52 protein-coding genes and 3 tRNA genes (2 of these 55 cut by a window edge) are annotated in these 57,671 nt (G+C 38.6%); 18 read left to right on the top strand and 37 right to left on the bottom strand.

Features of this window, described 5'->3' with window-relative positions; genetic code table 11:
- Positions 1-266, top strand: partial view of a proline and serine-rich protein 1 family protein gene (locus HX021_RS10745; RefSeq protein ID WP_286590297.1) — the final stretch only. Its footprint begins 538 nt before the window's first position; the window shows 266 of its 804 coding nt (coding positions 539-804); its start codon lies beyond the left edge, outside the window; the stop codon is at positions 264-266.
- A gap of 136 nt (positions 267-402) precedes the next feature.
- On the opposite strand, the gene HX021_RS10740 is transcribed toward HX021_RS10745, so the two are convergent.
- The 5 genes from HX021_RS10740 to HX021_RS10725 all read right to left on the bottom strand — a co-directional run bounded on the left by HX021_RS10740 (position 403) and on the right by HX021_RS10725 (position 5,747).
- Positions 403-1,836 (bottom strand): NAD-dependent succinate-semialdehyde dehydrogenase, encoded by a 1,434-nt coding sequence (locus tag HX021_RS10740; protein WP_286590295.1) that lies wholly within the window; start codon positions 1,834-1,836, stop codon positions 403-405.
- 110 nt (positions 1,837-1,946) lie between these two features.
- Positions 1,947-2,342 (bottom strand): thiol-disulfide oxidoreductase DCC family protein, encoded by a 396-nt coding sequence (locus HX021_RS21700; RefSeq protein WP_353621031.1) that lies wholly within the window; start codon positions 2,340-2,342, stop codon positions 1,947-1,949.
- Between the two features lie 155 nt (positions 2,343-2,497).
- Entirely contained in the window at positions 2,498-3,712 is a 1,215-nt protein-coding gene (locus HX021_RS10735; protein ID WP_286590293.1) for a bifunctional 3,4-dihydroxy-2-butanone-4-phosphate synthase/GTP cyclohydrolase II, read from the bottom strand.
- A gap of 71 nt (positions 3,713-3,783) precedes the next feature.
- Positions 3,784-5,268, bottom strand: a complete 1,485-nt coding sequence (locus HX021_RS10730; RefSeq protein WP_286590292.1) for an LptF/LptG family permease — start codon at positions 5,266-5,268, stop codon at positions 3,784-3,786.
- A gap of 101 nt (positions 5,269-5,369) precedes the next feature.
- The gene (locus HX021_RS10725) at positions 5,370-5,747 is read right to left on the bottom strand and encodes an START-like domain-containing protein (protein WP_286590290.1); all 378 of its coding nucleotides are present in this window, start codon (positions 5,745-5,747) and stop codon (positions 5,370-5,372) included.
- A 65-nt stretch (positions 5,748-5,812) separates the two neighbouring features.
- Here HX021_RS10725 and HX021_RS10720 point away from each other — a divergent pair.
- Both HX021_RS10720 and HX021_RS10715 read left to right on the top strand, forming a co-directional pair.
- Positions 5,813-5,886: transfer RNA gene (locus HX021_RS10720), tRNA-Met, on the top strand.
- Between the two features lie 293 nt (positions 5,887-6,179).
- A tRNA-Met gene (locus tag HX021_RS10715) sits at positions 6,180-6,253 on the top strand.
- Between the two features lie 147 nt (positions 6,254-6,400).
- Here HX021_RS10715 and HX021_RS10710 read toward each other — a convergent pair.
- The 3 genes from HX021_RS10710 to HX021_RS10700 all read right to left on the bottom strand — a co-directional run bounded on the left by HX021_RS10710 (position 6,401) and on the right by HX021_RS10700 (position 9,415).
- Entirely contained in the window at positions 6,401-8,083 is a 1,683-nt protein-coding gene (locus HX021_RS10710) for a hypothetical protein (protein WP_286590288.1), read from the bottom strand.
- 1 nt (position 8,084) lies between these two features.
- Positions 8,085-8,861: an ABC transporter ATP-binding protein gene (locus tag HX021_RS10705; RefSeq protein WP_286590285.1), complete on the bottom strand. Its 777-nt coding sequence runs from the start codon at positions 8,859-8,861 to the stop codon at positions 8,085-8,087.
- A 164-nt stretch (positions 8,862-9,025) separates the two neighbouring features.
- Entirely contained in the window at positions 9,026-9,415 is a 390-nt protein-coding gene (locus tag HX021_RS10700; RefSeq protein WP_286590283.1) for a hypothetical protein, read from the bottom strand.
- A gap of 198 nt (positions 9,416-9,613) precedes the next feature.
- Between HX021_RS10700 and HX021_RS10695 the strand changes: the two genes are divergently transcribed.
- Positions 9,614-9,874 (top strand): hypothetical protein, encoded by a 261-nt coding sequence (locus HX021_RS10695; protein ID WP_286590281.1) that lies wholly within the window; start codon positions 9,614-9,616, stop codon positions 9,872-9,874.
- On the opposite strand, the gene HX021_RS10690 is transcribed toward HX021_RS10695, so the two are convergent.
- From HX021_RS10690 to rplM, 6 genes are all read right to left on the bottom strand, one after another.
- Positions 9,875-10,714: a helix-turn-helix domain-containing protein gene (locus HX021_RS10690; RefSeq protein ID WP_286590280.1), complete on the bottom strand. Its 840-nt coding sequence runs from the start codon at positions 10,712-10,714 to the stop codon at positions 9,875-9,877.
- Positions 10,715-10,807: 93 nt separating this feature from the next.
- Positions 10,808-11,671: an SDR family oxidoreductase gene (locus HX021_RS10685; protein WP_286590368.1), complete on the bottom strand. Its 864-nt coding sequence runs from the start codon at positions 11,669-11,671 to the stop codon at positions 10,808-10,810.
- A gap of 211 nt (positions 11,672-11,882) precedes the next feature.
- Complete coding sequence (tsf, locus tag HX021_RS10680; RefSeq protein WP_286590278.1) at positions 11,883-12,719, bottom strand: translation elongation factor Ts; 837 nt, start codon at positions 12,717-12,719, stop codon at positions 11,883-11,885.
- Positions 12,720-12,917: 198 nt separating this feature from the next.
- Positions 12,918-13,715: a 30S ribosomal protein S2 gene (gene rpsB, locus HX021_RS10675; protein ID WP_286590276.1), complete on the bottom strand. Its 798-nt coding sequence runs from the start codon at positions 13,713-13,715 to the stop codon at positions 12,918-12,920.
- Positions 13,716-13,733: 18 nt separating this feature from the next.
- Positions 13,734-14,120, bottom strand: a complete 387-nt coding sequence (rpsI, locus tag HX021_RS10670) for a 30S ribosomal protein S9 (RefSeq protein ID WP_070563091.1) — start codon at positions 14,118-14,120, stop codon at positions 13,734-13,736.
- A gap of 11 nt (positions 14,121-14,131) precedes the next feature.
- A complete protein-coding gene (gene rplM, locus HX021_RS10665; RefSeq protein ID WP_046671993.1) occupies positions 14,132-14,575 on the bottom strand; it encodes a 50S ribosomal protein L13 in 444 nt (147 codons plus the stop codon).
- Positions 14,576-14,811: 236 nt separating this feature from the next.
- Between rplM and HX021_RS10660 the strand changes: the two genes are divergently transcribed.
- The 5 genes from HX021_RS10660 (at position 14,812) to HX021_RS10640 (ending at position 20,645) form a co-directional block, all read left to right on the top strand.
- A complete protein-coding gene (locus HX021_RS10660) occupies positions 14,812-16,533 on the top strand; it encodes a tetratricopeptide repeat protein (protein WP_286590267.1) in 1,722 nt (573 codons plus the stop codon).
- Positions 16,523-17,326, top strand: a complete 804-nt coding sequence (gene lolB1 / locus HX021_RS10655; RefSeq protein ID WP_286590265.1) for a lipoprotein insertase outer membrane protein LolB1 — start codon at positions 16,523-16,525, stop codon at positions 17,324-17,326. The genes HX021_RS10660 and lolB1 overlap by 11 nt, the downstream gene beginning before the upstream one ends.
- Positions 17,327-17,434: 108 nt before the next feature.
- On the top strand, positions 17,435-18,724 hold the full coding sequence (locus tag HX021_RS10650; RefSeq protein WP_286590263.1) for a murein hydrolase activator EnvC family protein: 1,290 nt from the start codon (positions 17,435-17,437) through the stop codon (positions 18,722-18,724).
- A gap of 93 nt (positions 18,725-18,817) precedes the next feature.
- The gene (gene tatA / locus HX021_RS10645) at positions 18,818-19,015 is read left to right on the top strand and encodes a twin-arginine translocase TatA/TatE family subunit (protein ID WP_286590261.1); all 198 of its coding nucleotides are present in this window, start codon (positions 18,818-18,820) and stop codon (positions 19,013-19,015) included.
- 181 nt (positions 19,016-19,196) lie between these two features.
- On the top strand, positions 19,197-20,645 hold the full coding sequence (locus HX021_RS10640) for a LysM peptidoglycan-binding domain-containing protein (protein WP_286590260.1): 1,449 nt from the start codon (positions 19,197-19,199) through the stop codon (positions 20,643-20,645).
- Between the two features lie 8 nt (positions 20,646-20,653).
- Here HX021_RS10640 and HX021_RS10635 read toward each other — a convergent pair whose 3' ends face one another.
- Together HX021_RS10635 and HX021_RS10630 are read right to left on the bottom strand one after the other, a co-directional pair.
- Complete coding sequence (locus HX021_RS10635; RefSeq protein WP_286590259.1) at positions 20,654-21,166, bottom strand: phosphoribosyltransferase family protein; 513 nt, start codon at positions 21,164-21,166, stop codon at positions 20,654-20,656.
- 109 nt (positions 21,167-21,275) lie between these two features.
- Positions 21,276-21,857, bottom strand: coding sequence for a C40 family peptidase (locus HX021_RS10630; protein WP_286590258.1), 582 nt, complete (start codon positions 21,855-21,857; stop codon positions 21,276-21,278).
- A 532-nt stretch (positions 21,858-22,389) separates the two neighbouring features.
- On the opposite strand from HX021_RS10630, the gene thrA reads away from it, so the two are divergent.
- From thrA to thrC, 3 genes are all read left to right on the top strand, one after another.
- Positions 22,390-24,837 carry a bifunctional aspartate kinase/homoserine dehydrogenase I gene (thrA, locus tag HX021_RS10625; protein ID WP_286590256.1) on the top strand — a complete coding sequence of 816 codons (2,448 nt, stop codon included), beginning with the start codon at positions 22,390-22,392 and terminating at the stop codon, positions 24,835-24,837.
- Between the two features lie 89 nt (positions 24,838-24,926).
- Positions 24,927-25,865 carry a homoserine kinase gene (locus tag HX021_RS10620; protein WP_286590367.1) on the top strand — a complete coding sequence of 313 codons (939 nt, stop codon included), beginning with the start codon at positions 24,927-24,929 and terminating at the stop codon, positions 25,863-25,865.
- 121 nt (positions 25,866-25,986) lie between these two features.
- Positions 25,987-27,294 carry a threonine synthase gene (gene thrC / locus HX021_RS10615; RefSeq protein ID WP_286590255.1) on the top strand — a complete coding sequence of 436 codons (1,308 nt, stop codon included), beginning with the start codon at positions 25,987-25,989 and terminating at the stop codon, positions 27,292-27,294.
- Between the two features lie 89 nt (positions 27,295-27,383).
- Here the strand turns inward: thrC and HX021_RS10610 are convergent, their stop codons facing one another.
- A complete protein-coding gene (locus tag HX021_RS10610; protein WP_286590253.1) occupies positions 27,384-28,223 on the bottom strand; it encodes a hypothetical protein in 840 nt (279 codons plus the stop codon).
- A 90-nt stretch (positions 28,224-28,313) separates the two neighbouring features.
- On the opposite strand from HX021_RS10610, the gene HX021_RS10605 reads away from it, so the two are divergent.
- Together HX021_RS10605 and HX021_RS10600 are read left to right on the top strand one after the other, a co-directional pair.
- Positions 28,314-29,501, top strand: coding sequence for a class I SAM-dependent rRNA methyltransferase (locus HX021_RS10605; protein WP_286590251.1), 1,188 nt, complete (start codon positions 28,314-28,316; stop codon positions 29,499-29,501).
- A 63-nt stretch (positions 29,502-29,564) separates the two neighbouring features.
- Entirely contained in the window at positions 29,565-30,773 is a 1,209-nt protein-coding gene (locus tag HX021_RS10600) for an MFS transporter (protein WP_286590249.1), read from the top strand.
- A gap of 159 nt (positions 30,774-30,932) precedes the next feature.
- Here HX021_RS10600 and HX021_RS10595 read toward each other — a convergent pair whose 3' ends face one another.
- The 7 genes from HX021_RS10595 to HX021_RS10565 all read right to left on the bottom strand — a co-directional run bounded on the left by HX021_RS10595 (position 30,933) and on the right by HX021_RS10565 (position 36,761).
- Positions 30,933-31,694, bottom strand: coding sequence for an SGNH/GDSL hydrolase family protein (locus HX021_RS10595; protein ID WP_286590248.1), 762 nt, complete (start codon positions 31,692-31,694; stop codon positions 30,933-30,935).
- Positions 31,695-31,725: 31 nt separating this feature from the next.
- Positions 31,726-32,913: an aspartate aminotransferase family protein gene (locus tag HX021_RS10590; protein ID WP_286590246.1), complete on the bottom strand. Its 1,188-nt coding sequence runs from the start codon at positions 32,911-32,913 to the stop codon at positions 31,726-31,728.
- 63 nt (positions 32,914-32,976) lie between these two features.
- Positions 32,977-33,402: a hypothetical protein gene (locus HX021_RS10585; protein ID WP_286590245.1), complete on the bottom strand. Its 426-nt coding sequence runs from the start codon at positions 33,400-33,402 to the stop codon at positions 32,977-32,979.
- Entirely contained in the window at positions 33,402-34,355 is a 954-nt protein-coding gene (locus tag HX021_RS10580) for a hypothetical protein (protein WP_286590243.1), read from the bottom strand. Before HX021_RS10580 ends, HX021_RS10585 begins: the two co-directional genes overlap by 1 nt.
- Before the next feature lie 33 nt (positions 34,356-34,388).
- Entirely contained in the window at positions 34,389-34,934 is a 546-nt protein-coding gene (locus HX021_RS10575) for an RNA polymerase sigma factor (RefSeq protein ID WP_286590241.1), read from the bottom strand.
- Between the two features lie 22 nt (positions 34,935-34,956).
- Positions 34,957-35,910, bottom strand: coding sequence for a transketolase family protein (locus HX021_RS10570; protein ID WP_286590239.1), 954 nt, complete (start codon positions 35,908-35,910; stop codon positions 34,957-34,959).
- Positions 35,911-35,912: 2 nt separating this feature from the next.
- Positions 35,913-36,761 carry a transketolase gene (locus HX021_RS10565; RefSeq protein WP_286590237.1) on the bottom strand — a complete coding sequence of 283 codons (849 nt, stop codon included), beginning with the start codon at positions 36,759-36,761 and terminating at the stop codon, positions 35,913-35,915.
- Between the two features lie 208 nt (positions 36,762-36,969).
- Here HX021_RS10565 and HX021_RS10560 point away from each other — a divergent pair, with 208 nt between their 5' ends.
- Complete coding sequence (locus HX021_RS10560; protein WP_286590233.1) at positions 36,970-39,387, top strand: glycoside hydrolase family 3 N-terminal domain-containing protein; 2,418 nt, start codon at positions 36,970-36,972, stop codon at positions 39,385-39,387.
- Positions 39,388-39,535: 148 nt separating this feature from the next.
- Here the strand turns inward: HX021_RS10560 and HX021_RS10555 are convergent, their stop codons facing one another.
- The 4 genes from HX021_RS10555 to HX021_RS10540 form a co-directional block, all read right to left on the bottom strand.
- Positions 39,536-40,090 carry a NifU family protein gene (locus HX021_RS10555; protein WP_286590232.1) on the bottom strand — a complete coding sequence of 185 codons (555 nt, stop codon included), beginning with the start codon at positions 40,088-40,090 and terminating at the stop codon, positions 39,536-39,538.
- A 72-nt stretch (positions 40,091-40,162) separates the two neighbouring features.
- On the bottom strand, positions 40,163-41,512 hold the full coding sequence (gene purB / locus HX021_RS10550) for an adenylosuccinate lyase (RefSeq protein ID WP_286590230.1): 1,350 nt from the start codon (positions 41,510-41,512) through the stop codon (positions 40,163-40,165).
- Positions 41,513-41,635: 123 nt separating this feature from the next.
- On the bottom strand, positions 41,636-41,860 hold the full coding sequence (locus HX021_RS10545) for a hypothetical protein (RefSeq protein WP_286590227.1): 225 nt from the start codon (positions 41,858-41,860) through the stop codon (positions 41,636-41,638).
- 146 nt (positions 41,861-42,006) lie between these two features.
- Positions 42,007-42,207: a PG1828 family lipoprotein gene (locus tag HX021_RS10540; protein WP_286590226.1), complete on the bottom strand. Its 201-nt coding sequence runs from the start codon at positions 42,205-42,207 to the stop codon at positions 42,007-42,009.
- Between the two features lie 333 nt (positions 42,208-42,540).
- Between HX021_RS10540 and HX021_RS10535 the strand changes: the two genes are divergently transcribed.
- Positions 42,541-43,890 carry an acyl-CoA dehydrogenase family protein gene (locus HX021_RS10535; RefSeq protein WP_286590225.1) on the top strand — a complete coding sequence of 450 codons (1,350 nt, stop codon included), beginning with the start codon at positions 42,541-42,543 and terminating at the stop codon, positions 43,888-43,890.
- 129 nt (positions 43,891-44,019) lie between these two features.
- Here the strand turns inward: HX021_RS10535 and HX021_RS10530 are convergent, their stop codons facing one another.
- The 5 genes from HX021_RS10530 to rplS all read right to left on the bottom strand — a co-directional run bounded on the left by HX021_RS10530 (position 44,020) and on the right by rplS (position 50,265).
- Positions 44,020-44,805 carry an META domain-containing protein gene (locus HX021_RS10530; protein WP_286590224.1) on the bottom strand — a complete coding sequence of 262 codons (786 nt, stop codon included), beginning with the start codon at positions 44,803-44,805 and terminating at the stop codon, positions 44,020-44,022.
- 123 nt (positions 44,806-44,928) lie between these two features.
- Positions 44,929-46,752, bottom strand: coding sequence for a membrane protein insertase YidC (gene yidC, locus HX021_RS10525; RefSeq protein WP_286590223.1), 1,824 nt, complete (start codon positions 46,750-46,752; stop codon positions 44,929-44,931).
- 38 nt (positions 46,753-46,790) lie between these two features.
- Entirely contained in the window at positions 46,791-48,401 is a 1,611-nt protein-coding gene (gene pyrG / locus HX021_RS10520) for a CTP synthase (RefSeq protein ID WP_286590221.1), read from the bottom strand.
- Positions 48,402-48,523: 122 nt separating this feature from the next.
- A complete protein-coding gene (locus HX021_RS10515) occupies positions 48,524-49,609 on the bottom strand; it encodes a carbohydrate-binding family 9-like protein (protein ID WP_286590220.1) in 1,086 nt (361 codons plus the stop codon).
- Positions 49,610-49,917: 308 nt separating this feature from the next.
- Positions 49,918-50,265, bottom strand: coding sequence for a 50S ribosomal protein L19 (gene rplS / locus HX021_RS10510; protein WP_209581561.1), 348 nt, complete (start codon positions 50,263-50,265; stop codon positions 49,918-49,920).
- Positions 50,266-50,607: 342 nt separating this feature from the next.
- Between rplS and HX021_RS10505 the strand changes: the two genes are divergently transcribed.
- Positions 50,608-50,681: transfer RNA gene (locus HX021_RS10505), tRNA-Pro, on the top strand.
- A gap of 368 nt (positions 50,682-51,049) precedes the next feature.
- Positions 51,050-53,587, top strand: coding sequence for a tetratricopeptide repeat protein (locus tag HX021_RS10500; protein ID WP_286590216.1), 2,538 nt, complete (start codon positions 51,050-51,052; stop codon positions 53,585-53,587).
- Between the two features lie 168 nt (positions 53,588-53,755).
- Here the strand turns inward: HX021_RS10500 and HX021_RS10495 are convergent, their stop codons facing one another.
- The 4 genes in view from HX021_RS10495 to HX021_RS10480 are tightly spaced (at most 8 nt apart) and all read right to left on the bottom strand, a layout consistent with a single transcriptional unit that may run on beyond the window.
- The gene (locus tag HX021_RS10495) at positions 53,756-54,298 is read right to left on the bottom strand and encodes a hypothetical protein (protein WP_286590214.1); all 543 of its coding nucleotides are present in this window, start codon (positions 54,296-54,298) and stop codon (positions 53,756-53,758) included.
- An 8-nt stretch (positions 54,299-54,306) separates the two neighbouring features.
- A complete protein-coding gene (locus tag HX021_RS10490) occupies positions 54,307-55,560 on the bottom strand; it encodes a condensation domain-containing protein (RefSeq protein ID WP_286590212.1) in 1,254 nt (417 codons plus the stop codon).
- Positions 55,557-56,828 carry a condensation domain-containing protein gene (locus tag HX021_RS10485; RefSeq protein WP_286590210.1) on the bottom strand — a complete coding sequence of 424 codons (1,272 nt, stop codon included), beginning with the start codon at positions 56,826-56,828 and terminating at the stop codon, positions 55,557-55,559. Before HX021_RS10485 ends, HX021_RS10490 begins: the two co-directional genes overlap by 4 nt.
- Positions 56,829-56,831: 3 nt before the next feature.
- Positions 56,832-57,671, bottom strand: the 3' end of a protein-coding gene (locus tag HX021_RS10480; protein WP_286590208.1) for a glycosyltransferase. 1,566 nt of this gene lie beyond the right edge of the window; 840 of the gene's 2,406 nt are visible here — the last part of the coding sequence; its start codon lies off the right edge, out of view — the gene reads right to left on this strand; it ends in the stop codon at positions 56,832-56,834.

Genomic DNA, 57,671 nt, shown 5'->3' with positions numbered 1-57,671 from the left:
GATTGAACGATCTGTTGAACCAAAAAGAAAATGACCAGGATCGACTTCTTATTGCTTCCCAAGAATTGAAAAGCATGCAATTGAATGCTTCCGAAATAGTTGATTTAATGGAATTATTCATACGGGATGATAATAAATTGGCATTTGCTCAATATGCTTATCCTACTTGTGTGGACAAGCAGAATTACGGAAAGGTTAGCGATGCATTGTCTTTTAGTTCAACACGGGAGAAACTGGCCGAATTTATTAGAAAAAATGGACAATAGATTTGTTTGAAGGGGTAGAACCGATGTCGTGCGATAATATGGATCAGGGCGCATCAGTTCTACCCTCGGTATATTTGTCTTGTCCTCTAAGTGCTTATTGAATAGCTATGAAAACTAGGAAGGTTTCTTAATTATATTATTCACCACCAAAACAGATATACTTCAGTTCCATATACTCGTCGAGTCCATGTTTGGACCCTTCACGACCAATGCCTGATTGTTTTACTCCGCCGAACGGTGCTGCGGCATTTGATATTAAACCGGTATTGACACCGACCATACCTGCCTCCAGCTGTTCTGCAACACGGAAACAACGGTTAATATTGGCACTATAAAAATATGAAGCAAGACCAAACTCAGTATTATTGGCCATGGTGATTCCTTCTTCTTCGGTTTTGAAACTGAAGAGCGCACAGATGGGCCCAAATGTCTCTTCATGAAATATCAGTGCTTCTTTGGGTAAATTTGTCAATACGGTTGGCTGAAAAAATAAGCCTTTGATGACGTTTCCTCCAGTGGCCAGTTCTGCCCCATGGTTTAGTGCATCTTGCACATGATGCTTTACTTTCTCCAAGCCTTTTTCATTAATCAATGGCCCCACTTGAACACCCTTCTCAAGGCCATTACCGACCTTTAATTTACTAACGGCTTCGGTAAGCTTCAATGAAAATTTATCATAGATATCTTCCTGTACTAGGAAACGGTTGATTGAAACACAAGTTTGTCCTGAATTTCTGAATTTACCTGCAATAGCTCCGTTCACTGCAGCATCAATATCGGCGTCATTGAAAACGAGAAAAGGCGCATTACCACCCAGTTCCATTGAAACCTTTTTGATATTTGAGGCAGATTGTTCAATAAGTGTTTTTCCGACTTCAGTAGATCCGGTGAAAGAAAGTTTTCTAACGAGATCGTTTGTAGCAAGTTCTCTTCCTATTCCAGCACTATCCCGTCCAGTAATTACATTGAAGACGCCTTTTGGTACTCCCGCTTCTTCGGCCAGTTTAGCCAAAGCAATTGCTGAAAAGGGAGTTTGTGAAGCTGGCTTGAGAACAACGGTACATCCAGCAACTAACGCCGGGGCAACTTTTCTTGTAATCATTGCTAATGGGAAGTTCCAAGGTGTGATCGCTGCTACAACCCCAATACCCTGCTGAATTGTTAACATACGGGAACCATCTTTCTGAGAAGGTATGGTTTCTCCATACGCCCTTTTTCCTTCTTCAGCAAACCATTCAACGAAAGATCCCCCATATTCAACCTCAACCTTCGATTCACCAAGTGGTTTCCCACTCTCAAGCGTCATGATTTCAGCCAATGAATCCTTGTGTTGTTGAATAAGGTTATACCATGCCCGAACGATATTGGAACGTTCTAGTACCGTGGTATTTTTCCAAGTTTTCCAAGCCTTATCAGCAGCTTGTATTGCTTTGATACAATCAGCTACTTTCAAATCAGGTACTGAAGCTATAATTTTTCCAGTGGCGGGATTGATGACATCAAAAGTATTTTTTGCTGTTACAAATTTCCCATTTATATAGGCTTTGTCAATTAATAGCGTATTTTTCATTTTATTCGAATTATGGGGGAATGAGACCTTATGATTTCCGATGGACAGTTACTTTTATAACCATGCGGAATTACTTATTGTTTTATCGAAGCGTATTCTAAAAGAGAGTGTCAGATGAATTTCTTTTGTTGCTTTTCATTCAGAATAGTGCAGTAATTATTCTTTCCAAACCATTTATAACGATTTTTAGCAAAATAATCATAAAGAATATCCCGGTATTTTAAGGGTAGGATCTTCGAATACGATAAAATTGAATAAGGAAAACCCAATTGTTTACAAATATTCAGAATAGCATCACTCTTGATAGAAAATCCAGTGGGGGACAGGTATACAATGGAATCAATGTTGTTGGGAAGGTCATGGAATCTATTTTTTGCAATATCAGCGTGTAAAGAGCCAAAAAGGAATCTGTTTTTACGATCTATTTTTAATAAGATCTGAACGAAACGATTACAGACTAGGCAAGCATCGTCAAAAAGAATGATATGTTTCCCTTGGATATCCATAAAATAAAGTTACCTCTATTTATTAAAAGAACTGCCATGTTAACATCACAATATGATTGATACCTGTACCATTTGTTTTCATTTCATTTCCTAATTTACTTCATAAAAAAGGGGTTTCCATTAGAAAACCCCTTTTTTATTCACTTAGATATTCATTATAAGTTTTTCATGATGGTATGGCCCATACGATCTCTTTTTGTTTTCAGGTATTCCTCATTATAGGGATTCGCTGTTATTTCAATTGGAACGTTCTCTACGATTTCTAAGCCATAACCAACAAGGCCAGCACGTTTTGTAGGATTATTTGACATCAGACGCATTTTTGTGACGCCAAGATTTCTAAGAATTTGAGCCCCCACACCGTAGTCTCTTAGGTCTGCTTTAAAACCCAGCTGAACATTTGCATCGACAGTATCTATCCCATTTTCTTGCAGTTTGTAGGCATGTAATTTATTGATAAGACCAATTCCACGACCTTCTTGATTCATGTATACGACCACACCTTTTCCTTCTTGCTGGATCATTTCCATTGCTTTATGGAGCTGAGGACCGCAGTCACAGCGGCATGAACCAAAAATATCGCCGGTCACACAAGAACTATGTACACGGACAAGAATAGGCTCATCTTCGTTCCATTCTCCTTTATAAAGTGCAAGGTGTTGTTCGCCTGTATCTTTTTGTGTAAAAGCTTTCATCTGAAAATCGCCGTATTGTGTTGGCATATTGACTGTTACTTCCTCATTGATCAATGAATCGTGTTTTAAGCGGTATTCAATAAGATCCTCAATACTGATGATTTTTAAATCAAATTTTTTGGCTACTTCCATTAATTCTGGTAGTCTTGCCATTTCACCGTCTTCTTTTAAGATTTCGACCAATACACCTGCTGGTTCAAAACCTGCCAAACGAGCAAGGTCAACAGTTGCTTCGGTATGTCCTGTACGACGCAATACACCACCATCTTTAGCAATCAATGGAAAGATATGTCCTGGTCTACCCAATTCTTCGTAGTGAATATTAGGGTCGATCATAGCTTTGATGGTCTTCGAACGGTCAGAAGCAGAAATTCCAGTTGTACAACCGTAACCCTGCAAATCTATGGAAACGGTGAAGTTGGTCTCATAAACCGCTGTATTTTGACCAACCATAAGATCGAGATGTAAGGCATCAGCTCTTTCTTTTGTGATCGGTGCACAGACTAAGCCGCGGCCATGCGTTGCCATAAAGTTGATGATTTCAGGTGTCGCATTCCGGGCAGCAGTGACAAAATCACCTTCATTTTCGCGATCTTCATCGTCTACGACGATAACTACTTTTCCTGCTTGTATATCAGCGATCGCTTCTTCGATCGTGTTTAATTTGAACTCCATTTATTGTTATATAGTAATTGATGCAAAGTTAGTGTAGAATCTACTTTTATTTATAATAAGGCTGTCACAATCTAATGTGATTCTTTTAATTTATTCTTCTTGCCAAATTTTTCCTTCAACCACTTCCACGCCGCTTCGGCTTTTAATTTATACTGGTCAATATCAAATAAAGCAGAGTCTGTGGTAGACTTATAGGTTAAAAATGCTGCCAAAGGAGTTAGGACAATAATGGCCATCCACATACCAATGGCAGAAGATATAGCACCATCTTTGGCCGTTTTTTCAGCAACTGTCGAGATAATATGATAGATCAAAAAGAAAATGATCGCCATGACGACAGGAAGTCCAAGTCCTCCTTTTCTGATAATGGCACCGAGCGGAGCTCCAATAGCAAAAAGTAAAAGGCAGGAAACTGCAAGGGTAAATTTACGATGCCATTCAATTCTATACCGAATATCCTTGGTCTTATAATCCTTAAACTCAAGGGTACGGCTATTCAAATCTTCTTTTAAGTAGCTAAGTTGGTTCAACGCATTCATCGTGATCTGAGATCGTTGTTCAGGGTGGACAAGATCAGTGAGCAGATTCTTAAAAGGTTTGACCTTTGCTGGCTTTATCTTGGGTTGATCGGGCTGATTTAAACTAAAATATTTAGAATAGATGTTATATCGGCTATCCAAAGTTCTAGTCATTGCCCTGCCCATGCTATCTATTTTAATATGGTTCGAGTCAATGTACATGTCCAGCTGTTTGAGATTTAACATAGCATGATGACTCTTGAAGAGGTTTTCATCCGTTTTGCCCTGCTGAAAACTACCCATATCAAATTTCTGTTCCGTTTCCTTAAATTTAAATCTTGTAAATTGTTGGCGTGGATCGTATGTTTTGGAATTTTTTGTTCTAGATTCTTCATAGCGTATACCATCCTTTAATTTGAGGATCATATAACTATTGTCTGGAGAGTTGTAAATATATCCTTCTTTGGCCATGAGCACATTGTTGGCTGTATTTCCTCCACGATGGTCATAAATCATTAGGTCATAGAGAACGGTTCCTTCCTTGTTTTTTCCCCTGGCACGGATGGAATATCCTGGAATTGTATTATTAAAAATACCTGGCTTGATTAGAAAATCCGCTTTTTTGTTGCGTACATCTGTCAATAGTGTCCCCATTTTTAAGTTGACGACGGGAAGGATGTAATCGGAAAAAAGGAAGGAGCTTGTGGCAAATATGGCAACAAGAATAAACAAAGGGGTCATGGCTTTGCGTAACGATACTCCCGCAGCTTTTATAGCAACAAGCTCGTAACTCTCGCCTAAATTTCCAAAAGTCATGATGGAAGATAGCAGCATGGATAGAGGCATTGCCATTTGGATCTGAACGACACATTGGTAACCAATTAATTCCATAATGGTATACCATTCAAATCCTTTTCCAATTAAATCATCAATATATTTAAAAAGAAAAAGCATCAACAGCACAAACATCACAATAAAAAATGTGACAATAAATGGTTTGATGAAAGCTTGAAGAATAAGTAAATGAACCTTTTTCATCCGTGACGCTAAGCATACTGATGCTTTTACATTAAAGCACCTTTACTCGAAGAGTCCCAGAAGAGCTCTTCGAGTGAAATATAGTGCAAAGATAGGCTTTTTTATGCACCTATAACACTCTGAAGATAGACTATTGAATTTTTCCAGATCATTTTTCTATTTTCCAGATCTTCTTCTTTTGCATAATCAGTGATTTTAAGTGCAACGTCATTCGTCAGTTCATCTTGATCAATCTCCATGTCGAAGTAATATGGATCATCGTCAAGCCACTTAAAACGTACTGATTTGTTTTCTTTCGACGCTACAATTTTCGCACGATGGGGTTCATCGTCCCAAATGAAGGTATAAACGGAGTCTTTAAAGTTTACATCATCTGCAAACCATTGTGCCAATTCGTTTGGTTCTTGCAAATACGGAAATAAAATTCTAGGCGAAGAGTTGATGATATATTCTAGTTGGAATTTTATTTTATCTGCCATATAAATGTTTTTTTTAATTTTAGTTCGTTTAAAATAAAAATAAGCTATATTTGCGTTCCCAAAATGGCGGGGTAGCTCAGATGGTTAGAGCGTTGGATTCATAACCCAAAGGTCGGCAGTTCGATTCTGCTCCCCGCTACATATCTCTTCCCAAATTGCTTTTTATTACAACAACTTATTATTTGTAATAATACATATTTATTTTGTTATTGCAAGTTTTTTTGTGAAAAGTTGGAGGGTTTTTGACAAATATTTTATTTTCGATTTTTGTGAGGCTCATTCCTTTTTCTTTTGCTGTTCTAATGCTTATTTTACTTGGCTAAAAATGAGTTCGTTGTGCGGAAAACTTGCTTTTAATCGTGGTTAGTTGGCAAAAAAAATAAAAAAATCTTTTGAATTGACAGGTGAAGTGGTATATTTGCATACCGAAACGGCGGGGTAGCTCAGATGGTTAGAGCGCAGGATTCATAACCCTGAGGTCGGCAGTTCGATCCTGCTCCCCGCTACTAGATAGCTCCAGATATTTGGAGCTTTTTTTTGTCCTTTTGGCTGACTAAAGTGTGTTCCGAACAATATTCATCTTCCCAGCGAAGAGCCTAATAGTTTTTAGTCATGCTCAGAAATAAACTATTGAGTGAAAGCTATATCACTTCTCAATTATCGTCATAAGCTAAGCTTTTCCATTCCTCTTTTTGTAGATATCGTAACATCATAAAAAATATTAACCAGCCGATACCTGCTAATACCCAGATCAATAGCTCATGTTGGAAGATGATTTTATGCAAGAAGCCGATGAGTCCTAATAGACCCAAAATCAATAAGTTTATGATCGCTTTGGAACTTGGGTGGCTTGCTTTTGAAAAAGGATAATTTTTTACAAGAAAGAGCATGATCAGTATACTTTCGATTCCTCCAATTGCTGCGGAGAGTAACAGGTCATTGACCGCTGCGATTCCAAATAAAGGTATACAAACACAGAGAAATAAAATATGGAACGGTAATACATATTTAATAAGACATGCTTTAAGCACGCCAGTCATGAATTGTCCAGGTTGCTGTATTGGGGTAACATAATAAATCCACGCGGCTTTATACTTATTACTTTGCGTGATAAGCTGGAATACTGTAAGTATCGTTAACAGGGAGAGATAAAACATGATGATATATAAGCCAGACTCTCTTAGCTTGACTAATTTTTCTGCCATGGAGAGACCTTCGCCTGTCCGTAGAAACAGAAAAATAAAATAGATGGGTAGATACGCCAACGAAGGGTAGAGCTGCTGTTTGAATTCTCTTGTTTGTGAACTGATGAGCCAAGTGATCCCAAACCCGGCTTCTTCAAGAGGGGTGGAGCACACTTTAGGACGTATTACCTGATATAGTGGCACTCTAGTCTTGTTTTTTCTGGCACGATAAGCCGTAGTCTCTGTTTGAGGAATATCCGCATTCGAAAGGGCCGCAACTTTCGCAGTAAAACCACGAGAAAATAATTGCGTGCATGCATATATGCCAGATAAGGGAACCATAATTCCTAGCAAGGATAAGATGATAACGTGAAAGCTGAAATTGCCAACCAATAAAGGTTGAAAGGAAGCAATCCATGTACTTGGAAAGATCCAGAGAAATTTGAGCTGGCCCATTGTTAACTGAGATTCAACAATTGTTTGAATCAGATTTGGACCAATATAGTAGGATAAAAATAGTATTAATGAAAGGACAATTTGTATATAGGAAATGAGATCTTTAAACTTTTTGATGGGGAGATATTTAATACTAATAAGATAAAAACCATTTATGAAAACCAAAGATATTAGGGCACCTAAGAGAAGTTGTACACCTAACAAAAAGGCCGCAGCCAGCCCCCAGTCCAATAACACATAGATAAATACAGGAAGTGAAAGGGCAATGACTTGGTTACAAAGTTTGATGGCAATAAATGCTATTCTTGAAATGGCCATTGTTCGATCATTGACCGGTCTTGGCAGAATAATATATTGGTCTCTTGTATCTAAAAGGATGGGGGAAAGATCAGATATCAGGGTAATGCTGAGCATACTTGTAAAGCATAGTAACAGGATCGATACAGCTAGGTATTTGTCAGGAACCATCACAAGAATGGCCATGAACATTAAACCAAAAATCAAGTACAATATAAATTGCAATATGGATGCGGATGCAGAGGACTTGCCACTATTTCTCTTTTTGAAACTTATGGGTTTTCTGTTTTCTAAGATAACCTTGGTGTTTAAAATAATTTTGAATTGATCAAAATTAACACCTAAGTTTTCCCAGAGTCCACGAAACAAAAGAACAAATTTCACAATGAATTTTTCCATCTTATTGAATTGCAGTAATAATATGAGATGCTTTTAATGTATCAATGTTGGTATTGGTTAATTTCGCGAATATTTGTTCCAAGGTTTCATCTGGATCAGTCTTCAAGGATTCAATTGTGCCATCAGCTATGATGCTGCCTTGATTTATTAATAGAATTCTATCTGAAACCTTCTCAACAACATCCATCATATGAGAACAATAAAAAATAGTTTTACCTTCTTTGGCGAGGAGAGAGATAAGTTCCTTAACAAAAATTACGGCATTTGCATCTAATCCTGAAAGAGGTTCATCAAGAATAATGATCTGCGGATTATGGATGATACCTGATATGAGCAGCACTTTCTGACGCATGCCTTTTGAGAAGGTATCCATTCTATTGTCCATACTGTCTTCAAGTCCGAATGCAGTCAATAATTTTGTGGAACGGTCCTGGATGATTAGGTCTTCCATGCCATAAAGTTTACCTACAAAATCGAGGTACTCCCTTGGCGTCAATACATCATATAATTCGGCATTTTCAGGCACATAGCCAAGCTGGGCTTTTATTGAAAGCGAATCTTCTTGTATATTGATGCCATTAATTTCAACATGACCTGTAAAATCTTCAATTAACCCGGTTAGTATCTTTACCGTCGTGGATTTGCCGGCCCCATTTGGTCCAATATATCCAATCACTTGCCCGGGAAATATATCCAGGTTAATTCCCTTTAGAATTTCTTTTGACCCGTACGATTTTTTGAGGTCAATTATATGAATGAGAGGTACTTTACTTTCCATATGATTCTAATCTTCAAAGGTAAACTTACATAAAAATATGGAGTTATAGTTCCTGAAGCTGGATCATACAGGGCTTATTGTGCATGATTTTTCTCATTTATGCTATGATAGCTCATAAAAAAAGAGCCTAAGCTCTCTTTTGTTTTACTACTTCTGTTGGAAAACTATCTGTTGTTCTTTGGATATCCCTCTTCATCAAGATCATCCCTTAGATCTTCTTCATTTTCAGCTAATTTTTTGTCTAATGGAGACAAACGCTCATGCTTAAATGTTTCTATTCGCATATGTGCGTCCTCTAATCCTTCTTCTTCTAATTCTTCTCGGTCAGCATATTCATCCCCGACAAAAGGATTTGAATCGTCATATGTTGAATCATCATCAATGGCACCTTCAGAAATTGTATCATAATCAGCAGGGTGGTCATAGTCGGGATCTGCATCATCGACGTCCATCTCATAGCTATCAAGCTCTTCATTAAAAGTCAGATCTTGGTCCATATCGGGATAATCTTCTTCGATTTTTCCCTTTTTCGTTTTGAGTTCTTTCTTTGCCATATTTGCAGCAATTTGTCTTCATAAATAAAACAGATGTACCATAAAAAAGTTTTAAATATTCTTTTGCATAGGAGTGGGGATACTATTGATACCGTAGTAGATCATGCAATTGAATGTATCGAAATAACAGGTGTAAATTCCTTTCGACGAATAAAAACAAAGTGTGGGGCATCTTTGTTCTATTGATAAATTGTCATCATGATTTTCAAGCGCTTAAATTATCAGGTTTTACAGAACTTGCGTCTCGAAGGATACAATATTCTATTGACTGGGGGGCGTGTGGAAGATGAAACTCCCATCTACTTCCCGATGAAATTGACATCCTTGGATATGGAAGATATATTGATTGAAAGCAAGACGAAAAACATGTTTCAGGGACAGAGCATCATTATTTTAGATGAAGCCATACAACGTTCTTTAAATAATGATTTGAGTGGGATAATTCAGTTTGATGATTGATCAAGCACTATTTTTTGATTTTTTGTAGGAACTTGGAGTCATATTCTTTTTTTTCTTGTAGAAATTGGTGAGATGGCTTTCGTCATTAAAACCTAGTTCATCAACAATCTGTTTCATTGTATAACGTTCCGATTGTAATCTTTCTTCAATAAGATCAATACGGATATCATCGATATATGTTTTGTAGCTTTTTAAATATCTTTTCTTAAAAAATGCTCCAAAATAATTGGCTGAAATCTGAAATTGATCAGCTATGCATTTAATTTGGAGCTTATTCGGAAAATAAATATTGTGCTGAATATAATTATCAATTTCTGTTGAAATCTCATATGATTCCTTTATAGGAAGTTCTAAATCCTTTAATATATTTTCTATCAATGCAAATAATGCCATGACTTGATGGAATACAAATATAGAGTCTGTGGAGTTTTTCCATCCTATATATTGCTGAATAATTTGAAAGTTCTTCTCTATCAGTTTTCTGTTTTCTTTTTTTAAGGATAGGCTTTTATTTAATAGCGTTTGGGAATTGAATATCTCCTGAGGACTGTAGGATAACCTGAAATTTTGTTGCACATGGTGAAGGTCTTTAAAGTAGTTATCAGAAATATACAAAATATACACAAATGAATTCTTTTTGACTTCAAATATATCTGAATTTTTATTGAGAAATAGTAGGTTCTCTTTTTCGAATTTTGTACCGTTATTCTTCGAAATCAGGGTGCCTTCTGAAATATAGACTAATGCGAAATCAAAACCAAGATCGTGTGGATTGATTTTTTGTTTATGTTTCATTTTTTCAGAGACAAAGGATATGTTCATTGTGTATATTTCTTTCAATTATTTTAATCTACAACATTCAGTTGGTGGTATGATAAAGATCGCCATTTATACTTATTTATGGAAATCAGGGTTGGACTTAAAGGTTCGAAATTAAGTGCTTTTTGCTTTTCTGGTCAATTTTTCAATCTCATTCCATTGTTCATCCGGAATGATATCCAAGCCATTGAATTCTCCTGCACCCTTTAACCATTCTCCCCCGTCAATTGTAATGACTTCACCATTGACATAGCTGGAATAATCCGATATAAGATAAGCAGAGAGATTTGCTAATTCTTCCAATTTGCCCAGACGTCCCAAAGGTATTCGTTTGGTGGGTGACAAAAGTTGTGCTAATTCTCCCGGAAGTAATCTGTCCATCGCCCCTGAAGTGTGGAAGGGGCCTGGGGCGATTGCATTAAGGCGTATTCCTTTTTTTCCCCATTCAACTGCCAGGGACCTAGTCATTGCGAGTACGCCAGCTTTGGCGGTTGCAGAGGGGACCACATAGCCTGAGCCTGTCCATGCATAAGTTGTTACGATACTGAGGACTGTTTTTCCTTGTTCATTTGCTTCGATCCAACGTTTGCCTAAAGCTAAAGTGTAGTTAATACTGCCTTGGAGTACAATACCTATGACAGATTCAAAAGCGCGATGACTCAACCGCTCTGTGGGAGAAATGAAATTACCAGCTGCATTATTGATCAAGATGTCTATTCCACCTAAATGCTCATAACCATAGCTTACAACACGTTCCACATCTTCATAATTGCGCACATCACCAGCAATGGCCAAACAATTGCCTCGATGTTTTGAAGATAATTCTTTTGCTGTCGCTTGGATTATTTCATCTTTTCGGCTTGTAATTAAACAAGCGGCACCTAGTTCAAGAAAATAATCAGTCATTGCTTTTCCGAGACCTGTTCCTCCGCCTGTAATTAAAATACGTTTGCCTTTTAATGCATCTTCCTTTAGCATGCCCATATGTCATTTGGTTTATATATGATTAAGTTACGCAAATTTGAAAGAAAATAAAAGAAAGGTTGGAAAAGTAGAAAGAGAGAGGACAGAAAGATTGTAGAAATGAAATGCCTCAATTCTGGAAATAATGTGATTGAAAAAAAAGGGTACTATTCAGAATAGCACCCCTTTTTTATTCTTTCAAGCTATCGCTAGAAAGAAAATATGTTTATGCGCCTAATTGCACACGTTTGAAAGCAGTTACTGTCAAACCTTTAGAAACTGAATCTAAGAATTGAGCGATATTTTTAGAAGAATCTTTTACAAATTCTTGGTTCAAAAGAGTCGTATCTTTGAAGAATTTGTTCAATTTACCTTGAGCGATTTTCTCAGCCATCTCTGCTGGTTTACCTTCTGCAATGATTTGCTCTTTCGCGATAGCGATTTCACGATCAATCGTGTTTTGATCAACACCATCTTTATCGATTGCGATAGGATTCATAGCCGCGATTTGCATAGCGACATCTTTACCCGCTTCTTCAGCGCCAGTTGCGTCAGCAGAAAGACCAACCAATACACCTAAACGGTAGTTACCATGGATGTAAGCGATTACTTTCTCTGCAGTGATAGTTTCGTATTTAGAAACATCAATTTTCTCACCGATTACACCAGTTTGTTCGATCAAAGCATCAGCGATTTTCTTGCCATCAAGTTCCAAACCTTTTAATTCTTCTAAAGAAGCTGGTTTGTTGTTCAATGCTAAGTCTGCTATTTTTTCCGCGAAAGCTACGAAATCTGAGTTTTTCGCTACGAAGTCAGTTTCACAGTTTACTTCAACTACGATACCTGATTTACCATCAGCAGTTGCTTTAGCGATGATAACACCTTCGTTAGAGTCGCGATCCTGACGGCTAGCAGCTACTTTTGCACCTTTTTTGCGCAAGTAATCCACAGCAGCTTCAAAGTCGCCATTAGATTCAACCAAAGCTTTTTTACAATCCATCATACCAGCGCCAGTTTGTTGACGCAATTTGTTTACATCTGATGCAGAAATTTGTACTGACATGTTTATTTCTTTTTATTATTGTTTACTACTGAAAATTTTGTACAATATTAACTTAAAACATGTTAAGCTAATATGAAGTTTAACATTCCTTGATAATCGGCTGTAGTTAAACCAAAAAAACCGGACAGATAGCTTAGTTCAAGAAAAGTATACTTTTCCAGAAACTAACGCTACGCTATCCGGTTTGGAATAAAAATATTATTCTCCGTCTTTCGCTTTACGAGGACGTTTAGCTTCTGAAGCTTCACCATTGTCAGCTTTTGCTTTGGCAGCAGCAGCATCTTTTTCAGCTTCTTCTTCTTTGTCGCGTTTGCGCTCGTCCAAACCTTCTTGGATCGCCTTACCAATGATGCTTGCGATTAAGCTAATTGATTTACTAGCATCATCGTTTGCAGGAATTGGGAAGTCAATGTTTGAAGGATCAGAGTTTGTATCTACCATTGCGAAAGTAGGGATGTTCAATTTCATTGCTTCAGAAACAGCGATGTGTTCTTTTTTAACATCAATGATGAATAAAGCAGCTGGCAAACGGTTCAGATCAGCGATACCTCCTAAAAGGTTTTCTAATTTGATACGTTCACGTTGAATCATCAACTTCTCTTTTTTAGACAATACATCATACGTACCGTCTTTTTGCATTTTGTCAATGTTAGACATTTTTTTGATAGACTTACGAACTGTAGCGAAGTTAGTAAGCATACCACCTAACCAACGCTCAGTAACGAAAGGCATGTTAACCTCTTTCGCTTGTTGTGCGATGATCTCTTTTGCTTGTTTTTTCGTAGCTACGAATAAAACTTTACGACCTGATTTTACGATTTGTTTGATAGCTGAAGCAGCTTCTTCTAATTTCGTAAGAGTTTTGTTCAAGTCAATGATGTGGATACCGTTGCGCTCCATGAAAATGTACTTAGCCATTTTCGGATCCCATTTACGTGTAAGGTGACCAAAGTGCACACCTGCATCCAATAAATCTTGATAAGTAGTTCTTGCCATTTTTTGATCCTCCTTTGATTAACGTTTACTGAATTGGAATCTTCTACGAGCTTTACGACGTCCTGGTTTCTTACGCTCAACCATACGGTCATCACGTGTTACTAAACCTTTAGCGCGTAATGCAGGTTTAACTTCTGGGTTAAGCTCAACCAAAGCTTTTGCGATCGCTAGGCGAACAGCTTCTGCTTGACCTTTAACACCACCTCCGTTAACGTTTACTTTTACATCAAAGTTTGCTAATTCACCAGCTACGTTCAACGATTGTGTAGCGATATATTGCAAAGGTAATGTTGGGAAATACTCTTTGTAGTCTTTACCGTTTATGATAATGTTTCCGCTACCAGCAGTTAAGTAAATGCGGGCAACAGCAGTTTTTCTTCTTCCTGAAGTGTTAGTTGTTGACATGTCGATTCTCCTTAAAATTTAACTGGTTTTGGATTTTGTGCTTCATGTTTGTGCTCAGTACCAGCATAAACGTAAAGGTTTTTAAATAATTGACGACCTAAACGGTTTTTAGGAAGCATACCACGAACAGCTTTTTCAATAATGCGCTCAGGAAATTTAGCCATTAACTCTTTAGGGGAAACGAAACGTTGACCACCTGGGTATCCAGTGTAGCGTACGTAAACTTTGTCGCCTAATTTGTTTCCTGTCAATTTAATTTTGTCTGCATTGATAACAATCACGTTATCTCCACAGTCTACGTGTGGGGTGAATGTCGGCTTGTGCTTACCACGAATAACCTTCGCAATATTGCTTGCCAAGCGCCCCAAAATCTCTCCTTCAGCGTCAACAACAATCCACTCTTTGTTAACGGTGTTCTTGTTGGCAGAGACAGTTTTGTAACTTAACGTATTCACTTGCTTTTGTTTAAATAATTTATTAAAATGTTATTTATCTCCCCTTATCACAAGGGTCTGCAAAGGTACATCTATTATTCTACATTTTAAAATCTATTTTACTTATTTTACTGAAAACGAGCGAAGTCTTTAATATGACCTTGGGAATCTCAATATTTTTACAACTTCCTCGAATGAATATTGTTACATTAGTTAGTATATTGCAGGAAGAATTTTTAATTATTTAGTGGAAGTAGATGAGATTGAATTTTTTAGGTAAAAGAATTTTTTTAGGTTGTGTTGGCTTTTTTATAGGCATGGTCAATATCTTACAAGCACAATCATTAGATACAAAAGATAGACCGTATGGCACACGACTCAAAAATGTACAAGATATATTGAAGCAAGGGAAAATTGGGCCAGGAATAGATTCCTTGGATGCTATACTGTCCGATTATCCCAAGGCTGACGATATCTATTTTACAAAAGCAATTCTCTTTGCCCAAATGAGAAATCAAGATGGTGCAATTGAGGCAATAAAGGGTGCGTTGGATATACAGGTAAAACCCGAATACCTAAGTTTTGCCGTAGATGCTTATAAAAGCAAAAACAACGTGGATAGTGCCTTGATTTATTTAGATAAGCTCATAGATCTTGACAATAACCGTACTGCATCCTTAAAACGGGAACGTATTATGCTGCTCTTTAATGGTGGTCGTAAAGATGATGCCATAAAATATTTTTATAAGACGAAAGAAACAGAACCCCGATCGGATACCTTAGATATGGTGGGCAGTGTACTGCTAAATGATGCGGGAGATCATAAGGCAGCAATCGATCTATTGAAACCTTGGGCGGATCAGGAGACGACATTGGCCCAGGTGTATGGTCAATTGGCTCAAGCATATAACCTTTCCAAAAATACTAAACTTGCTCTGGCATATATTAATAAAGGGTTACAGGTAACACAAGAAGACTTTCTTTATTTTGATTTGGCAGATCTATATCGGTTAGACAAAAAATTAAAACTTTCTTTTGAAGCATTAAAGAAAGGATTTGAGTCCAAAAAGATTGATTTTGGAGAAAAGAACCGAATTATAATGACCTTATTGGGACCAAAGGCACCCTATACGAATGAACAGCTGTTAGCGTTGGCTAATATTTTAGTGGAAGTACATCCGCGTATTGCCGAAAGTCACATGGTAAAAGGACAAGTACTTTGGTTGAATGAGGACAAAACTGCCGCTCAAAGCAATTTATCTGTTGCGGTTACTATGAATCCTTATCAGATTGATGCATGGCGTATGTTGATGAGTTTGGATATGGATAAAGGAGAGTTTGATCAAGCAATTGCCCATGGTGCAGAAGCATTGCGCTATGTGGCAAATAATGCTACGATACTCTATTTTACCAGTATGGCTTATCTGATGAAGAAAGATACGGAGAATAGCCGGAAATTTATGGAAGCAGCACTGAATAATGCGCAAGATGAATCTCCATTCTTACAGGCCAATATCTATGGTGGCCTGGGAGATATCTATAATACATTAAAAATGTACAAAGCTTCTGATGCTGCTTATCTGGAAGCGATTCGGCTTGATAGTACAAATGTTACAGCGATGAACAATTTAGCATACTATTTGTCGTTAAGAAAAGAGCGGCTTGATGAAGCCGCCAAGTATGCAGCGATGGCCACCAAGTTGCAGCCCAATAATGGTACATTTGAGGATACTTATGCGTGGGTCCTATTTGCAAACGGTCAATATGAGGAAGCATTGGTTTGGATCCAAAAAGCTTTGAAAAACACCAATCCGCAAACTTCAGTGCTGATTGAACATTATGGCGATATTTTGTCAAAATTAGGAAAGACCACCGAGGCTGTAAAACAATGGAATTTAGCCTTGGATAAAGGAACCGATTCGGAGGAAAGTAAACAAAAATTAAAAAAGAAGATTGAGATTAAAGATTATGTGGAATAAAATAGCTTGGATTGGTATGCTGGTATTTCTACTTTCTTCTTGTAGTTCCAAAAAGAAATTGTTGAAAGGAGCCGATCTTAAATCCGAAAATGAACTGATAATAAAAGACAATTCACGGGCATCAAAGAAAAATACTTTACGGAATCTCTTTTTGACTAACTTGAATTATTCAACCTTTTCTGGGAAGGCGAAAATGCGCCTTGACTTAGGTAAGGACAACTATGACGTTAGCTCAAACATAAGGATCGAAAAAGATAAGAAGATTTGGATTTCTATTTCAGCCACTCTTGGAATTGAAGTAGCGAGAGTTCTGATTACGCCTGATAGCGTACAGATCTTGAACAAGCTTCAAAGTGAATATATGATCAAACCTTTTGACTATTTGTACCGTTTTGCAAGTCCTGACCTTACTTTTTCTAACCTGCAAGATCTATTATTGGCCAATCTTTCCGTTAATTTACTCTCAGATATAGACGGTGTGAATTTTCAGCAAGAGCCAAATTCAATACAATTGGAAGGAAAATTGAATGAATTAGACTTCTTATATAAGTTGAACAATAATAATAGACCCTATCAGTTTCGGCTTGCACAATTGTCAAAAAGTCAATTATTAGAAGCCAACTACGGTAATTATGCCATGGCTTCAGGACAAGAGTTTCCAATGTTATTGAAAATGATCATATCGGATGGAAGACAGCAGATCAAGACAGAAATTAATTTTAATAAGGTGACCTTTAATGAGCCTGTTGATATGCCTTTTTCAGTGTCATCCCGTTACAAAGTAATACAATGAGAAATGATCTATTTCCGTTAGATTTATTACTTTCGCATTTAATTTGCTATTGTAAGTAGAGGACATTAGAAGATGATAATAGCAGACACACAAAAAATAGTACTGTAAATGAACTTTAGAAAGACGATACTCGGTATAGCAGCATTCATTTTGATGATTGGAGTTTCAATGGCTCAAACTCGCGCAGAGCTTGAGAAGCAACGGGAGAAACTTAATCGTGAAATCGCTGAATTGCAAAAAACGGTCAAGGAGATAGCCAAAGAAAAATCATTGACACAGCAACAAGTAACAGCTTTAAGTAAACAGATAAATCTACGTGAACAAAAGATCAGCACAATTACCTCTGAAGTGGCGGTAATCAATAAGCACATTAATAAAAATACGGCCTCGGTAAATAAGCTAAAAGCAGAGTTGGAAAAGATGAAACGTGACTATGAAAAAATGGTCATGTTTGCATTTAGGAACCGAAATGCATATAACAAGTTGATGTTTATTTTTGCATCAAAAGATTTTAATCAAGGTTTTAGACGTGTGAAATACCTACAGCAATTTAATGATTCAAGAAAATTAAAGGCGGCCGATATTGAGAAGACAAAGAAACAAATTGAGCAAAAGATCGCACAATTGAAGGCTGATCGCAATAAGCAGGTTGCCTTGATGAAAGAGCAAGAAAACGAAAAGAAAACAATAGCGCAACAACGGTCTGTTTATTCTGGACAATTAAATGAGTTGATTGTCACTGAACGTGGTGTGAAAAAGGATATTACACAGAAGCAGAAAGAGGAGCGTCGGATCAACGCTGCCATTAAAGAAATTATTAGAAGAGAAATTGAAGCTGAGCGAAGAAGGGCAGAAGCTGCTAGAAGGGCAGCCGAAGCAGCGGCCGCACGGAATCGGAAGACAACTGAACCATCAGGGAAAAATACGAAAACAAATACTGCGCGAAAATCAGACTCAGAAGTACTTCGTAATACCCCGGAAGCGATCAGACTTTCAAATAACTTTAGGTCCAATCGTGGACGTCTCCCTTGGCCTGTTTCCAATGCAAAAGTTATGCAAGGATTTGGCGGAGAAAGTGTGGGAAGAAATGTGAATTGGGACCACGAATCAGTAAAAATACAAACTTCAAGTGGAGCTGCAGTAAAAGCTGTTTTCTCTGGAGAAGTGAGTAGTGTTTTAACGATGTATGGTCAACGGATCGTCATGATCAAGCACGGAGAATATTTTACTGTCTATAATAATTTAGGTAGTGTGAGTGTCTCCAAAGGGCAAAAAGTAAGTACTGGACAAACAATCGGAACGGCAGATGTCGATTCGGATACAGGGGTGCCGATGGTAGACTTTTCAGTTTACCAAGGAGCAACTGCCCTGAACCCGATGTCCTGGTTGGCTAGGTAAGAAATAATTATTATATTTAATAATTATCATTACATTTGTAAAGAGAGAGAAAAGATTTAGTTTAAAAGAATTGAAAAACAAGAAATTATAGTTATGTCAACATCATTATTAATCATGGGAATCGGGGGGCAAGAGTTAATTATCATTGTCGTAATATTGTTACTATTATTTGGTGGCAAGAAGATTCCTGAATTGATGCGCGGATTGGGCAAAGGGGTAAAAGAATTTAAAGAAGGTCAAAAAGATGAGTCTTCAACCGAAAAAAAACCTGAAGTAGAAGACAATAAATAAGAGTTATTCTATTCCAATATAACATAGATACGATTTTGTGATGAACAAAATCGTATTTTGTTTTAATAAGCATATCCCTATTATTGAAGATAGGAATATTCATACTAAAATCCATTTCTAAGCGTTTAAGTTATTGTTGATTTTTTACAAGAAAATCGGACCTGGATTTAACAGTAGATTTATGATCGGAAAACAGACGTTAATTTCATTACTAGGAGGGGTATGTTATGTGCTGCCGCTCACGGCTCAAGAAAGCGCTGTAGAAGGCATGAGAGAGGCCACTCACCAATTCATTCAAGGAAATATTGAAAAAGAAAAACAGGAGATTTATCAGTATCTTGACAGTATAAAGTCTTCTGGGAATAGTAGAAAAGATGATGTTGTCATCACAGAAGAAGAGATACAGTTAGTTCGCAAACTAAAAACGATTGAACGAGAAATCCCATTGGATTATTCTTCGGGTGTAAAAACCTTAATCAGCAAATATACTTCCGAAAATTACAATCCTTATATGTGCCGTATGATGGGACTTGGACAGTACTACTTCCCAATCTTTGATCGAATTATGGATGAAGTCGGCGTACCTAGAGAACTGAAATATTTAAGTGTTGTGGAATCGTCCTTAAATCCACGTGATATTTCAAGTGCTGGTGCGACAGGATTATGGCAGCTTATGTACTATGAAGCGAAAGAATATAATTTGGTGGTAGACAGTTATACCGATCAGCGGATGGATCCGATAGCCTCAAGCTATACAATAGCAAAAATATTGAAGGAGGCTTATGGACTATATGGAGATTGGCTTTTGGCCATTGCTTCCTATAATGGAGGTAGGGGAGCTGTTGGACGGGCAATTAAACGATCTGGAAAAGAAAAACCGACTTTTTGGGATATTGCACCTTATTTAACTAAGCAGACGCAAAACTATATACCTAAATTCATTGCCATGACATATGCTATGACATATGCTGATGAAAATGATATTAATGCGGCAGACACGGAACTATCGCTGAAAACCCAAGCGTTGGAAATTAATAAACGAATTTCATTGAGCCAGGTTGCAGATGCATTGCAGGTTTCAAAAGAAAGCCTACGCGTGCTGAATCCTAGTTTTAAAAAGAATATTTTAAATGGTACAGAGGAGTCGCCATTACGATTGGTCTTACCAATTGTAGATAGAAAAATACCTGTAGAAGAACTATATGCGGCACTTAATACTCCAGCTCCAACCCCTGTGAATGAAAACCCTGCTGCTCTTTTAATCGATGGCAAATATAAGGTTAGAGTTGGAGAAACCTATGCATCCATTGCTGAAAAATTTGAAGTTACTGTGCAGGATTTAAGATCATGGAATAATTTACGTGGAAATCAAATCGTACCAGGGCAAAGTTTGTTTATTAAGAAAGAAACTGATTTCGTGGATGCGAAATTAGCGCATAATACCGAACGATCTGCTCGAAGAGCACAGTCGCAGGCCTCGCGTACCGCTTATTATACGGTTAAGAGAGGAGATACCTTATCTCAAATTGCAGACAGAAATGGCATGTCTGTTAGTCGTCTTAAAAGTGCAAATAATCTAAAAGGTAGTCGGATTAAGCCCGGAATGAGGCTTAAGGTTATAAAGAAATAACAACATGGTTAAACTAACCATGCTGCATCTTCTTCGTTATCAAATTCTTCTAAAGTAACCGTAACATGTTCTTTTAGGATAGTGGAAAGTTTAGTGCCGTAATAGTCACTAAATATGGGGAATTTATGATGACTTCTGTCAATTAATACTGCGGTTCGCATTTTCTTTAATGGAATGTTGAGAAATACGCCCAATCCGTACGCCAAGGCGCGGCCACTGTTTAATACATCATCCACTAAGATAATTGTTTTATTTTTAGCAATGTCCACAGACAAGTCCGTTTGGGCACTTAACGACCTGCTTGTTTTTTTCATGGTAACTTTAATCAAAAGGATCTCTTTGTCTGAAATCTCTTTCAAGATAGCTTGTAAGCGCTGAGCAAATACATACCCACGATCCGCAATTCCAACTAAAACAAGGGTTTCATCTTCAAAATTGTCTTCTAAAATTTGATAGGCAATGCGAATGGATTTTTGTTTTATCTGTTCTTTATTTAAGATGAGTGTTTTCTTTGAGGGCATAATAGTATTCCAATGATTATGGGGTAAAAATAGGATATTAAATTGTATAAAAAAAGAGTCCAAAGTTTTTAAACGCTTTGGACTCTTTTTTTATGTTAAGGAACGATTATTAGTTCAGCTTGTTATCTTTTTCTGCTTTTAATATTTCTGCAGTAAGCGATTTATTGTCTTCTGGTAACCTGCCACCATTGTAATAATAACGTCGCCAATACGGTTCATTTAGGTTACTAATCATAACTCCCTTGCTTGACGAAGCATGAGCAAATTTATTGTCTCCAATATATACACCTACATGGGTAATATTTCTACTTCTAATTTTGAAGAATACCAAATCACCGGCTTTCAATTCGTTTTTTTCAACAGTTTTTACTTGTGAATATTGGTTACGGCTGTTAATACCAAGTGTTGTATTAAAGACTTTGTCATACAATTCGTATGAAAATTTAGAACAATCAATGCCTCTTTTAGAATCTCCCCCCAAACGATACGGAGTACCTAACCATTCGTAGACAAATTGATAAAGCTTCGTATTAGTGGTAGCCGAGACAGCAACACCCATGATTTGTGAAAAATATTCTTTGGCTAGGTTATCAGGATCTGATTCTGGTTTGGAGTTTCTGTTGGTTTGTGCCTGCGACACTAGACATAAGCCGATAAATAGCATGGACGCTATAAATTTCTTTGTTTTCATTAAATCGCTTTTTTATACAACATTTAACTTTTAAAAACTTAGGACTGTCATCTATTTTGGACAGGACTGTTGCGAATATAATACAATATCAGTTTAGCGTCAAATTTTATTCAGGATATTTAACAAAATTTTAACAATTTTAACATCTTTTTTAACGCCTATGCGGATTTATTGAAATTTAATTTGCTTGTCAATGTTCCGCTACAATAAGTAGATCTTTGACTACAATAAGAAATATAAGCATGATGTTAGAATACTATTGGATTTCGATTGTTTTTGTTAATCTGAAAAAAAATATTAATTTTCTTTGGTAATGTGATAATATTTGTTCTATATTTACAAAACATAAGCAAAAGGCATGAATACAATTACGATTATTTCAACGATTATTATTACCACCGGGATAAAACTTAGGAGGAAGTAGTTTTATTGTATATAATTGTAGACACAATATTTCGAAGCGCTTTCCTCAAACGGGAAAGCGCTTCTTTTTTATTGCAACAATCAAACTAAACAAACAGTATAAATCAGTATGAAAGTTTTAAAATTTGGAGGAACTTCAGTTGGAACCGTAGCGAGCCTTAAGGCAGTCTTAAGTATTGTGAAGAAATCCTATGATGCAAAGGAAAAACCTTTGGTCGTGTTATCTGCGATGTCTGGGGTAACAAACCTACTCACGCAATTGGCAGAAGATGCCGCTGCTGGTAAACCATTTTCGGAGGGGCTTAAATTATTAGAAGACAAACATTTTAATGTAGTAAAAGAATTATTGGCAGTTAAATTCCAAAATCCTGTTTTCACAAAGCTTAAACTATTTTTCAATGAGATTGAAGATCTCCTTCAAGGAATTTTTGCATTGAGAGAATTAAGTAATCAAAGTAAAGATTTAGTTGTCAGTTACGGCGAACGCTGTTCTAACTATATGGTTTCAAAAGTAATGGAACAATATATTCCAGAGACACTGTTTGTTGATGCTTCCCATTATGTAAAGACTGATTCTAATTTCGGAAATGCCCATTTGAATGAACCTTTGACAACCCAACTTGTAAAATCATTGTATATTACCCATAGTGACAAGCTTCTGTTTGTGACAGGTTTCATCGGCAGTAATGAAAATGGCCGTATTACTACATTAGGAAGAGGTGGTTCGGATTATACGGCAGCTATTTTTGGGTCCATCCTTGATGCTGAGACTATAGAAATATGGACAGATGTTAATGGGATGTTGACTGCTGACCCTCGAATCGTAAAGAAGGCTTTTTCCTTGCCAGTACTTTCTTATACAGAGGCGATGGAACTTTCTTATTTTGGAGCAAAAGTGATCTATCCTCCTACGATGATTCCAGCATTTTTGAAAAAAATACCTATTGTTATCCGTAATACTTTTGAACCTGATTTTTCTGGTACATTGATTCAGTTTGATAGTGGAAAAACGACATTACCTATTAAAGGGATTTCATCCATATCAGATATATCTGTTATCAATCTAAGCGGTTCGGGTATGATTGGTAAATCTGGTTTCAGTGGAAGATTATTCACATTGTTAGCAAGAGAACAGATTAATGTCGTATTGATTACTCAATCTTCTTCCGAACATAGTATAACCTTTGCGGTAAATCCTGCCGATGCTAAGCGTGCTATCCAATTAATAGAATTGGAGTTTGAATTGGAAATTCAAGCCAATAAACTAGTTATCCCTGCTGTTGAAGAAGACTTATCTGTTTTGGCTATTGTAGGGGAAAATATGAAGAAGACACCAGGTATGTCAGGGCGATTATTTGCCGCATTAGGACGTAATGGTATTAATGTACGGGCGATAGCGCAAGGATCATCGGAATATAATATCTCGGTAATTATTGGTAAAGAAGATCTGGCCAAAGCACTTAATGCGGTGCATGATGCGTTCTTTGCTGAACTGAAAAAGACATTACACGTATTTAACATCGGTACAGGTAATATTGGTGCAACACTGTTTAAACAGTTAGAGAATCAGCATAATTTTCTGTTGGATAAGAATGATATTGAAATTAAAGTTGTCGGTATTTCAAATAGCCGTAAGATGTTATTTAATACAGAAGGCGTAAACTTAGCTAATTGGCCTGTTGAACTTGAAAATAATGGCATTGAAGCCGATCTGGCCCTATTTGTTGAGAAAATGAAAGCATTAAATCTACCGAATTGTGTTTTTATAGATAATACGGCAAGTAAGCTGCCTGCTACCTATTACGAAGATATTTTTAGATCTAATATTTCTATCGTTACCTGTAATAAAATTGCAAACTCAGGAAAATACGCGCAGTATAAAGTGCTGCGAGATACTGCACATAAACATGGTGTGGATTTCTTTTATGAGACAAATGTTGGAGCGGGACTACCTATTGTGAGAGTACTGAAGGATCTGATGCTGAGCGGAGATAGAATATTGAAAATAGAGGCTATTCTTTCAGGGACAATCTCTTACATATTCAATAATTTCAGAGGTGATGCGTCTTTCTTTGATGTTGTAAAAGAAGCTCAGGAGCTAGGGTATACTGAGCCAGATCCAAGAGATGATCTGGGGGGAATTGATTTTATGCGCAAAATGTTGATTCTAGCACGGGATGCCGGATATACAGTAGAAGCAGAGGAGGTCGATTTGGGAGCCATACTTCCGGAAGCTTGTCTCAAAGCTAATACAGTCGATTCTTTTTATGAGGAGCTACAAAAACAAAATGCCTATTTCGAAGCGATGAAAATTAAAGCTACCAATGAGAAAAAAGTAATCCGTTATATTGGAAAATTGGAAAATGGAAAAGTTTCTATCGCGATCCAATTTGTGGATGAAAATCATCCTTTTTATGCTTTGTCAGGCAGTGATAATATTATTTCCTTTACTACAGAACGTTATAAAGACCGTCCTTTGGTTGTAAAAGGACCAGGGGCAGGGGCTGAAGTAACTGCAGCTGGAGTATTTGCGGATTTGGTAAATGTTGGAGCCTAGAAACTATTTTGAGGAAATTAATGATTTGAACAATGGCCAATAATTTAAATATAGAGTATTTAAGAAATAAGGTAATCAATCTGGACGATATGCAGGCAGAAGTTCGTGTATTCGCTCCGGCGACTGTCGCCAATATGATTTGCGGTTTTGATATTTTAGGGTTCGCAGTTGATCGTCCTGGTGATGAGGTAATTATGAGGCGAAAGCAACAGCCGGGTGTAACGATAAAGAAAATTACAGGAGATGAAGGAAGATTACCTTTAGATCCAGGCAAGAACACCGTGTCTGCCTGTGTTCAATACTTATTGCAAGCATTAAATATAGCTTCAAAAGTTGGGGTTGAGATCGAATTGCATAAGCATATGCCTATCGGTTCGGGCTTGGGGTCCAGTGCTGCAAGTACCGTGGCCGGACTTTTTGCCATCAATGTCATGTTAGGCAGTCCATTGACGAAGGAAGAGCTTTTACCTTTTTGTGTTGAAGGAGAACGTTTGGCATGTGGGACCGGACATGCCGATAATGTTGCTCCTGCGCTATATGGTGGTATTACATTGATTCGGGGAAATGATCCATTGGATGTAATTTCAATTCCTTCACCAAAAGAATTGGTAGCAGCAGTAGTTTTTCCTCAAGTCGATGTCCCCACACGTGACGCAAGGCAGTTGATCAAAGATAAAGTTTTGCTCAAGGACGCTGTAACCCAATGGGGAAATATAGCCGGCTTAGTTGCCGCTCTGTTTAAAGAAGACTATGATCTGATTGCCAGAAGTATGAAGGATATTCTTATTGAACCAACAAGGGCAATTTTGATTCCTCAGTTTTATGAAATGAAGGAAATCGCACTAGAGCAAGGTGCATTGAGTTTCGGTATTTCAGGCTCCGGACCTTCGGTCGTTGCGATCACGAGGGACGAACAGATTGCAAAAGATATCGCAGACAGCATTCAAGCCCATCTTAAAGAAAATGAAATCGAGAGCTTTGGATATGTTTCAAAAGTAAACATTGAAGGACCAAGGGTGTTAAATTAGGATTTTTACAGTACTGTGCGTGAGAATGATGCATGGTGCAACACTTCTGACTGTTTGTAAAAAACACCTTGTGCGTTTTTAGCTCTTTCAGAATTGATGTCATTAAAATAAGTATTAAAAGATGAAATTTTATAGTACAAATAATAAAGCATTAGCTGTTTCTTTCAAAGACGCCGTGTTTAATTCGCTACCGGCAGATAAAGGGCTGTATATGCCTGAACAAATTCCACAATTGGATCCTTTGTTTATCAAAAATATACAACAGTATTCCTTGCAGGAAATTGCATCGGAAGTAGCTTCAACTCTTTTGGGTAATGATATTCCCAAACCAGATTTAAAGAAGATTGTCGATGAAGCTATTAATTTTGAAGCACCAGTAAAATTCCTGACAGACAGTACGGCGGTACTGGAACTATTTCACGGACCTTCTTACGCATTCAAGGATTTTGGGGCCCGGTTTATGAGCCGGGTAATGGGCTATTTTTCCCAATCTGATGATAAATTACTGGACGTACTGGTCGCTACATCCGGTGATACTGGTGGCGCAGTAGCTTTGGGCTTCTTGGGGGTAGAAGGAACACGAGTGACCATATTGTACCCGAAAGGTAAGGTTTCTGAGGTTCAAGAATTGCAGTTGACTACAAACGGTCAAAACATACGCGCTCTGGAGGTCGATGGAACATTTGATGATTGTCAGGCACTCGTAAAACAGGCTTTTAATGATGCTGATTTAAATCAGACTTTAAGACTCACTTCGGCTAATTCCATCAATATTGCTCGCCTGATTCCACAGACCTTTTATTATTTTTATGCTTATGCACAACTAAAATCTCAAGGGATTAACGATGTTGTATTTACTGTGCCCAGTGGTAATTTTGGAAATATTGGCGCGGGTCTATTAGCCTATAGAATGGGACTTCCGGTGAAGCATTTTGTTGCTGCAACAAATGTCAATGATACTGTACCCAGATTTCTGGCTTCAGGTCAATATGAGCCTAGACCTTCTGTGCAAACATTGAGCAATGCCATGGATGTTGGAAATCCCAGTAATTGGGTTCGTATCCAAGATCTTTTCTCTGGCAATCCAACCGAATTAAAAGCAATGCTTTCGTCTTATACTTTTACAGATGAAGAAACCGAAACGGGGATGAAAATGCTCATTAGTGAAGCGAACTACATTGCCTGTCCACATACTGCCATTGCCTGGTTGGGCGCACGGGCGTATGCAAACGAACATCCAGGCAATTATGCTTCAGTGTTTTTATCCACAGCGCACCCTTGTAAGTTCCCAGATGCAATTGATGTGGATGTGTTTTCAAAAATCGCATTGCCAGATGGTGCAGCTACATTGCAAGGAAAGGAAAAATTAGCCGAACCTTTGGAAGTTGACTTTGAGGCGTTCAAAAAATATTTAATCAACCATAACTAAACGTTGAGGGCTCCATTAGGAGCCCTTTTTTATACCAAGATAACTTTCTATATAGTTCTTTAATTCAAGTTTTTTGTTTTTATCAGAAATCAGTTCATAAAGCGGGACTGTGCTTCTGTTCCAAAGCCAATAAAATCGGCGTTTTCTTCTGTCAATGTTTTTAACCATGCACTGACATCAATGGTATTCTTGGTTGGATGAAATTCGAATGTCCGAAGGTCTCCTCCTAGGACAAATGCTGAAACTTTCCAGTCTTTTAAAACTTTGTCCTCAAGTACGATTTTCTTGTTTAAATACTTAATAAGCTTTACAGATGCTCCTTTGGAACAACTAAGGATAAGATGCGTGCCATACTTTTTAACGATAGCAATAGGGCTGTTGGTCTTTACAAAATTGATAAATTCTTCCTGCTGAAATGACGCATTTTTGGCTATAAAATCATAAGTTCGATAGAAAAAATTTTCAGCGTAAAAATGTAAAAGCTGAATATTCAAGCCCGATTCGGGAATATTTGCGATTATTTCTGTTTCAGTCGTACCGAATTTTTCTGGAATAAAACCAAGCCGCAACCCCAAACTGCGTATTAACAGATCTTTTGAAATATCTTCCAGTACTTCCCCACCACCGCTTGACATGGATTGCCGATAAATTTCACGAGATTGATCCATCTTTTTTGTATCGAGGATTTTCCCGCGGAGACCTTTATTGACAAACAGTAGGTTCTCTTTTGCATCATATCCATAACCAACTACGAAAAATTGCTCAGTTTTAATTTCTTCACTGACTTTCATCTCTATTTTCTCAAATGTGGTCGAATTGACAATTTCAAGATCTTCCTCATTTTTAATTATGGGTTCAGAATCTGATTTTTTACAGAAAAATAGCGTGGTAATAATTGCAATAGTTAAAAAAAGATGTTTTAAATTCATTTTGTAAATATACTGGAATATTTCTTTCGGTGAAATTTTTATTACAATAAAGAATCTCAATTTTAGAATTAATAAGTTAATTTTGCAGCAATGAAATCAGTTTATTTAAATAAGGGTAAGGATAAGGCTGCCTGGCAATTGCATCCTTGGGTATTTTCTGGAGCAATTAAATCATTGTCTGACAAAATTGAAGACGGTGAAGTTGTTGGCGTATACAATGCCGAACGTGAGTTTATCGCATATGGATTGTTTCACAATAGCTCCCGGGTTGCCATCCGTTTATTAGAATGGAATCCAAAAGCTCAGATTGATGCTGATTGGTGGCGAGACCGCATTCAGAAGGGGGTGGGTGCAAGACAGCATTTGCTGAAAGATGGTATTACAAATACTGTACGCCTGATATTTGCTGAAGCAGACTTTCTTCCAGGACTGATTGTTGATAAATACGCTGATTTTATTTCCATCCAGATTCATTCAGTAGGTGTAGAAAAAGTCAAGGATATTATTATAGCGGAATTAAACGCTTTATTAAAGCCAAAGGGAATCTATGAGCGGAGTGATTTAAAATCGCGTGAACATGAGGGCTTGCCGGATACAAATGGTCTATTGTTTGGTGAAATGCCTTCCGAATTTGTAGATGTCATCGAAAATGGTATTCATTATAAAGTGAATATCATCGATGGCCAAAAATCTGGATTTTATTGTGACCAACGGGAGAATAGACTGTTGACAGCACAATATGTTGTAGGTAAGCGCGTGCTGGACTGCTTTTGTTATTCCGGCGGATTCACGCTGAACAGCTTAAAGGCTGGTGCAGCTGAGGTTGTATCCGTGGATAGTTCTGCTCTGGCTATTGAAACGTTGGAAAAAAATGTAACCGAAAATGGGTTTGAACAAAGTAAACATAAGGCGATATTGTCTGATGTTAACAAGCAGTTGCGTAAGTTTATTGAGGATGGTGACAAATTTGATTTGATCATTTTGGACCCACCAAAATATGCTCCTTCCAGATCAGCTCTGGAACGTGCATCGCGTGCTTATAAAGATTTAAACCGTCGTGGATTGATGCTTTTGAACAGTGGCGGACTTTTAGCAACATTTTCTTGTTCCGGAGCAATGGACATGGACACATTCAAGCAGGTACTTGCATGGGCTGCATTGGATGCAGGTAAAGAAATACAGTTTATTAAACAATTTCACCAACCCGAAGACCATCCTGTCAGGGCTTCATTTCCTGAAGGCGAATATTTGAAAGGATTATTGGTTCGGGTATTATAAAGTAAGTAAAGACAGTTCAGGTTGATTTTGAGAAAATCGACCTTTTTAATTTTTAGTAAGACCATGATTGATAAAAAAACAGCAACGAGACCTATTTTTTCCATTTTATTTGCCGTAAGCATGGTACATCTCTTGAATGATTTGATTCAAGGTGTAATTCCCGCTACCTACCCTCTGTTAAAAGAAGAACATCAGCTGAGTTTTTCTCAGGTTGGGATGATTACTTTGGTTTATCAGATAGCGGCTTCTATCTTCCAGCCAGTTGTCGGTTCCTTTACAGACAAACATCCAGTGCCGTATTCACAGATTATAGGTATGTCTTTTTCCCTCGTGGGAATGCTGTTGTTTTCTCAGGCGCATACTTACGAATGGATCCTGTTTTCTGTTTTTTTGGTCGGCATAGGTTCTTCTATTTTTCATCCTGAATCCTCACGGGTAGCTTATATGGCATCCGGCGGACGGAGGAGTATGGCACAATCTATTTTTCAGATTGGTGGAAATGCGGGCACAGCATTAGCACCAATAATTGTTGCATTCTTGATTTTACCCCGTGGACAACAGGCCATTGCTTGGATGTGTTTATTTACAGTCATAGGCCAATTTATTTCTTATTACATTGGTACCTGGTATAAAAAACGTTTACAAAGTACTTCTAGATCGACAAAAAGAGCCATACGTGTTCCGGATTTACCTAATATGCGAATTGTGATGACCGTCATCATACTTTTATTATTGATCGTATCAAAATATTTCTATATTGCGAGCATCACCAATTATTTTCAGTTCTATACAATGAAAAAATTTGGTATAGATGAAGTCGAGGCACAGGTATATCTGTTTTATTTTCTGATTGCAGTTGCGGTAGGGACCTTGTTGGGTGGGGCATTTGGTGACCGTTTTGGCCGAAAATATGTTATTTGGTTTTCTGTATTTGGGGTAGCGCCTTTTGCATTGATTTTACCCTATGTCGGTCTGACAATGACCGGAATACTGATCGTCGTAATTGGTCTGATATTATCATCAGCTTTCCCCGCAATTATTGTCTATGCTCAGGAGCTCTTACCGAGAAAGTTAGGCATGGTATCTGGTTTGTTCTATGGTTTTGCATTCGGAATGGGAGGGATTGGATCCGCCGTGCTAGGGTGGCAGGCAGATCATACTTCTATTGAGTTCATTTATCATTTATGTTCGTATCTACCATTAATTGGCATTGTAGCATACTTTCTTCCTGATCTTCAAAAAACAGCGTATAAGGAGATCTCGGGTAGTTAATTCTTTACGATATTATGGCGGTGGCTTCAATCTTTATCAACAAGTCATCCCGAAAGCTTAGAAACCTGTGCTAGTGTGCTAAAAACTATCTTTTAAGTTTTTGGTATGAATTGCAGTAACAAGAGGCTGCCCTGTTAAGGACGCCTCTTTATTTCTAATTTATTTGATGCATTCCATCCAAGCTGAGGCCATCATCTGCGCGCCAGCAAGCGTGGGATGAACACCATCTGCCGCCCAATATGCCCCAGGGGCACTTTTTTGTGCATTATCAAATACTTTTTGGTAAGGAAGGAGTATCGCATTAAATTCTTTGGCAACATCGCGTGCCGCATCCTGATAGGCTAAAAATTTGGGGTACCAGGCTTCGGTAATGTGTCCGACACCTTTTACAGCAAAAGGTTCTCCAATTATCAATTTAACATCTGGAAGTTTTTGCATAGTGTTCTGAAGCAATTGTTGGTACTGCGTTTTATATTCTTCAACTGTTGTTTTAGCACCTCGATCGATGGTTCGCCAAAAGTCGTTTACACCAATCAGGATACTTAATATCGTTGGTTTAAAGGCTAGTGTATCTTCTTCCCACCGTTTTTGAAGATCTGGAACACGATTGCCACTGATCCCTGTATTATGAATTTTTAATTTTTTTTCAGGATACTTATTCAATAATTGACTCGCGGCTAGTAGTGCATAGCCATGCCCCAACGCTCCTGTGTCATTCGGGTTTCTATTATTCCTATCACGGCCTACGTCGGTGATGGAGTCTCCCTGAAATAAGATAATATCTTCATCACTCAAATTGATCTTTGAAGATTTCGCCATGTTTTCATGGGCAAAGACATCGTTTCCCATGAAATTGGCCCCAGTCAAAAGACCAGCGCCAATAATGCTTTTTTTGATAAATGATCTGCGGTTTGTGCTCATTATTAGGTTTTTTGTACCTAAATCTACATACTTAAGTATACTTTTCCAAACCTTTTGTAATGATGTTACAAGCTTTTTCTATTTCAGCTTCAGTGATGGTCAATGGCGGAGCGATACGCAATGCTGTTTCGCAGTGGAGGTACCAATCAATCATTACACCGTGTTCAGCACAATATTTACTAACGTTATAAACCTGATCAAAAGAATCTAATTGTAGACACATCATAAGCCCTAATCCCCTAATTTCTCTTATCGCAGAATGATCGAGCTTATTTCTAAATAAAATCGCTTTATTGGCAACCTGTTCGACCAGATGTTCTTCTTTGATGACTGCGAGTGAAGCACGTGCTGCAGCACAGCTGACTGGGTGTCCACCAAATGTCGTGATATGTCCCAGCATCGGATTATCTTTGATCACATCCATCACTTCTTTTGCTGCAATAAAAGCTCCTAACGGCATACCACCGCCAATACCTTTGGCGAGCATCAGAATATCCGGAACAATACCAAAATGTTCAAAAGCAAATAACTTGCCTGTCCGACCAAAACCAGTCTGAATTTCGTCAAAAATTAATAAGGTCCCAGTTTCATCACAACGTTGTCTGACAGCGCGCATATAAGATGCATCAGGTACTCGGACACCAGCCTCTCCTTGGATGGCTTCCAGAATAACTGCTGCGGTTTTTTCTGTGATTTTATCGAGATCAGATGAGTCATTGAACGTAATAAAATCTATGTCGGGGAGAAGTGGGGCATAGGCCTCACGGTATTCATCGTTACCAATAAGACTAAGCGCACCTTGTGTACTTCCGTGATAAGCTTTCTTTGCCGCAATAATCTGTTTTCTTCCAGTATATTTTTTTGCTATTTTCATTGCTCCTTCCACAGCCTCTGTTCCACTATTGGTCAGGTATACAGATTGGAACGTTGAAGGAAGTTCAGCTAATAACTCAGTGGCAAACAGAACTTGGGGAGCCTGGACAAATTCACCATATACTGTGACATGGAGGTAATTGTCCAATTGTTCTTTGATTGCCCTAATTACCGTTGGGTGACGATGTCCAATGTTGCTGACATTAAAACCGGAGACGAGATCCATATATTCTTCTCCATTTGGGCCATATAGGTAAATACCCTCAGCCTTGACTACTTCAACCAATCTAGGAGAGCTAGAAGTTTGAGCAGTATTCATTAAAAATAATTGTCTATTGCTTAGCATGATATTACAAATGTCCGAAAATAAAAAAGAAGTCGCTAAGACTTCTTTTTTATTTCGGTAATTTTATCGACCTCTATTTCGTAAAGATTTGTACAGATGTTCCCTAAATTCCTGTTCTACTTCAAAGAACTGGGATGCACGGGAACTCCCAATGACTCTTGCAAATTTGCCCCTATATTCTTTTTTAACGTCCACTTCTTTTGCATCGTATTGCAATACATCTCGGGATCTAGAACCTCCTCTGAAACTATTTTTTGGAGCTCCATTTAATTTAGCTTTCCTTAAATTCCATAATGTTTGGCTATATTCATTATAGAGTGGAAAAAACTGCTGTGCCTCTTTTGGGGTCAAATTTAGTTCTTTAGTAATGTAAGCTATTTTTTCGTTCTCAATAGCTTGAAATCGGTTTCTGTCTTGTGCAAAGCCCAAGGCAATAGAAAATATACTAAAGAACAATGTTATCCATATGCTTTTCTTGTTAAACATCATTATAAGGTATAATTTAGATAATCTTCTATTTCTTGTTTGGATATATTACTTCCAAACCCTTGGGTTGGAAGATTTGCTTCATCTGTATATTGAACCATATAAACTATGTCATCCCCCGAACCGGAAGCAGCAAGATAATTGATGATTTCCTGCTTAGGAATCTCGGATAAATGTTGAGCCAATTGTTTTTCAGCCATATTTTCGTCCGAGTTGACATCATCTTGATATTGATAGCCCAAATATCCACCAATACTTAACATTGCCACGAAGGAGGCTGCCACTGCATATCTGGAATACCATGTTCTCTTTCGACCTATTTGATGGATAAGTGTATGGCTTTCAGAAGCTTGTATGGTAGCCATAATGTTCTCTGAAAGGGTATCAAAATACTGTGGTGGAACATTAAAATCCGTGGAAGGAACAGTCAGTTTCAATTTCTCTTCTGTAACACGAGCAAGGATATTATCCGTAAGTTCGCTATGGTAATCTACAGGAACAGAAAAACCATCCATAGGAACCGTTTCTTTCAATTTCTGTTCTGCGATACGTGTAAAGATTTTGTTTTCCAGTGTTTCTGCGTAATCAGTGGCAGGTAATGAGAAACCATCAGATGAAAGTGTTGCTTTTAATTTCTGTTCTGAGATTCTGTTAAAAATACTTTCCGTTAATCGTGTAGAATAATCTTCAGGAGCATCGAAACCGTCAGTAGCTATTTGAGTTCTCAGCGAATTTTCAGCTATTCTGCCTATAATAAAATCAGGAAGTGAATCAAAGTATCCATCAGGAACCTCAAAATGAGGTTTCTCCTTGCATTCAATCAAATTGACTTGCATTATTATCTTTGATTCTAAATCACTGAAATAATTTTTAGGCATGCCAAAAGGATTTTCACGCAATGATTCTGGAAGATTATTAGATTCCAGCCCATCATGATATGTGCCATTTTCCTTCATAGTATTTGTTAGAACCTAATTTCGCTAAAAGGTTTAATCGTGGTTACTAAAAAAAGATTCTATTTTTTTTACCGCCAGATGATAAGATGCTTTTAATGCGCCTACACTTGTGCCCAGTACCTCAGAAATTTCTTCATATTTCATATCTTCAAAATATTTCATATTAAAAACCAGCTTCTGTTTTTCTGGTAAGGTTAATAAGGCCTGTTGTAATTTCATTTGGGCTTTATCTCCATTGAAATAATTGCCATCAGCAAGTGTTTCTGCCAAATAAGCAGTCGTGTCGTCATCCAACGACACGTTCTGCTTTTGTTTTTTCTTATTTAGGAAGGTAATACATTCATTTGTTGCAATACGGTACAGCCATGTATATAACTGCGAATCCTCCCGAAAACCTCCGAGGTTTTTCCATACTTTCACAAAGATATCCTGTACGACATCATCTGCATCATCATGATCGATTACCATCCTTCGCACGTGCCAATAAATCTTTTGCTGATATTTCTTCAACAATAAACGGAAAGCTTCTTCTCGTGTACTTTCTTCAGCAAATTTTGCTATGATTAAAGCGTCATCCATATATTGACCTGCGTAATTTTATTTATTTTCTTTTGATTACTTTTTGAACTGCGGAAACAATAGACTCGGCATTTAAGCCATATTTCTCCATTAATTGAGCAGGTGTACCTGATTCGCCAAAGCTATCGTTAACGGCCACATATTCTTGCGGCGTAGGTAAATGTTTGGCCAATACTTGAGCAACACTATCGCCCAAACCACCGAGACGATTGTGTTCTTCTGCGGTAACGACACATTTAGTTTTTGCGACAGATGCTAAAATAGCTTCTTCATCTAAAGGTTTAATCGTATGAATGTTGATAATCTCAGCATTGATGCCCAATTCCGCTAATTTTTCACCCGCTTGAATAGCTTCCCATACTAAATGCCCTGTTGCAATGATGGTGACATCGGTCCCTTCATTCAATAATACCGCTTTTCCGATCACAAACTCTTGATCTGCAGCTGTGAAATTAGGAACGACAGGACGACCGAAACGTAGATAAACGGGACCGTCAAATTTAGCTGCAGCAATCGTAGCTGCCTTTGTTTGATTAAAATCACACGGGTTGATAACAGTCATTCCGGGAAGCATTTTCATCAAACCAATATCTTCTAAGATTTGGTGTGTCGCACCATCTTCACCTAACGTTAAGCCCGCATGTGAAGCCGCAATTTTTACATTCTTCCCTGAATATGCAATGGACTGACGGATTTGGTCATAAACACGACCTGTTGAAAAATTCGCGAATGTACCTGTAAAAGGAATCTTACCTCCAATAGTAAGTCCGGCAGCAATACCCATCATGTTTGCTTCAGCAATACCAATTTGGAAAAAGCGTTCCGGGAATTCTTTTATAAAATCATTCATTTTTAATGAACCGATCAAATCGGCACATAATGCAACCACATTTTCATCTTGCTTACCGGCTTCTAACAAGCCAGCTCCAAATCCCGAACGTGTATCTTTTGACTCTGTGTACGTATATTTTTTCATTTCTAGTAATCTCCTAAAGTTTCAGTAAGTTGATTCAATGCCGACGCCAATTGTTCGTCATTTGGAGCAACACCGTGCCATTTATGAGAACCCATCATGAAATCAACACCTTTACCCATCTCCGTGTGCAACAAGATAACCACAGGTTTACCTTGTCCAGTACGAGACTTCGCTTCTGCCAGACCTGCAACCACCGAAGTCATATCATTTCCTTTGGTGACTTCCATGACATCCCAGCCAAAAGCTTCCCATTTTGCACGTAAGTTTCCTAAAGATAGTACTTGGTCAGTAGACCCGTCAATCTGTGCATTATTATAATCAACAGTTGCAATCAAGTTGTCAATCTTATTGTGCGGTGCATACATTGCAGCTTCCCAAACTTGGCCTTCTTGCAATTCACCGTCTCCCATTAATACATAAACTAGATTATTGTCTTTATTCAATTTTTTTGCCTGTGCGGCACCAATAGCAGCAGATAATCCTTGACCTAAGGAACCTGATGCAATACGAATGCCCGGAAGCCCCTCATGTGTCGTTGGATGACCTTGTAATCTTGAATTGATTTTTCTGAATGTTGCCAGTTCGCTTACTTCAAAATACCCTGCATGTGCCAATGTACTGTAAAATACAGGTGAAATGTGTCCGTTTGACAAGAAGAATAAATCTTCTCCTTTTCCATCCATGTCAAAGGAAGGATTACGTTTCATCGCATTGAAATAAAGCGCCACAAAATAATCTGTACAACCTAATGAACCACCTGGGTGGCCTGATTGACAAGCGTGTACCATACGTACGATATCACGTCTTACTTGTGATGCAATTTGTTCTAGTTTGTTAATATCTGCACTCATTTTTTTTGTTGGTTTCACAATTGGTCGTAAAGTTAACTATTTTTAAGCTAGATGCTTGCTAAAAAGTGAATTTCTTTCTTTAATATGCTGATTAGGTTGAACAGGTCTCTGATTGTCGAACTGTCCTGCAGTGATCACTTTTGACTTTTTAAGTTTGACTTTTTTTGTACCTTGCCTTTAATTATAAAAACCACAATTTTTCATTATAATGCCCAATCAATTTAAAAGGCTTTTGCTTCTATCAGCATTGTCATCGCTGTATTTCCATTCTTCCGCTCAAGATAATTCCATTTATCATAAAGATTGGATTGACTTCAATAAAAATGGGAGAAAAGATCTCTATGAAGATGTTAAACAGCCAATAGATCGCCGTGTAGAAGATTTATTGAGTCAGATGACACTACAGGAGAAAGCCAATCAAACGGTTACACTCTATGGTTACGGCCGGGTATTGAAAGACGAGCAACCTAATGCATCCTGGAATGATGAGGTATGGAAGCATGGTTTGGCCAATATAGACGAAATGCTGAATAGCTTGGCTTATAACAAGTCCGCAAAGAGCTCTTTTTCCTACCCTTTTAGCCGTCATGCTCAAGCCCTAAATAATGTTCAACAATGGTTTATTGAACATACCAGATTAGGCATTCCAGTTGACTTTACCAATGAAGGGATTCATGGTCTTAATCATGACCGGGCGACACCACTACCTGCTCCGATAAATATTGGAAGTACTTGGAACAGAACATTAGTTCGAAAAGCAGGAGATATTATTGGACGAGAAGCCAAATATTTAGGGTATACGAATGTATACACACCAATCTTGGACGTGTCTAGGGATCCGCGCTGGGGCCGGGTCGTGGAGACCTATGGAGAGAATCCTTTTCATATTGCTGAAATGGGGAAACAAGTTGTGCTGGGAATCCAACAAAATGGCGTAGCGTCAACATTGAAACATTATGCCGTCTATTCAGTACCCAAAGGAGGGAGGGATGGAAATGCGCGTACAGACCCACATGTAGGGTTTCGTGAAATGCATACGCTTCATCTATATCCATTTAAAAGGGTTGTCAAAGAAGCCAAACCCTTAGGAATTATGAGTAGTTACAATGACTATGACGGTGTACCTGTATCTTCAAGTAAATATTTTTTACAGGATCTATTGCGCAAAGATTATGGCTTTGAGGGATATGTAGTGTCGGATAGTGAAGCATTAGAATTTATTTATAATAAACATCATGTGGCTGCAGATTATAAAGATGCAATTAGACAGGCCTTAGAAGGTGGACTCAATGTGCGCACGAATTTCGAGCCTCCCAGTACATATTTAACGCCATTAATGGAGCTGCTCAATGCGGGAGGGCTTGATATCCAGGTATTGGATCAGCGTGTTCGTGAAGTGTTGACTGTGAAATTTAAGCTTGGATTATTTGATCATCCACTGATTAAGAACCCTGTACTTGCAGATAAAAATGTACATACTGCAGCCGATGAAGATGTTTCGTTGCAAATAAATAAGGAATCCATTGTGTTATTGAAGAATGAACAAAACCTTTTGCCAATTGATGTGAAAAAATACAAGCGCATTTTAGTGACCGGTCCTATGGCGGAAGCGAGTAATTATACAACAAGTCGATATGGACCATCTAACAATCCGATTACCACAATTAATGACGGGTTGATGGATTATGCAAAGTCAAAGGCGATTCAAATCAATTACATCAAAGGAGTAGATGTTGTGGACAAAAACTGGCCTGAAAGTGAAATCATCCCGACAGAACTTTCCAATGAGGAAATTGAAAGTATGACAGCAGGAGTTAAGCTGGCCCAGGAGTCTGATTTAATTATTGCCGTGATGGGAGAGTCTGAACGTGAAGTGGGAGAAAGCAGATCACGGTCGGATCTTAATCTACCCGGCAGACAGCGTGATTATCTGATGAGATTGAAGGAAACAGGAAAACCTATTGTCTTGGTTCTGGTCAATGGACGGCCATTGTCGATCAATTGGGAAAATAAATATCTGCCTGCTATCGTTGAGAGCTGGTTCCTGAGCAATCAATCCGGGAGAGTCATATCTGATGTATTATTTGGCGAATACAATCCTAGTGGAAAACTTCCGATTTCCTTTCCCAAATCTGTTGGACAGATTGAGATGAATTTTCCAACCAAACCTGCAGCACAAGCTGGACAACCCGGGGTTGGACCCAATGGTTGGGGAAATAGTCGCGTTGTCGGGTTTTTATATCCCTTCGGCTATGGATTAAGTTATACAGATTTTCGTTTCTCGAACCTACGGCTTGAAAAGAAGCAGATTCGGCCGACAGATTCTTTGACAGTTTCTGTAGATGTTGAGAATATCGGTCAAAGGAAAGGAAGTGAAGTGGTGCAACTTTATATCAAGGATGTATTGTCTTCGGTAACCACTTATGAAATGGACCTGAGGGGTTTTGAGAAAGTTGAATTAGGGGTAGGAGAGAAAAAGACCGTTGAATTCTCGGTTCTACCTTCCCATTTAGAATTGTTGGACCAACATCATCATTGGACGGTGGAGCCTGGGATGTTCGAGGTCTTTATTGGAAATTCATCTGAACATCTACCACTAAAAGATTCATTTGAAGTGGTGAAGTAGTACCAAGCCAGGGGAGTGAGGAAAGGTTCCTGATAGTGTGATCCAGTTCAAATATTAGTAGTTTAATAGGTTACTATTCAAAAAGAAAAGGATCCAGTATTTCAAATTCTACTGGATCCTTTTTCATGAAGTGCCTAAATGATAATAACTACATGGCTTCAGCAACCACTTCGGTGACTTCAGGAACCATACGTTTCAATAAACCCTCTATACCGGCTTTAAGTGTAATAGTTGAGGAAGGGCAACCGCTACAGGAACCTTTAAGTTCAACGGTTACAATACCTTCACTGAAGGATTTGTAGTGAATTGCACCGCCATCTTGTTCAACGGCAGGTCTTACATAATCATGTAGTACTTGTTGTATCTTAATTTCAGTTTCAGTTCCTTCAAAATTGACTTCTGCATCATGATGTATTGCTTTTACAGCAAGCTCAGATTCAACAGCACCCTTTACAAAATCTTTTAACAAGGCCTCGATATCATCCCATTCGGCATCATCCGTTTTGGTAATGGTCACAAAATTACTGGCAAAGAAAACCCCGTTTACAAAATTGAACTTGAATAGTTCTTGGGCAAAAGGTGAATCTTGAGCCGCCTCTTTATTTGGAAAATCCACACTACCATTGATCAATAACTTATTGACCAAAAACTTCATCGTTGAAGGGTTGGGAGTAGATTCTGTATATACGTTAATAGTAGCCATTTAATTATAAATTTTATTCCAAACAAATATATGTCAAAAGAAGCTTTCTTAAGGTCATCTATAAGTCAAAGCTTATAAAGTGATACCCGTGTAATTAGAAGGGCTGATGGCCTTTAATTCTTTTTTGACTTCTTCAGATATGTTCAGATTATCCACAAATGTTGCTATAGTTTCTTTGGTGACATGTGTGTTTGTACGAGTCAAGTCTTTCAATGCTTCATACGGCTTTGGATAGCCTTCTCTGCGCAAGATCGTTTGCAGTGCTTCGGCAACCACGGCCCAATTGTTATCCAAATCATTGGCAAGGGCTGGTTCATTAAGAATTAATTTACGTAAGCCCCTTAATGTAGATTTTATAGCAATTAAGGTATGTGCAAATGGAACGCCGATATTACGTAATACGGTGGAATCTGTTAAGTCTCTCTGAAGCCGGGAGATGGGTAGTTTGGCCGATAAGTGTTCGAAAATAGCATTGGCAATACCCAGGTTCCCTTCCGCATTTTCAAAATCAATAGGGTTGACTTTATGTGGCATTGCAGAGGATCCGATTTGGCCAGCAGTAATCTTTTGCTTAAAGTATTCCATGGAAATATAAGTCCAAATATCACGGCAAAGATCAATGACAATATTGTTGATACGTTTCAATGCATCACAGCTGGCGGCAAAGTTATCGTAATGTTCGATTTGCGTAGTCGTCTGTGAACGATCCAAGCCCAATATATTATTGACAAAGTTATTGCCGAATGTGACCCAATTCGTTTCAGGATAGGCGACATGGTGTGCGTTGAAATTACCAGTTGCTCCGCCAAACTTAGCTGAATAAGGTATAGTATGCAAAAGCTGCAATTGACGCTCAATCCGTTCAATAAATACGTATATTTCTTTACCTAAGCGTGTTGGAGATGCTGGTTGACCATGTGTACGAGCCAACATAGGGATGTCAGACCAAGAGGTTGCCAATGATTTTAATTCATGCAGCAACTCCTCAATAGCAGGAGTATAGCTTTCTTTGACCGCTTCTTTCCATGATAATGGAATAGCAGTATTGTTGATGTCTTGTGATGTCAATCCAAAATGAATGAATTCAAGATAATCCTGTAATGCTAATTTTTCAAATTGATCTTTTAAAAAATATTCAACAGCTTTGACATCATGATTGGTTACCTTTTCTGTATTCTTGATCCATATCGCGTCCTCTTCTGAAAAATTGCGATAAATATCTCTTAATTTCTCATGTAGCGCTTTGTCGAAATGTTGCAATTGAGTGATTCCTGATTCGCTTAATGCAATAAAATATTCAACTTCAACACGTACACGATATTTGATGAGGGCAAATTCGGAAAAAAAAGCCGAAAGTTCATGCGTATTATTGTAATAGCGTCCGTCAATAGGCGTGACTGCTGTTAAGGATGATAAAGCCATAGATTGAATGATTTTTGGCAAAGGTAAAAAAATGCTTGGAGCTTAGCAATTTAATTGATGAAGATAAAAAAAGCCTCCCTATCGAGGAGGCTTTTTATACTGATTAAATTTTGTTTCAATGAACTATTTAGCAGCTTGAGTTGAATCAACTGCAGCTTTAGCTGAGTCTACTTTATTAGCAGCTGAATCAACAGCGGTGTTTGCTGAGTCCAATGCAGTGTTAGCTGAATCTAAAGCAACATTAGCTGAATCAGTAGCTGCATCAGTGCTTTTACCAGTCTCACCACATGAAGCGAAAGCAATAGTTAAAGCTAATCCTAAGAAACCTAATTTGAATGTGTTTTTCATCTTATTAAAATTAAAGTAATTTCTAAATCTTGTTATTTAAGGATTAATACCTATAAATTTAAAAGGTAACCCGATTTTTTATTTTTTTATAAAAAAAAGGGCCTTTCATATGAAAAGCCCTTTCAAATACGTTATTCAGTCCTAAATTATTTAGTAGCAGCTGAATCAACTTTAGTAGCAGCTGAATCAACTTTAGTAGCAGCTGAATCCAATGTGTTAGCAGCTGAATCAACTAAAGCAGAAGCTGAATCTACAGCGTCTTCCGCTTTTTTCTCAGTGTTGTTACAAGATGCGAAAGCTACAGTTAAAGCTAAACCTAAGAAACCGAATTTTAATGCGTTTTTCATTTTCTAATTTTCTAATTTAAATTGAAATAATTTTCTTTTTCATTTCTTAATACACATAAACCAAAAAGGTAACCCAAAAAATGTATATTTTTTTAATAGGTGTTAATTGATTGTAAATCAATTGTTTGTTTTTGTTATTTTCTGCTATAAACTATTTTTTGAAAAGTAATTTATGCTGATCTAGAAAAAGGAAGTTGAAATTTGGCGGATCTTTGGGCCTCTAGTTAGAGAAGCTGTATAGATTCATTTCTATAGAATACCTTGGATGCTAACAAAACAATTTTCAATTATTTTTATTATTTTAAGAGGAAAGCGCGTAAACAAAATTGCAATATGTTTGATAAAGTTAAAAATATAATGGATTTGGCAAAATCAATAGACTTTGGCAAATTGGAAGAAATCTCGAAGAAAGTAGACTTAGGAGCTGTGATGGATGCGGTATCAAAAATGGACGACAAGCAACTTCATGGTCTGATGAAAATGTTAAGTGCCGGAAAGGAAAAGAAAGAATTGCCCCCTATTAATGGTGATTTCTATGATATGGATAGTAAGCTGAATGAATCCGATCGAGCATTGCAATTAAAAGTAAGAGAATGTATGGAGTTGGAAGTTAAGCCTATAGTTAATAAGTATTGGCTAAGAGATGAATTCCCTTTTGAGATTGTGCCGAAACTTGCAGCATTGAATATCTGTGGATACACCTATGAAGGTTATGGTTGCATGGGTGGAAGTTCACTGATGGAGGGGATCATTGCTGCTGAAATAGCAAGGGTAGATGCATCAGTTGCTACATTCTTTGGTGTGCAAAGTGGTTTAGCGATGGGATCGATTTATATTTGTGGGTCTGAGGAGCAAAAACAGGAATGGCTACCAAGGATGCAAAAGATGGAAATTATAGGAGCCTTTGGTCTGACAGAACCTGAGGTGGGATCGGGAGTTGCAGGAGGGCTGACCACAACTTGTAAGAAAACATCAGAAGGCTGGGTATTGAATGGCCAGAAGAAATGGATTGGTAATTCTACCTTTTCTGATATGACCATTGTTTGGGCCAGGGATCTTGACGATGGTGAGGTAAAGGGATTTATTGTTCGTAAAGACAATCCCGGTTTTTCAGTTGAAAAGATTAAAGACAAAATGGCCTTACGAATTGTTCAAAATGGTCTTATTACTTTAGACAACTGCCTTGTTCCGGAAGCAGATCGTCTACAGCATGCAAATTCTTTTAAAGATACGGCAAAAGTATTGCAGATGACCCGTGCCGGAGTGGCCTGGATGGCGGTAGGATGTGCAAGAGGGGCCTATGAAAATGCCCTGGATTATACACGGAAAAGAAAACAGTTTGGCAAACCTATTGCTGCCTTTCAACTGATACAGAATCACCTGGTTGAGATGCTGTCAAATCTGACGGCTATGCAGACCTTGGTATTTAGGCTATCAGAGCTTCAAGATACCGGGCAATTACGTGACGAACACGCTTCATTAGCGAAGGTTTTCTGTTCCTTGCGTACACGCGATATCGTATCCAAAGCAAGAGAGGTTATGGGCGGGAATGGAATTCTACTGGAATATAATGTTGCTAGATTCTTAGCTGACGCCGAAGCGATTTATTCCTATGAAGGCACTAAGGAAATTAATTCTCTGATTGTTGGCCGCAGTATTACCGGATTTAGTGCTTTTGTTTAATATAGTAATTGTTGATTTGTAGCGAATGTAAGACGACAAATTCAGAATTTATAAAAACAAAAACAGGCCTTGGCTGATCCAAGACCTGTTTTTGTTTTTATACTCTTGATTTATGATATGAAGAGGGATCTATTTTCGTTGAAATCTCATGATGGCAATATCTCCCATAATGAACGTCAAGGTGTTTTCGCTGATACTATAGGTGTTCACTTTCTCCAATGTAGAGAAGAACGTTGCTTCTCCATTACCTTCACAAGCCATTTTTGTGGACATGATAGGTCCAAAGCTGATCGTATTGCCTTCAGTCTTAAAAGTTGCACTATAATTGTTGCAACTGCTGTTGCCGTTTACCTTTTCATCCGTCAGGTTGAATGTCATGGTTGGTTTACGGTTGGGGTATAGGCCGTCAAAAGCGATACGAGATCCGGAGATGTAATCGAGTTCCCATGTTCCACTGATATCCTGCTTTTCGGTTTCAATTAACTTAAATTTTGCCAATAGAGTCATCTTTGCTTTGTTCAAACTAAGTATGCCGTTGTTTATTGCATAATTGTCGGCTGACAGCAGTGCTTTGGAAAGGGCCCGTTCTATAGACATATCTGGACAGGCCATCATGGTAGACATTCCCTGTGAAAATTTAATTTTCCCATTTTTAGATACGGTTAGTTCTCCTCCAATACCATTACAACCAGCGTTAGCACTGTAGTTCTTTTCTTCCATCTGAAGATACGGGACTCTGCCATTGATTTGTTGCGCTACAGACTGACCATTGACTTCAATCAATTGCCACTTTTTTCCAAGGAGGCCAGTATCTAAATGATTAACATGTTGTTCGTCTACCTTCTTTTTTGCGACAGAACAGCTCCCAAGACCCATGGCTATCATGGTGAATAATATGATATTACTAAATTTCATATGTCAATTTTATAATTATTAAACACCCATACAAACGTTTGGTTTGACAAAGTGCTACAAAAAGTCATAAACAAAAGAAGGCTCCCATATCGGGAGCCTTCTTTATCAATGAGATATATATTCTTATTTATTCTTGTTTTGTTGTGCTTGTTGTTGTGCACGCATCATTTCTTCCATTTTGGTTTGGAAACTTGACTTTTTCTCAGTTTTAGGATTCTTTTTATTTTCCTCTAGTTTAGCTAAGATTTTATCATCATTTACCATTGAACGAATAACCAACTGGGTTAAAAATGTAAACAACGCACTTAAGAAGTAATAGTAGTTCAGACCAGCAGGGAAGCTATTCAGGACAAAGAAGAAAATTAAAGGCATGATATAACCCATGTATTTCATTTGACCAGTAGCACCTGATGTGGCATTGTTATACCAAGTCGTCAACAATGTTGTTAAGGTCATCAGGATACACATCAGAGAGATGTGGTTGAATGATCCAAAAATAGGTGCGAATGTAAACAAGGTATCATATGTTGACATATCTTTCATAAACAAGAAGCTTTGTCCTCTCAATTCAAATAAATTTGGAAAGAAATAGAAGAAAGCAATTGTGAATGGCATTTGCAGGATAAGCGGAAGACAACCTCCAAGTGGATTTACACCTACCTGTTTGTACAGTTTCATCTGCTCCTGTTGCATCAACATTTGATTGTCTTCGCCGACTTTAGCCTTGATCTCGTCCAATTGCGGTTTTAATACACGCATTTTGGCCATAGAAACATAAGACTTGTAAGTCATTGGAGAAAGAACCAGTTTTAACAATAAGGTAAGCAACAAGATGACAATACCATAGCTCATATGGAAACCATCCAGGAAGTTAAATGCAGGTACGGTAATCCATTGATTGATCCAGCGCATAGGTCCCCAACCCATATTAATGATGGATTGATAATCATTACCTTCAGCTTTCAATACATTGTATTGGTTAGGTCCAAAAAAGAAATTCAATGAATAATTGTTGTCTTTATGGTTGTCAAAAGCCAACTCAGCATTGGTATTGTAGAATTTTACAACATCATTTTCTGTTGCATGTTTTACATCAATTTTTGCATTGACGAATCCATCTTTAGCATTTAGGATGCTGGAGAAGTAATGTTGTTTGAAAGCGATCCATTGTACTTTCTTTTCCAAGGCTTCATCATCATCCTTGGATTCAGATAAATGGTCTACTTTATTGTCTTCTTTATAATAGAGTGTGGACTTTTGTCTTTCAGATTCAATGTTCTGTTCTTTTTGTCTCAGGACAGTATTCCAATTCAAGGTCAAAGTCTTTTGACTTTGTGGAATTAGGTTCTGGATTCCCTTTGTGTTGACGTCCAGACCTACATTATAGCCTTTTCCAGCAATAGAATATACATATTCAATATATTGGTCGGCGCTGTAATTCAGCTTGAACTTCAGCGATTGTTTTCCTTCACCAGAAACTTGGATATCCGAAGCTTCAGTTGTAAAGAATAAATCGTTTGTTGAGACATTTTGTCCTGCCGCATTGAATTGAAACCCAAATTTATTGTCTTCACCTTCAAAAAGCATTAAAGGTTTTCCATTGAAGTTCTTTTCACCTTTTAGCTCGACTGACTTTACTTTTCCACCCTTTGTGCTGATTTTGGCAATGATGGATTCATTTTCAAGTGTAATGATTTTCTCTGTTCCAAATTTTGATGCACCAAAAGGTTTCTTCAGTTCAGCTGAATCAGCAATCGCTGCTGTTTGTACTGTTTTAGCCTTTGCAATAGAGTCACTTTCCGCAGGCAGTCCTTTTTCTGTTCGAGCTTTTGCGTCTTGTCGCGCTTGTTCTTGTTTGATTTCTGATTCTGAAGGCTTCATCAGGTAAAATGAACCAGTGATGATAGCGAACATCAGGACCAAACCAATTAGGGTATTTCTATCCATTTTTAATAATTAAACTTATTAATTTTATCCTTCTAATTCTACTTTGATTTCTTATTTGCCAAAGCAGCGGCTACAAAGCTAACAAAAAGTGGGTGAGGATTTGCAACAGTTGACTTTAATTCTGGATGAAATTGCCCTGCAACGAAAAATGGATGATTTTTCAGCTCAACAATTTCAACTAAACCTGTTTCTGGATTAAAGCCAGAAGCGATCATTCCTGCTGCTTCATATTGTTTTAAATAAGCATTGTTGAATTCATAACGATGGCGATGTCTTTCTGAAATTCTTGATTTTCCATAAATGGAATAAGCTTTTGTGCCTTTTTTAATTTCGCAATCATATGCTCCTAAACGCATCGTTCCGCCCATATTGGTGATGTTTTTCTGTTCTTCCATCAAATTGATGACCGGATTGCTTGTGTTTGCATCCATTTCAAAGCTATTAGCATCTGTTAAGCCCAAAACGTTTCTGCCAAATTCGATGACAGAACATTGCATACCTAGGCAGATACCAAAGAAAGGAATATTATTTTCGCGTACATATTGGATCGAATTTAATTTCCCGTCTAGCCCACGTTCACCGAAGCCAGGTGCAACCAATACACCATCCATGCCTTTTAGTTTTTCAGCAACATTTTCTTTTGTAACACTTTCAGCAGCGACGTAGCTTACTTTTACTTTGCATTCATTGCTGGCTCCAGCATGAATAAAACCTTCTATAATGGATTTATATGCATCAGGGAGCTCTATATATTTTCCGACCAAGGCAATGTTGACCTCGTTGGTTGGATTTTTGAGCTTGCCCAAGAAGTTTTTCCAATTTTCCAGATCAGGTTCATTTTTACTGGAGAGCTTCAATTTAGTTAATGCTGTTTTATCCAAGTTTTCCTTCAACATCAATAATGGGACATCGTAAATTGTCGAAGCGTCGATCGATTCAACAACTGCATTGATGTTAACGTTACAGAATTGTGCTAATTTTTTACGGATTTCCTGAGAAAGTTTGTGCTCGGTACGACAGACAAGAATATCGGGCTGTACACCATATTCCAATAATGTTTTGACCGAATGCTGTGTAGGCTTAGTTTTAAGCTCGCCGGCGGCGGCTAAATAAGGAACTAGCGTCAGATGTATAACCAGCGAATTATTCGCTCCCAATTCCCAACGTAGTTGTCTTACAGCTTCGACAAATGGAAGCGATTCAATATCACCTACTGTGCCACCTAATTCAGTGATGATAATATCATATTCACCCGATTCACCTAATAATTGCATCCGGCGTTTGATCTCATCTGTGATATGAGGGATTACCTGGACCGTTTTTCCTAAATATGCACCTTCGCGTTCCTGTTGAATAACATGTTGATAGATACGGCCAGTTGTGACATTATTTGCTTGTGAAGTGGGAACATTCAAGAAGCGTTCATAATGCCCCAAATCGAGGTCAGTCTCGGCTCCATCTTCAGTCACATAACATTCACCATGTTCATAAGGATTTAAGGTTCCTGGGTCAATGTTGATGTAAGGGTCAAATTTTTGAATAGTCACTTTGTAGCCACGCGCTTGGAGAAGTTTAGCAAGGGAGGCTGCAATAATACCTTTCCCTAACGACGAAGTAACGCCGCCCGTAACAAAAATATATTTAGTCATAACAATTAAAGGATTTTCAATTTTATGTGGTCAAAATGACCAATAATAGTTGCTCTATGTACGGGATACAAAGATAGTGTTTTTTATTCAAATTATAATTGAAGATAGCGTGAATATATAAATTAAAAATAAATATTCCCCTGACTATCGATCGTTAATTTTTGTTTAGGCTGCGATTTTGATTTGATTTCAATGCGATAGAAATTACGGGCATTGGAAAAGATGAGTTGGTACTGTTTGCCTACAGTTTTAATCTCAGGATGTACTTTGGCCAATTCCGTGAGTGAAGTTGCATAGCGTTTGTTCATATTCTTATAAACCTGTTGCAGGTAAAAAATATTCCAGGCTGTTTTTTCAAGTGTTAAAAATTGCTCGTCCAAAAACTGTTGATCTTCCTGATCCACAAATTTGATATGTCCCCACCGTTCAGGGAAATGCATATTGATCAAGCCGATAGGCGACCATACCCAATTTTCTTCTGGAAGAAGCTTGCCTGAATTATCTTTTCTTTTTACATAATTTTTCCCCTTGATGTCGTAGTGCCATTGGACACGGGAAAAATTTATCTTCCACACTTCATTCGCCTTGATTTGATTTCCTTCACCAAAGGATTTTAAACTTTTGACGGGAATTTTCATCTCAACAGTCCAAAATTTATCCCTATCGGTTGGATTGTTGATCGTCCCTGAATGGTATACAGCGCTTTCAATACCTTTTGTGTCCCAATTTAAATTGGCTTTCCCGCCAAACCGATAAGGTTTGGTCATGAGTAGGTCCATGATCGTGTTCAAGGCATTGACTTCAATTTCAATATATTCCGGAGATTGCAGATTGGGTTTTAAAAAAACTTCAAAGTCATTATCGTGATAAATAATGGTATCCTTCTGTTTAAGATAACCATTGATATGAGATTCTTCTAATTTGGCAAAAAGGTAAAGGTTTTCGTTGTCCCAAAGCATCTTAATACGGGTTTCAAGTGCTGGTTTAGGTTTGCTTATACCCTCAATATCTTTAAATGCAGTTGTCCACGGCGCATTTGCCCAGGCGTTTTCCATGTCCTTACCATCAATATCGATTAGGCTTTGTGATTTTTTGACATAATATGTCTCGGGCGTCGATTGAAGTTGTAGGTAGTCCTTTACGTTTCGCTGAGCAAAAACAATACTGGTCTGTAGGGAAAGAGCAAGTATAAAAAAAATAGTTTTCATCAAGATATTGTATGTCTATTAGTCACCAAGAAAGTTTGTGTAAGTACGCTTATTATGCTGTCTATATACATTTTAAACTTCCATTGATCCTTATGTTAAAAGTAAGTAAAATGTTTTAGCTAGACAAAGAACTGGTATTTTTTTTGTAGCTGGGGCTCAATTGTCTTAAGTTTATTACACTTGTTCTTGTATGGTCAGTCAAGTGGTAGGAGAGGGAGTGTATATTTGCCTTGGTAATGACAGGATTGAGAAATAAAAAAAGGCTTTGAATTTCATCAAAGCCTTTTTTTATGCTGTGGTAGTCGTAATTAGATTCTCTTTGATTTAATACGAGCAGCTTTACCAGTAAGGCCACGTAAATAGAATAATTTAGCGCGACGAACTTTACCGTAGCTGTTTACTACAATTTTTTCAATATTTGGTGAGTTTACAGGGAAAATACGTTCAACACCTACACCGTTTGAGATTTTACGAACGGTAAAAGTAGCGTTAGCACCTTCGCTGTTTAATTGGATTACTACACCTTGGTACACCTGAACACGCTCTTTATTTCCTTCGCGAATTTTATAATGAACGCTGATGGTATCTCCGGCTTTGAAAGCGGGAATTTCATTTTTTACTACCGCTTGTTCTTCTACAAATTTTACTAAATCCATGATTTCGAGTAATTATTAACGATTTATATCCTGTAAAAATCGGAATGCAATATTACGACTTATTTTTTGAATATGAAAATAGTTTTTGAAAAAACTATCGACCGATATTCAAATCGGATGCAAAGATATGAAAATGAAATTGATAATCTAAAGTTATTTTGAATATTCCTTTATAGCATCAATTGACCGAGTTTTTAACCGGATTATCTTGCTTGAAAGGGGGATCTTTAAAAATATTGTGCAATTAATCAGTTATTTACTGGGAAAATAACTTGAAGGTCTTGACAAAATGAAAAAATGATTCGATCTTTGTGCCACACAAAAACAAAGGTGATACCTTTTCGGGGTGTAGCGTAGCCCGGTATCGCGCCACATTTGGGATGTGGAGGTCGTAGGTTCGAATCCTGCCACCCCGACAATAAAGCTCTAACGAAAGTTAGGGCTTTTTTTGTTTCTAGACCGGAGGAGAACCTGCGACCTCTTGAATGTTCATTGGTTCGATCCGGAGGAGGCTCAGGGGCAACTAATTGTATTCATTCAATTGCCGATAAGGAACAGAAGAATAGGTGAATTGTTTTATCTAGCCCAATATCTTGACGTTTCTAAATTGCGGAAACGAGGAAGATATGCTATGTTAATTACCTTTTTGCTTCCAATTTTTCCTGCGGATTACCTAAATTGTGGTTAGAATTCTTTAGTTTTGGCTATACTAGTAAGGGAAAGATTACAATATTACCTCCTCGGCAAGGGAGCGTTTGGAATAACTCAGAAACACGGACGAATAATGATATTGAAAGAAAGAGTCGGTTACATCTACCCAAAATACCTGCTTACCGGGATGCTTTCAGCTTTGCTGGCTACCGGATACGCGCAGGAAGTAGAGAAACAGCAGAAAGAGCAACAACTTGGTGAACAGCTGGATGAAAGGCAAGTTACAACGATGGATTCCATTGATGTCATACGCGATTACCGGCCGTTGTTGGCCGATGCCGTAAAGGTTCGGCGAAGCCCAGATATGCAGCATATCAACCGGGAAGCAATTGAGACGGAGCTGCGTAAGATTGCAACCGCGACCTATTTTGCAAGGAAGCCATTCAAACAAGCTTATTATCATGAGTTACTTAAACGGCATCCAAATGCTTTGCGAAGTAATATTGATAATTACCGCATCAGCTATCTGGCCTACCAGGCTCACGAATACCCAAGAGCGACCTCCATTTTGGAGTCGCTGGAAGCTTCGGATGCCTTTTACCAGGGTTCGATCATGACCTTAGGTCACATTGCCCTGGAAACCGGTGACAAGCAATCGGCACGAAATGCTTTTGTCAAAGCGATGAAACTAGATTTCGACCCGAAAGTCAAAGCCGATGCGTTATTTAACTATGCTAAAGTCCTATTTGCAATGGACTCAGCTCAAGCCGCTCAAAAGGTCTTGGAGAAATATATCGCTCAGGAATATGAGGGGCGCGATCCAGCTACCGAGAAGCAAGAAAGTCCCGAAATCCTATCCGCTGCCGTCCTGTTGGGAACCAGTAATTTCCATGCAGGAGTAAGTCTGTTGGAATCAATGAAGAATAGGGACGGGGAAGCTGATGCGACCTATCAGAAGGCAACGTATTATCGGGGATTGGAGTTTTACAACGAGCGCGCTTTTGAAAATAGCATATCCATGTTTATGCGATCTGAAAAATTCCCGATTGATGCGGAAATGGCAGCGTTGGCTACGTATTGGAAAGCAGAGGCCATGTACGAAGTGCGCAAATATGGAGAGGCCGTGGAAAACTTCTCCCGGTTCCTTCGGTTGCCTGCCGCACGTAACAATGCGGTATACAATTATGCAAATTACGGACTAGCCTATGCGGCCTTCCGAAGTAACAGTTTTGGTATGGCGGCCGATTATTTTGAACGCTTTTTGGCTGCCGGGGGAGGCTCTGTGGATGAAAAGATAAGGTATGACGTCATCGCACGTCTAGGCGATTCATATCTGACCATGCGCGATTACGGCCGGGCCAACCAATACTATGATCAGCTGATCAACAGCAAAGCGCCCAATCAGGATTATGCCTTGTTTCAACGCGGTATCCTCTTTGGATTACAGGGCGACAATGAAACTAAGCTAAGTACTCTGCGGTCCGTTGTGAAGCAATTTCCTGCTTCAAACTATGCCGATGACGCAGCCTTTGAGATCCCGTACACCTATTTCACCACGGGAGATTATGATAGCGCCATTGAAGGGCTGCAAGGGATGATTGAAAAGTATCCCCGCAGCAGCTATGTTCCCCGTGCATTGATGACCATCGGGCTTGTACAGTATAATAAAGATGAGCCTGAAGCGGCGAAGGCCACCTTCCAAAGGGTGGTGGAGAAATATGCCAGAACCGCTGAGGCCGAGCAGGCAATGCGTTTCATTGAAAACATCTACCTCGATCAAGGGGATGCTTCGAGCTATATTCGTTATGCGGTTGGCACCGATATCAGTAACCTGAGCCCTGCGGAACAGGAAAACATGGCTTTCCAAGCAGCCCAGTCCTTATTTGCCAGAGGAGAATACGGCGCGGCTGTGGAGGCGATCAACGCATATTTTGATAAATTTCCGAAACCCAGGCAAGAAAAATACGCCCGTTACATTCGCGGGGTGAGCTCGTACCGTACCGGACATCCACAGGAAGCACTACACGATCTGAATATCATCCTGAACGACTGGACGAGCAAGTATACAGAAAATACCCTGCTGACAGTGGCTGCGTTATATCTGGACTTAAAGGAATACAACGAGGCCATTGTGCACCTCAAAAAACTGGAACTTAACGCAGAATACAAAAAAAACTATGGTTACGCGGTAACGAACCTGATGGTCTGTTATTTCGAGCTCGGTGATATGGAACAGATGGCCAAGTATGTGCAGCTGATAAAGGAGTACACTGGGGCAACAGAGGATGAAATTGCCAAAGCACATTTATACAGCGGTAAGGCCTTTTTGCTGGAAAAGAACATAGCGTCTGCCATGAAGGAATTTAATCTGGCCGCACTAAAGAGCCAATCGGCAATTGGTGCAGAAGCAAGATACCGTGTGGCACAGCTGCAGTATGATAACAAGGAATACGATAAAGCCCAGGAAACAGCCTTTGATGTGATCAACACTCGGGAGGATCATGAATACTGGGTAGCCAAGAGTTTCATATTGCTTGCCGATACTTATGCGCGTAAAGGCAATGCTTTCCAGGCGAAAAGTACCTTGAAAAGTGTGATTGAAAATTATGAAAAAAAGGACGATATTGTCCCAGCAGCAAAAGAACGTTTACAGAAATTGAACAATAAGTAACAGCAATTTTTAATGATTGAAAAAGCGCTAACGAAAGTTAGCGCTTTTTTGTTTAATCCTAACTGTCAATAAACGAAAAATCAATACATCATTGCAGTTGCATTTCTGAAAAAAAATGACATCTTAAGATAGAAAATGTTAGAAAGGAGAGCTCCTCACAAGGAGAAGCTAATCTCGTTCAATTTGCTGGATTGCTAATGACGGCTCAGACAAATGCTTTTTTAATTTCCTGATTGGCAGATATGTAAATACAATTGATAGTACACCTGCAAGAATAGCGTCCAGAATAGCCATTGCAGTTGCATTTAATTTGTAATGCGTAGACATACTATATTGTGCCAATAGCAGGCATGCCAACACAAGTAAGCCTGTTACGAAACCATGGAGGATACATAGCTTCGTCATAAATCTATTCTTGTTCAGCTCGCTGTTTACGATTAATTCGATGGATTCCTGTTCGATGGCCGCGATTACCCGCTTGATGATATCCATGGTAAGGACGACCGGTAAAAATATGGCCATGGGAAGCGTCAAACGGGCCAAACTTTGAGGTCCAGCAAAAAAATGGGTATATCCAATTTCCTGAAAGCTGGCATAAGCCACCAGGAAATTGAAGAATACATTGGGAAGTATATAATAAATCGCGCGCTTTCTTAAAAAGCGATTAAGTGTTGTTTTTTTTATTTTCTTGGGGTGAGCAAGTTTTGTCATGTATAATACTATAATGATAAGGTCAAAAAGCCGATAGCCTTATCTTTTATTTTAATCGCTTCTTCTTTGGGTAGGAAATCTTCATTGGACATAAACGTAAAATCCATTTGCTGATTGAACGTTGTTGTGACCAAGGTGTTGGAATTCAACCAAGGGAAAGCTACTGTTGGACTGTAGAGGGTTTCCAAGGTGAATTTCTTGTACACATTTGGCATCTGGATTTTACCCATATTGGAAAGTGTGATGTCATGCCCTCCTGGACTAGATTTTAGCATAGTAATCATGCGCTCCACCAGCGGATGCATCTGCTCGCCCATCCAGAGTAGCTCCTGCGCATTGACTTTTTCCATTTTCTGTGCTAGTTCTGATTTGATGGCATTCGCATTGGCCAAGATATTCTCTGTCCCCTTTTTAAGGGAAAGTTCCACCGTTGGTGCAAATGCGAACATATGGTCCTGTTTGATCTCTGGAATAAAATGGCGTATATCAACAGGACTGATCACTTTATTTTTTGCCAACTTACCCCGTACCTCCCTAAAAGCCTGCATGAATGCTGTACATAGGAATGCATGGACCGAAATACCTTGCGTTTTACAGACTTTGGTTAGGGCCACCGTTGTTTCCGTATCCAGTTTCCAATGAATTGCATAGTTCTTCCCTGAATTTCTTTTTCTGCTCTTCCGTTGCAGGAAAAAAAAGAGTCTTGCCAACAGTAAATAGCGTTTAGCTTTACGCGATTTTTTCCGTGGCTCAAAGTCCTGCGGAAGGAAATCATTAACCGATTTAAAAAGTGGGTAGGGCTGGAGTTCCTGATTAGGGGTATCCAGTAAGCTAAGGAGCTCCCGCATCAACGTGACAATACTGGTTCCATCACAGATACAATGCGGCAATACCCAAAGCAGTTCCGATACATCTTCGCCTTTGATCCAGACCAATTGAGCCAGTGGCTTGTTGTCCGTATTAAATGGATGATACCATTCGCGCTCTGATATGATTAGCCAGTCCTGCTCCGTTTTTCGTTCAACGATTTGCAGTGGAATAGATTCCATGCCTTCCTTGACAACAAAATGGGGCTGTTTGGTATCCATTATCTCTATAACCGAGCGGAGCAAAGGATGTTTCCGCTGAATTTTTGCCAGGGCATTCCGAATATGTTCTTCAGCGATCTCCCCTTGGATCTTAGCCGTAAAGACACAGTTTAAAGGTGTTTCGGGATCAACATACATGATCCTTTCCACCAGCGTTAATTTCCGTTCGATCATGATGCCTCCTGATAATCTAATTGCTGCTTGATGCGATCTATGATCTCATCACGGATAGCCAAGGCTTCTGTCTCTGGCAAATAGCCTTCGCTTCCCATAAAGGAAAAGTCCATTTGTCCACGAAAGGTAGAAGTGACTATGGTCGTCGTATTGCCCAATGGTCCAATAACGGATGGACTGAAAATGGTCTCCAGGCTGAATTCCTGATATTGATCAGGGATCTGTATGCGCCCTAAGTTAGAAAACATGCAATCGTTGGATGACTTACCTCGTTTTAAAAGTCTGGTAAAGTTCTTCAGTGCATCATGCGCCGACTCCATCACCATCATGGTGATATAAGGATTGAGTTTCGCTGTTTTACGTTCGACTTCATCTTGCATCAACCGAAGATTATCCAAAAAGCTTATTTTCTGATTCGATGACATGACGATCATTAGCCCGAAAGCAAAAATATGGTCATCTTTAATCTGTGGTGCAAAACGTCTGATGTCAACAGGACAGGAAACCTTATTGAATGCTGCTGAGCCACGTACTTTTTTAAATGCCTCCAATACTGTTGCACCTAAAAAAGTGTTGACAGTAACTCCCAAAGATCTGCAGTGGGAAATCAGCTGCTTGCTGGTGGTTTCGTCCAACTTCCAATGAACCAGATAGTCAGACTTTCTGTCAATCGCCTTTTTACTGACCGGAATACATTTTATCGCTAAAGCTGCTAGTCTGCCAATGGCTTTTGCCTTAAATCGCTTCTTGCCATTCTGTAAAATATGGGCTGGTACCACATCCTGGATACCGAGTATCGGGCTTTCCAGTCCGATGTCTGCAGCAGCATTGTCCAATACCTTTAGAAATTCATATAACAACGTCATTGCAGAGCCACCATCGCATAGACAGTGATGAAATACAAAGAGCATATCAGAGACTTCTTCACCTTTAATCCAGACAAACCGGATTAAAGGTGTGGTCGTGTAATCAAAAGCGGAATGCCATTCCTGTTTAGACTCCTCTTGCCACTGTTCTTCATGCTGTCGCTGTACTATCCGTAACGGAATCGATACGGGGAATGCCGGAATTTGAAACCATGGTACATTCTGCTCATCATATTGGATGAGCGCCCGTAGCCAAGGATGTTTTTCCTGCAAACGGCTCAATGCATATTGGATGTCTTCTTCGCTGAAAACGCCACGTAGCCGAAAGGGTATAACCGCGTTGAAAGGCTCAGTTCCATCTCCCAACAACATGCGTTCCCCAAACAATAATTTTCTCTTCATCGCTTAGGCCTGTGCTAAGGTCAAACATTCTTTTCTTACAAAATCTTCCAGTAGGGCAACCGCCTTATCGTTACCACCTGCATTTAGAAAGGTCTTTTGTACCTCTTTGGCGGCATTTCGGTATTTGGGATTTTCCAATAACTCAAACACCGTGTCACGGAGGGCATCGATACGCATCCGTTTGTATCGGATACTCAAACCGCAGCCGGCCTGCTCAATCAGTTTAGCCGTATGGAAATGATCATAGGCGATCGGGGTGATCAGCATGGGCAAGCCATTTGTAAAGGTATCGTTCACCGTATTGAAACCACCATGGCAGATGACCATATCCATATGTGGCATCAGTTCGGATTGTGGGACAAAGCCACTCACAATAAAATTGGAAGGCCATTCTTCGAATATCTCTGGCGGAGTTGCAGCAATAATGGTAACGGGTTGATCGGCAAAAGCTTCGATCAGTTTGCCAAAAAATGCTTTTCGGATATCCACGAGCAAGGTGCCCAAAGATACAAATACCTTTGGTGTGGTGCTAGCAGCCAGACGTTCCCAGTCAAAAGGAGTATTATTTGGTCGGCCTTTGACGGGGCCGACAAATTTCATATGTGGCGGTACTTTTTCAAAACCTGCGAATTTTTGTGAGGTGAATATGAGGTTGAGCTGATGGGAATGTATAAAGATTCCCTCGTCATAAATTCCCACAGCCTTTTGAAGGTCTTTGATCAGATTTTGCTGCCACTCAAATATCTTAGGAGCACTCTTCTCCGTGTCGCCCATAACATCCGGTGGAACGGGAGTCGTTGTCACACAAGGGATCTGATGTTTATGTGCAAATAGTGCACCTCC

Source organism: Sphingobacterium sp. N143, assembly GCF_030325625.1.
Lineage (GTDB): Bacteria > Bacteroidota > Bacteroidia > Sphingobacteriales > Sphingobacteriaceae > Sphingobacterium.
Note: the sequence above shows the minus strand (reverse complement) of the source record. Positions and strands in the feature narration are given on the sequence as shown.

Excerpts from the sequence above, each read along its gene's own strand:
- HX021_RS10630 (WP_286590258.1), bottom strand. The coding sequence starts at position 21,857 with ATGAAAACAAAGAAATTTATAGCGTCCATGCTATTTATCGGCTTATGT.
- HX021_RS10705 (WP_286590285.1), bottom strand. The coding sequence starts at position 8,861 with ATGGAAAGTAAAGTACCTCTCATTCATATAATTGACCTCAAAAAATCG.
- HX021_RS10730 (WP_286590292.1), bottom strand. The coding sequence starts at position 5,268 with ATGAAAAAGGTTCATTTACTTATTCTTCAAGCTTTCATCAAACCATTT.
- HX021_RS10695 (WP_286590281.1), top strand. The coding sequence starts at position 9,614 with ATGATTTTCAAGCGCTTAAATTATCAGGTTTTACAGAACTTGCGTCTC.
- HX021_RS10495 (WP_286590214.1), bottom strand. The coding sequence starts at position 54,298 with ATGACAAAACTTGCTCACCCCAAGAAAATAAAAAAAACAACACTTAAT.
- HX021_RS10710 (WP_286590288.1), bottom strand. The coding sequence starts at position 8,083 with ATGGAAAAATTCATTGTGAAATTTGTTCTTTTGTTTCGTGGACTCTGG.
- HX021_RS10565 (WP_286590237.1), bottom strand. The coding sequence starts at position 36,761 with ATGAGTGCAGATATTAACAAACTAGAACAAATTGCATCACAAGTAAGA.
- pyrG (WP_286590221.1), bottom strand. The coding sequence starts at position 48,401 with ATGACTAAATATATTTTTGTTACGGGCGGCGTTACTTCGTCGTTAGGG.
- HX021_RS10725 (WP_286590290.1), bottom strand. The coding sequence starts at position 5,747 with ATGGCAGATAAAATAAAATTCCAACTAGAATATATCATCAACTCTTCG.
- HX021_RS10620 (WP_286590367.1), top strand. The coding sequence starts at position 24,927 with ATGCAGGCAGAAGTTCGTGTATTCGCTCCGGCGACTGTCGCCAATATG.
- tsf (WP_286590278.1), bottom strand. The coding sequence starts at position 12,719 with ATGTCAGTACAAATTTCTGCATCAGATGTAAACAAATTGCGTCAACAA.
- tatA (WP_286590261.1), top strand. The coding sequence starts at position 18,818 with ATGTCAACATCATTATTAATCATGGGAATCGGGGGGCAAGAGTTAATT.
- HX021_RS10590 (WP_286590246.1), bottom strand. The coding sequence starts at position 32,913 with ATGCTAAGCAATAGACAATTATTTTTAATGAATACTGCTCAAACTTCT.
- HX021_RS10540 (WP_286590226.1), bottom strand. The coding sequence starts at position 42,207 with ATGAAAAACGCATTAAAATTCGGTTTCTTAGGTTTAGCTTTAACTGTA.
- HX021_RS10555 (WP_286590232.1), bottom strand. The coding sequence starts at position 40,090 with ATGGCTACTATTAACGTATATACAGAATCTACTCCCAACCCTTCAACG.
- HX021_RS10595 (WP_286590248.1), bottom strand. The coding sequence starts at position 31,694 with ATGAGCACAAACCGCAGATCATTTATCAAAAAAAGCATTATTGGCGCT.
- rpsB (WP_286590276.1), bottom strand. The coding sequence starts at position 13,715 with ATGGCAAGAACTACTTATCAAGATTTATTGGATGCAGGTGTGCACTTT.
- HX021_RS10700 (WP_286590283.1), bottom strand. The coding sequence starts at position 9,415 with ATGGCAAAGAAAGAACTCAAAACGAAAAAGGGAAAAATCGAAGAAGAT.
- lolB1 (WP_286590265.1), top strand. The coding sequence starts at position 16,523 with ATGTGGAATAAAATAGCTTGGATTGGTATGCTGGTATTTCTACTTTCT.
- HX021_RS10535 (WP_286590225.1), top strand. The coding sequence starts at position 42,541 with ATGTTTGATAAAGTTAAAAATATAATGGATTTGGCAAAATCAATAGAC.
- HX021_RS10600 (WP_286590249.1), top strand. The coding sequence starts at position 29,565 with ATGATTGATAAAAAAACAGCAACGAGACCTATTTTTTCCATTTTATTT.
- HX021_RS10515 (WP_286590220.1), bottom strand. The coding sequence starts at position 49,609 with ATGAAAACTATTTTTTTTATACTTGCTCTTTCCCTACAGACCAGTATT.
- HX021_RS10660 (WP_286590267.1), top strand. The coding sequence starts at position 14,812 with ATGAGATTGAATTTTTTAGGTAAAAGAATTTTTTTAGGTTGTGTTGGC.
- yidC (WP_286590223.1), bottom strand. The coding sequence starts at position 46,752 with ATGGATAGAAATACCCTAATTGGTTTGGTCCTGATGTTCGCTATCATC.
- HX021_RS10610 (WP_286590253.1), bottom strand. The coding sequence starts at position 28,223 with ATGAATTTAAAACATCTTTTTTTAACTATTGCAATTATTACCACGCTA.
- HX021_RS10570 (WP_286590239.1), bottom strand. The coding sequence starts at position 35,910 with ATGAAAAAATATACGTACACAGAGTCAAAAGATACACGTTCGGGATTT.
- thrA (WP_286590256.1), top strand. The coding sequence starts at position 22,390 with ATGAAAGTTTTAAAATTTGGAGGAACTTCAGTTGGAACCGTAGCGAGC.
- HX021_RS10685 (WP_286590368.1), bottom strand. The coding sequence starts at position 11,671 with ATGCTAAAGGAAGATGCATTAAAAGGCAAACGTATTTTAATTACAGGC.
- HX021_RS10585 (WP_286590245.1), bottom strand. The coding sequence starts at position 33,402 with ATGATGTTTAACAAGAAAAGCATATGGATAACATTGTTCTTTAGTATA.
- HX021_RS10500 (WP_286590216.1), top strand. The coding sequence starts at position 51,050 with ATGATATTGAAAGAAAGAGTCGGTTACATCTACCCAAAATACCTGCTT.
- purB (WP_286590230.1), bottom strand. The coding sequence starts at position 41,512 with ATGGCTTTATCATCCTTAACAGCAGTCACGCCTATTGACGGACGCTAT.
- HX021_RS10575 (WP_286590241.1), bottom strand. The coding sequence starts at position 34,934 with ATGGATGACGCTTTAATCATAGCAAAATTTGCTGAAGAAAGTACACGA.
- HX021_RS10485 (WP_286590210.1), bottom strand. The coding sequence starts at position 56,828 with ATGAAGAGAAAATTATTGTTTGGGGAACGCATGTTGTTGGGAGATGGA.
- HX021_RS10605 (WP_286590251.1), top strand. The coding sequence starts at position 28,314 with ATGAAATCAGTTTATTTAAATAAGGGTAAGGATAAGGCTGCCTGGCAA.
- HX021_RS21700 (WP_353621031.1), bottom strand. The coding sequence starts at position 2,342 with ATGGATATCCAAGGGAAACATATCATTCTTTTTGACGATGCTTGCCTA.
- HX021_RS10635 (WP_286590259.1), bottom strand. The coding sequence starts at position 21,166 with ATGCCCTCAAAGAAAACACTCATCTTAAATAAAGAACAGATAAAACAA.
- HX021_RS10640 (WP_286590260.1), top strand. The coding sequence starts at position 19,197 with ATGATCGGAAAACAGACGTTAATTTCATTACTAGGAGGGGTATGTTAT.
- HX021_RS10530 (WP_286590224.1), bottom strand. The coding sequence starts at position 44,805 with ATGAAATTTAGTAATATCATATTATTCACCATGATAGCCATGGGTCTT.
- thrC (WP_286590255.1), top strand. The coding sequence starts at position 25,987 with ATGAAATTTTATAGTACAAATAATAAAGCATTAGCTGTTTCTTTCAAA.
- HX021_RS10490 (WP_286590212.1), bottom strand. The coding sequence starts at position 55,560 with ATGATCGAACGGAAATTAACGCTGGTGGAAAGGATCATGTATGTTGAT.
- HX021_RS10735 (WP_286590293.1), bottom strand. The coding sequence starts at position 3,712 with ATGGAGTTCAAATTAAACACGATCGAAGAAGCGATCGCTGATATACAA.
- HX021_RS10740 (WP_286590295.1), bottom strand. The coding sequence starts at position 1,836 with ATGAAAAATACGCTATTAATTGACAAAGCCTATATAAATGGGAAATTT.
- HX021_RS10580 (WP_286590243.1), bottom strand. The coding sequence starts at position 34,355 with ATGAAGGAAAATGGCACATATCATGATGGGCTGGAATCTAATAATCTT.
- HX021_RS10650 (WP_286590263.1), top strand. The coding sequence starts at position 17,435 with ATGAACTTTAGAAAGACGATACTCGGTATAGCAGCATTCATTTTGATG.
- HX021_RS10560 (WP_286590233.1), top strand. The coding sequence starts at position 36,970 with ATGCCCAATCAATTTAAAAGGCTTTTGCTTCTATCAGCATTGTCATCG.
- HX021_RS10545 (WP_286590227.1), bottom strand. The coding sequence starts at position 41,860 with ATGAAAAACACATTCAAATTAGGTTTCTTAGGATTAGCTTTAACTATT.
- rpsI (WP_070563091.1), bottom strand. The coding sequence starts at position 14,120 with ATGTCAACAACTAACACTTCAGGAAGAAGAAAAACTGCTGTTGCCCGC.
- rplS (WP_209581561.1), bottom strand. The coding sequence starts at position 50,265 with ATGGATTTAGTAAAATTTGTAGAAGAACAAGCGGTAGTAAAAAATGAA.